The organism is Phenylobacterium sp., from assembly GCF_037189685.1.
Taxonomy (GTDB): domain Bacteria; phylum Pseudomonadota; class Alphaproteobacteria; order Caulobacterales; family Caulobacteraceae; genus Phenylobacterium.
In genome coordinates, this window is the sequence record NZ_JBBCIT010000004.1 from 1 (window position 1) to 55,352 (window position 55,352).

A 55,352-nucleotide genomic window follows, 5' to 3' on the forward strand; every position below is an offset into this window, starting at 1 on the left:
GCCGTCCACGCCGGACACGGGCGGGCTCGCCGCCGCCATCGTGTTCGCCGGAAATGGTTACGCACTGGTCGCGCCGGACTATCCGGGGCTGGGCGTCTCGGAAGGTCGGCATCCCTACTACATCACCGACAGCATCATTCCCTCGATCACGGCGATTATCGATGCGGTGCGCCCCTTTAGCGGCGTAGGCGACGCCCCGGTGTTCCTCACCGGCTTCTCGCAGGGCGGGTGGGCGGCGATGCAGACCCTGCACGCGCTGGAGGCGCGCGGCGACAGGGTTCTGGCGGCGGCGCCGGTCGCAGGGGCGTTCGATCTGCGCAACCTGTCTTTGCCAGTGGCGATGAAGGGCGACGCCGCTTCGCATTCGCTGTATCTGGCGTATGCGGCGTGGGGCCAGTCGGCCTATCTGGGACATGAACTTGAAAGCGTGCTGACGCCGGATATGGCGGACACCGTGGACAGACTGTTTTCGGGCGCATCACCGCAGGAGATTCAGAAAGGCCTTCCAGACAAGCCGCGGGACATGTTCAACGCGCGCTTTCTCGATGCGTTCGATACGGGCGGGACGCACTGGATGCTGGACGCTTTTGCAGAGGCCAGTGTCGCCGATTTCCGGCCGCGTGCGCCCGTGCGGCTCTATTATGGCGCGGAAGACAAGGATGTTTCGCCCGAGGAATCGCGCAGGCTCGCGCAACGCCTGCAGCAGTTGGGCGCGGATGCGGCCGCAATCGATGTGGGGCCGGTCGGCCATGACCCTTCGATGCTGAAAGCTGCGCCGCTGATCCTCGAATGGCTGAAAGAACTGGAAGACGCCGCCTGAGCCGCCGCATCGCACAAACCTGAACCAGTCATGTGTTGGCGGCATGTCGTGATCGCCCGGTGATTGCCCTCGCGTGATTCCTCGGACAGGGTTTGCGGGTGAAGCGCGGCGGGAGGAAATCATGAGAAGCGGCAGTTATGCGGTGAGCGCGATCGTGCTGGCGGCGGCGATGGCGTTTTCGCCTGCAGCCTTGGCTGATCCGGCGGCGATCAACGCGAAATTCAAGACATCCGTGTCGCGCTTCATCGACGGGCGGATCGATGAATGGGTGGAGATCTACAAGGATTTCCACGCCCACCCCGAGCTCGGCATGGAGGAGGTGCGCACGGCGGGCATCCTGGCCAAGCATATGCGCGATCTCGGTTTTGAGGTGACGGAAGGCGTCGGCAATACGGGTGTTGTTGCGATTTACAGGAACGGACCGGGCCCTGTCGTGATGGTGCGCGCCGACATGGATGCGCTGCCGATGGAGGAGAAGACCGGGCTGCCTTACGCCAGCAAGGTCGTGACGGACTGGCGCGGCGCGCCGACGCCCGTGATGCACGCCTGCGGCCACGACATTCACATCACCGCCTGGCTGGGCGCGGCGGAAGCGCTGCTGTCGCTGCGCAACCAGTGGAGCGGCACGCTGATGTTCGTGGCGCAGCCTGCCGAGGAAGGGCTGGGCGGCGCCAAGGCGATGATGGACGACCGTATCTTCGAGCGGTTCGGCTTGCCCACGCACGCCTTCGCGCTGCATGTCGGGCCGGGGCCGTGGGATTCCGTGTCGATGACGAGAGGGACGATGAACTCCTCGTCCGGCGCGTTCGAGATCGCCTTCAACGGCGCAGGCGGGCATGGGTCGCGTCCACACACCACGATAGATCCTGTGATGATGGCCGCGCGGTTCGTCGTCGACGTGCAGGGCGTGATCAGCCGCGAAAAAGACCCGCAGCAGTTCGGCGTCGTCAGCGTCGGCGCAATCCAGAGCGGTTCGGCCGGCAACATCATTCCGGATACCGCGCTCGTTCGCGGAACAATCCGCTGGTACGATGAAAGCGTCGGCGACAGGCTGCTGGCGGGCGTGCAGCGCACCGCCGAAGCGATTGTCGCGATGGCGGCGGCGCCGGCGGCGGACATCAATATCCGGCGCGGATCGAAGGCCGTCGTCAACGATGACAAGCTGATCGAGAGCACCTATGCGGCGATATCGAAGGTGATGCCGGGCAAGGTGACCTATTCGGGTCCGGGGACAGCCAGCGAGGATTATGGCGAGTTCCTGCGCGACTTCAAATCGTCGGTCTATTTCGGCATCGGCGGTTATGATCCGGCGCTGTTCGCGGACGGAAAGGCGATCGACCCATCCACGACGCCGTCGAACCACTCACCTTTCTTTGCGCCGGCGCCCGAACCCACGCTGCGCACGGGCGTGACGGCGATGACGACCGCCGTGGTGAATGTGATGAAGCGGAAATAGCGGCGGCAAAAGTCGGTCTACTTGGCCCAGACCAGGCTTTCTTCCGGAAGGTCGGGCTCGACAGCGCGGGCGATGGCGGCGGCGAGCGTTGTCGGTTTAGCGTGGGCGTGATTGGCAAGGACGATCACGGTGAGGTCGCGGTTCGGATAACGTGCGATGGCGGACGTGAAACCCTGCCAGCTTCCGCTGTGGGACTGGCGCGGCTCTCCGCCCGGAGCGTCGAGGAACCAGCCGAGGCCATAGCCACGTGCGCTTCCGTCCTTGAAGGTGGCCGGCGTGAACATCTCCTGCCAGCTTTCCGGTTTGAGCACCGCGCCCTCGCGGATCGCCGTGTCCCAGGCGACAAGATCGAGCGCGGTGAGATAGAGCGCGCCATCGGCCGTGGAGCTGAAATAGGGTGACACCCAGTCCTGATTCTTCAGAATGCCGTCGACGCTGTGATAGCCGGCTGAACGGTTCAGCACGATGTCGGCTTCGGAAATGCCGCGCGCCGTCGTCATGCCGGTCGGCGTAAACACGCGCTCCTTGAGAACATCGAGATAGTGCTTGCCGGAAACCTTGTGGATCAGCACGCCGAGAAGGGCGTAGGCGGTGTTGGAGTAGCTCCATGCCGTGCCGGGCTCCGATATCAGCGGCATGGCGAAAATGATCTGTGCAAGTTCATCGTCGCTGTAGTCGCGCCGCAGGTCGACCGTGTCCTCGGCGTAGTCCGGAAGGCCTGCGGTGTGAGTCAGCAGGCGGCGGATCGTGATGTCGTTCCATGACGCCGGCGTTTCGGGCATGTAGCTGGACAGGGGCGCATCGAGTTCAAGTTTGCCGTCCTCGACCAGCAGCAGGACGGCTGCGGCTGTGAACTGTTTGCCGATGGAGCCGGACTGGAAGATCGTGTGTTCGGTGGCGGGGACGTTGTGTTCGACATTCGCGAGGCCATAGCCTTGCGCGAACAGCAGCTCGCCATCTTTCACCACGGCGACAGAGATCCCCGGGGCCTGCGCGCGATTACGTTCAGCCTGCACGAGCGCCTCGACGGACTCCGGCGCGGCGCCCATGGCGATGTCGCTGATGGCGGTCGGGCTGCAGGCCGCCAGCGCCAAGGCGCAGGCGGCGAGAAAGGTGAAGCGCATCTGGTTGATCCCCGGCGTGTGCGGCGAGATGAGCACGCCGCGGCCGGGACGCCAAGTAACGTGGAAGCTGAAAACAAAAAGACCCGCCGGTGAGGGCGGGCCTTTCGTTGTCGCTTACAGACCAGCTTACAGCTTTTCCGTCAGCTCCGGGACAATCTTGAAGAGGTCGCCGACGAGCGCGTAATCCGCGATCTGGAAGATCGGGGCTTCCTCGTCCTTGTTGATGGCGACGATGATCTTCGAGTCTTTCATGCCGGCGAGGTGCTGGATCGCGCCTGAAATGCCGATGGCGACGTAAAGCTCCGGCGCGACGACCTTGCCGGTCTGGCCCACCTGGAAGTCGTTCGGAGCGTAACCCGCATCGACCGCAGCGCGCGAGGCGCCGACAGCCGCGCCCAGCTTGTCGGCAAGCGGCAGGATGAACTGGTTGAACTGGTCAGCGGAGGCGAGGGCGCGGCCGCCCGACACGACGCGCTTGGCGGACGCCAGTTCCGGGCGGTCCGATTTCGCGATTTCGGCGCTGACGAAGGCTGACTTGCCGTCGCCGGTGGAGGCCGAGACGGTTTCGACCGCAGCCGAACCGCCATCGCCCGCGGCGGCGAAAGCGGTGCCGCGCACGGTGAGCACTTTCTTCGCGTCCGAGGACTTCACGGTCAGGATGGCGTTGCCGGCGTAGATCGGGCGCTCGAAGGTCGAAGCGTCGATGACGGCGGTGACGTCGGAAAGCTGCATCACGTCCAGCTTGGCGGCCACGCGCGGGGCGATGTTCTTGCCCGATGTCGTCGCAGGCACGACGAAGGCGTCGTAATTCGCCATCAGCGGAACCACCACGGCTTCGACAGCTTCGGCGAGAGCGTTTTCCAGCGCCGGGGCGTCAGCGTGCAGCACTTTGCGGACGCCGGCGATCTTCGCGGCGGCTGCGGCGGCGGCGCCAGCATTGTGACCGGCGACAAGGATGTCGACTTCGCCGCCGAAGGCTTTTGCGGCGGTGACGGCTTTGGCCGTCGCGTCAGTCACGGCGTCGTTCGAGTGTTCGGCAAGGACCAGAGCGGCCATGTCAGATGGCTCCCGCGGATTTGAGCTTGGCGATCAGGGTGTCGACGTCGGCGACTTTCTCGCCGGCTTCGCGTTTCTTCGGCTCGGTGACTTTCACGACCGACAGGCGCGGCGTGACGTCGACGCCGTAATCGGCGGGCGTCTTGGTGTCGATCGGCTTCTTCTTCGCCTTCATGATGTTGGGCAGCGAGGCGAAGCGCGGCTCGTTCAGGCGCAGGTCGGTGGTGACGACGGCCGGAAGCTGCAGCGCGACGGTCTGCAGGCCGCCGTCGACTTCGCGCGTGACGTTGACCTTGTCGCCCTCGAACACCACGGCCGAGGCGAACGTGCCCTGCGGCCAGCCCAGCAGGGCGGCCAGCATCTGGCCGGTCTGGTTGGAATCGTCGTCGATCGCCTGCTTGCCGGCGATGACGAGGCCGGGCTGTTCGGCGTCGACGATGGCTTTCAGGATCTTGGCGACGGCCAGCGGCTCCACCGCTTCATCCGTCTGCACGAGGATGCCGCGATCGCCGCCCATGGCGAGGCCGATACGGATGGTTTCCTGCGCCTGGGCGGGGCCGATCGAGACGATGACGATTTCGGTTTCCTGTCCGGCCTTGGCGCGGGTTTCCTTGATGCGGACCGCTTCCTCGACCGAGATTTCGCAGAACGGGTTCATCGCCATCTTCACGTTGGCGAGGTCCACGCCGGTCTGATCCGCCTTGACGCGGGGCCTGACGTTGAAATCGATCACCCGTTTGACGGGCACCAGCACCTTCATCGGCGTTTCTCCGGACATTTCAGTCTTGAGCGGACAGAATCCGGCCCGGACGCCCCTGATGGTGCGCCTGCGAGCCAGCGGCTCCCTGTTATGCAGCACCCGCGCCCAAATCAAGTTTCCCGGCGCCGGCGGGGGCAAAAAGCGTCGTTTTGGCGCAAACAGGCGGGGCGCCAGGGGAAAGGACATGCGCAAGACCGGTTGCGGGCGGGCATGATCGCGTCCGCAGCGGTCAAAACGGCGCCAGATCGCGCCGTGAACGGGCGTTGCGTGTTCCGATCCGGGGCGCTGCGGGCTATCGGTGGTCGATCACAGCAGACAAAACGGAACGAGATGGATGTCCGATTTCTTCGACGATGCGTTCTACAAGCGAGCGGAAGCGCACATTAACCTCTCCAACGACCAGCTCGATCATGCCCCGCGCGAAGGGGTCTATGCGTCCATGATGTTCTCGACCGCGCGGTTCTGCGCCTGGGCGTCGGCGAGCGGTTTCGTCAGCGGCGAGTCCATGAAGGCGAAGCGGGAAGAAACGGTCGAGTTCTTCATGAATGGCTTTCGTCAGATGCTGGAAGGCAATCTCGACGCCTACATCGCCAATTTCGACGACTATATGAAACGGCGCGAGTAAGCGGAGCGGCGTTGATGCCCGTAGGCTTTCTGAAGAAACTTCTGGCGACGACGTCCACCAGCGAGTTGCAGCCCGAGGATGCGCGGGCGTCCATCGCCGCGCTGCTGGTCATGGCGGCGCGCGCGGACGATCACTACACCCAGCACGAGATCGACGTGATCGAGCACGCCCTGGCTGAGCGGTTCAAGCTGGATCCCGCGGCCGCCGCGCAATTGCGCGAGGAAGGCGAGACGGCGGAAGCGGAGGCGATCGACCTTTATCAGTTCACGCGCGCCATCAAGGTGGCGGTGCCGCTGGAAGATCGCGTGGCGCTGGTCGAGACGCTGTGGCGCGTGATCCTGTCGGACGCCGAGCGCGATCCGCATGAAGAGGCGCTGATGCGCCAGATCGTCGACCGGCTGGGTCTGTCGCCGATGGACTCGGCGCTGGCGCGGCAGCGTGTGGCGGCGCGGGGCTAACAGACCGGACGCTAGTTGGTGGGGCCGGTTCCGGTCAGCTGGTCGCCGATGGTCAGCTGCCGCAGTTCTTCAAGCTGGAACCAGTCCTGACGCGGCAGGCCGAGTTCATGGTCGAGCCAGGCGGGCATGATCTTTCCCGCGCGCGCGCCGCGTGTATTCGACAGGATAACGATGCCGCGCTTGCGGTCGGGCAGGTAGGCGATGTGGGCGAAATAGCCCTCCACGCCGCCGGAATGGTTGACCAGCTTGTGCCCGGCATAATCATAGATGCGCCAGCCGAGGCCGTATTCGGTGCGGGTCACCGGCGTTTGCAGCGCCCCCTGACGACGGCTTTCGGACGGTGTGCGGATGCGCGGGCGCGTGGCTTCGGCCACGATTTCGGGCGGCAGCACGTCCGGGCGCGACCCCATCTGCGCCGACAGCCAGAGAGCGAGGTCGCTGATGCTGGCGTTCATGCCGCCCGCCGCCGGCACCAGATAATAAGGCTGCTTCACCTGCGTCGCCTGCCACACGCCCTGACGGCGCACATGGGGACGCGCCCAGTCGCCGGTCGCGACCAGCCCGTCGAGGCCAAAGGAAGCGGTCTTCATGCCCAGCGGCGTCAGGATGCGGTGGCGCAGCTCCTCGGTGTATTCGACGCCCGTGGCGGTGCGGATCACGTCGGTGATCATGTCGAACGGGGTGTTCTGGTAGGTGAAGCACGCGCCCGGCTGGCAGGTGAGTTTCACGCCGGAATATTTCGACAGGATCGCGCCCGGCTTTTCACCCGCCTCCAGCAGATTGTCATAGGCGAAGGGCGGCAGGCCGGTGCGGTGGCTGAGAATATCCTCCACGGTTACGGCGGATGTCGCGGCCGGCGTGCGCAGGCGGAAGCCCGGCACGACACGCGACACCGGATCGTTCAGCGAGATGCGGCCGGCCTTCGCCTCGATCGCGGCGAGCACGCCTGCGAAGCCTTTCGAGACGGAGGCGAGGCGGAAGACGGTGTCCGGCGTGACGCGGTGTCTCGTGCCGGCTTCGGTGACGCCCTAGGTCTTCAGCAACTGGATCTGGTCGTCCCACACCACCGCCACGGCGAGGCCGACGAAATCGGGCGCCTTGGCGGCTTCATCCAGCAGGGCCTCGAAATCGCGCAGCGCCTGCGCTTCGCGCGTCAGCTGGGCCGACGCCGGGGCGGCCAGCAGCAGCAGCGCCAGCAGGGGCGAGAGAAGGGCGGCGAACAGGTGCTTCAAGGTGCGAGAAACCCCCGAGGTCGCGGACGGCGCAGTCATCCATTCCGCAATACGGTTAAGTCTTTTTTGCGGCGCGACCGCCTTGGGAAACAGGACCGGGAGAAAACAGCACCAGCGAGATCAGGCGGAACGGTTTGCGCCGGGAACCCATTTCACATCGTCCGCGCCATTGGCGTTGGCCCGCCGTCCGGCGACAAACAGGAAATCCGACAGGCGGTTTGCGAAAACCAGCGCGGCGGCGGACACTTTTTCGTCTGGCGTAGCCGCAAGCTGGGCGATCAGCCTTTCCGCGCGGCGGGACACGGTGCGGGCGAGGTGCAGATTGGCGGCGAGGGCGGAACCGCCCGGCAGGATGAAGCTGTCGAGCGGGGGAATGTCGGCGTTCAGCGCATCTATCTCGCGCTCCAGCCTGGTCGCCTGTTCCGGCAGGATGCGCAGCGGCGTCCAGCCCAGCGGTTTGTCGCGTTCGGGCGTGGCGAGGTCGGCGCCAAGGTCGAACAGGTCGTTCTGGATGCGGCCCAGCATGGCGTCGAGTTCAGGGTCGGCCTGCGTGTGCAGACGGGCGAGGCCGATGGCGGCGTTGGTTTCGTCCACGGCGCCATAGGCCTCGACGCGCGGGTCCGACTTGCTGACCGGCTGGCCCGTGGCCAGGCGGGTGGAGCCGGCGTCGCCCGTGCGGGTGTAGATGCGATTGAGGGTGACCATTCGCCGCGATCAGCCGTGCTGGCCGCGCCACCAGACCGCGGCCACCAGGACGGCGACGGCCACGGCCTGGGTCAGCACCCGCAGGCGCATCAGCTTGTTGGACCACGAGCGCCCGAAGTCGCCGCCCCGGAAGAGGGAATAGATGCCCAGCGCGAGCACGAGGCTGACGGCCCCCAGCGCGGCGAAGATGAGATAGTCGAACACGTCCATGATGCGGAACTTAGGCCCGTCGCGCGCTGGTGGAAACACGCTACGCTCCTGTCCAATCAAAACTTGACCCGGCGTGACGTGATCACGTTCATCGAGCGCAGGTCCCGGCCGAACGCCGAGATTTGACGTGACCTCCCGGGCCTTGTGGCATAAGGAGTTCCGTGGCGCCCGAAGCGGCGCGCGGGTCGGTTTTCCGACCCGGATTTCAAAGCTGCAATCAAGTCGAATACCAGGTTAGTTGAACGCGTTCATAGCCGGCGCTAGACCGGCCCTTCCTCCCCCAACCTGTGTCGCGCGCCAGCTCCCCCCGCTGACGGGCGTGCGCCCAGCAAGATCAAGAGTGGCATGAAGCACATCTCCCCCAATCAGGTCGCCGTCGACATCCCGGCGCGCGCCCCCACCCGCCGCGCGCTGGCCAAGCAACAGACGCGCCTCAAGGTCCTGGCCGCCGCCCGCCGCCTGTTCAGCGAACAGGGCTACGAAGGCGCCACCATTCGCGACATCGCCGCCGCGGCCGGCATGTCGACGGGCGCCGTGTTCGCCAACTTCACCGACAAGTCGGACCTTTTCCGCGAGATCATGACCGACGACATGGAGGCGCTTCTGGCCGCCATGCGCGATGCGGCGGCCCGGGGTCGCGGCGTCGAGGACGCCCTGCTCAAGGTCTTCATGGCCGGCTACACCTTCTATAAGAGCCGCCTGCAACTGGCCCGCGCGGCTTTCTCGGTGTCCTGGGATCTTGAAGGCGGCCCGGTGCTGCGCGGCCTGCCGTCCTCCCTCGCGCTCCAGGACGTCTTCGCCGAACTGCTGAACGGCGCGGTGGAACGCGGCGAGCTTTCGCAGGAGGCCGAAGTCAAGCTGCGGGCCCAGATGCTGTTCGACACCTACCTGTCGAACTTCCCTCAGGCGATCTTCGAGGGCTGGAGCCTGGAGGCGCTGCAGACGCGCGCACGGGATCAGATCCGGATCGTGCTGGCCGGCGCCCGTCGGGGCTGAGCCGGACACCGCTGTGGGCGCCGAGGCCGAACACACGCCCGAAGCGGTGGGTCCCCGCCGGACACAGAAGGAAGCGACGCGCGCCCGGGTCCTCGCCGCAGCGCGCGAGCTGTTCGACGCCGAAGGCTACGACGGCGCCACCATCCGTGAGATCGCCCGTCGGGCGGGGGTCGCGGTCGGCAGCGTCTTCACGACCTTCGCGTCGAAGGGCGAAATCCTCTCCGAGGTGATGCAGGCCCGGCTCGATCCGCTCTACGGAGAGATCAACCGTGTCATGCCGCATGTTCGGGGCTCCACCGTTGACCGGCTGCGGACGCTGTTCGCGATCCACTTCGAGTTCGAGAACCGGCACCTGCGGCTGTTCCTGGCCCATATCGCGGCGGCCTACGACTGGACCCTCAGCCCCGCCGCACGGCCCTACGGGCGCAATCCGCGTCTCAAGGCGATCCTGCGGGACACGGTCGAGAAGGGGGTCGCCACCGGCGACGTCCGGCCCGACATCGACCTGGACGAGGTGGTCGGCCTCCTGCTGGCCGCCTATGCCTGGACCTATCAGCTCGCCATCACCCAGGGGGCCGGCGCCGCCGAACTGATCGCCGCGATGGATCGGCAGATCGGCGTCCTGGCCGAGGGCTTCAGCGCCCGGGCCTGACCGCCTGTTCGGACGCGGGCGTGCGGTCGATCCGGGTTCCTCCCACCCGCGGCGCGCCTCGCCTCGCCGGCGCCTTTCGCTTGGCCGGCGCCTCTCGCTTGGCCGGCGAACGGGCGGAAAGCCGCCGCCGGCGGCCCGGCTTTGCAGCGAACGGCGTGATCGGGACGACGAGCGGACTGGCCCCGGCCGGCGTTTGCGACAGAATGGCGGCGGACGGGAGAGCCTTGCGCGTGCGCCGGCCCAGCAAATACCTGATCGCCAACGTCGTCCTGTGGACGCTGACGTTCCTGGTGCTCTCGGCCCAGATGGCGACCGAGCCCATGCCGCACGCGGGCCAGATGGCGCTGCGCCGCGCCGGCATGGCCCTCTTCGGCTTCGTGGCGTGCCTGGGCGTCTCGCAGGTGCTGGCGGCCCTGGCCGACCGGCCGCTCTGGCGCCGGATCGCCGCGGCGGTGGGCCTGTCGATGGTGGGCGGCTTCGCGTACGCGCTGCTCAACTACGCCGCTTTCTACGTGGTCCACCCCCTTTGGGGCGCTCAGCCGTTCCAGATCTGGCGGGTCACCTATATGGCCACGGTCTTCTTCTGGACCTTCCTGGCCTGGTGCGCCCTCTACTTCGCGATCCGCTACGAGGCCGACCTCCGGGACCGCGACCTGCGCCTCGTCCAGGCCCAGGCGCTGGCCATGGACGCGCAGAACCGGATGCTGCGCTACCAGATCAACCCCCACTTCCTGTTCAACACCCTGAACGCCCTGTCGTCGCTGATCCTGGCGCGGGAGAATGAACGCGCCGAGCGGATGGTGCTGTCGCTCTCCAGCTTCCTGCGGCACACCCTGGAGGCGGAACTGCCCGACAAGGCGCCGCTCGCCGACGAGATCCACGCCCAGCGTCAGTACCTCTCGATCGAGCAGGCCCGGTTCGAGGACCGGCTGAACTACGTCGAGGCCATTCCGCCCCACCTGGCGGACGCCCTGGCGCCCAGCCTGATCCTCCAGCCCCTCGTCGAGAACGCCGTGAAGTACGGCGTGGCCTGTTCCAGCGCGCCGGTGACGATCGAGATCCGGGCCGAGGCCGCTGGCGGCCGGCTCCGGCTGACCGTCGCCGACGATGGCGGGGGCGTGGCGGACCCGGCGCCGCCGCGGCTGGGCCTGGGCCTCGAGAACGTGCGGCGACGCCTGGAGCTGATCTACGGGCGCGCCGGCTCCCTCACCTGTGGCCCGCGGCCGTCGGGCGGCTTCCTGGCCGCGGTCGAGATCCCCCTGGAGCGCACATGAGGGCGGCGGGCGGCCTCCCGGACGCCCCGGGACCGACCCGGCCCCTGCGCGTGGCCCTGGTCGACGACGAGCCGCCGGCGCTCCGGCGGCTTCGCCTGGCGGTCGAGACGGTCGGCGGCGCCGTCGTGGTGGGCGAGGCGGCTCACGCCGAGGCGGCCCGGGCCCTGATCGCCCGTGGGGACGTCGACGTGGTGCTGCTCGACATCCGGATGCCGGGGGTCTCGGGGCTGGAACTGGCCCGCGCGGTCGAGTCGCCCCGGGCGCCGGCGTTCATCTTCGTCACCGCCTACAGCCGGTTCGCCGCCGAGGCCTTCGAACTGGCGGCCGTGGACTATCTCCTGAAGCCGGTGGAGTTCCAGCGGCTGGAGGCGGCGCTGGAGCGCGCGCGCCATCGGCTGGGCTCCCGTACGGCGGGCCGCCGCATCGCCGAATTGGAGGCCGCGTTGCGCGCCGCCGAGGCCCGTCCGCCGCCGTCCGCCGCCGCCTCGCCCGTCCGCCCGCCGCGGACGTGGGTGAAGGAGCTGTGGGCGCCCGACCGTGGCGACCGGGTGCGGATTCCGGTCGAGGCGATCGACTGGATCGAGGCCGAGCGGGACTATGTGCGCATCCACACCCGCGGCCGGAGCTTCCTGATCCGCAAGCCCATCCGCACGTTGCAGGGCGAGCTGGACCCGCAGGCCTTCGTGCGCGTCCATCGGGGCGCCCTCGTCCGGCGCGACGGCATCGTCCGCCTGGCCCGCCGGACGGGCGGCCCGACCGCCGTCGTGCTTCGCTCGGGCGCCGAGATTCCCGTGGCCCGGCGTGAGACCGCCCGCGTTCGCCGCCTGATCGGGCTCCGCGACCTGGGTTGAGGCCCGGGTTTCACGCGCCGCATCGGCTTTGACGCTGCGTCACCGTTGCCAGCCGGGCCGCAAAGGATGACCGTTCGCGAAACAACCGCTCGGGAGGACCGCGTGGCGGTGACGGATGCGAGGCCTTCGGCGCCCGTGAAGGTCGTCTACGGACTGGGCGCGCTGGGCGAGGCGGCGTTCACGACCGCCATGGGCTTCGTCTTCTTCTACTACACGGCCGCGCTCGGCTTCTCGGGCAGCATGGTGGGCGCGGCGCTGTTCCTGGGCCTCTGCGCCGACGCGATCGTCGATCCGTTCTTCGGCTCCTGGTCCGACAACATCCGCTCGCGCTTTGGGCGCCGCATCCCGCTGATGCTGGCCGGCGGGCCGCTGCTGGCGCTCTCGGTCGGCATGCTGTTCGCGCCGCCCCAGGGTCTGGCGGAGCCGGTGATGTTCGTCTGGCTGGCCTTCTGGGCGGTGGCCGTGCGGACCTTCTTCTCGATGTTCCACGTGCCCTATGTCGCCCTGGGCGCCGAGATGTCGGGCGACTACCACGAGCGCAACAGCATCGTGGCCTGGCGGACGCTGTTCCTGATCCTGGCCGGCTTCCTGGTGAACGGCCTGGCCTATTCCGTCTTCTTCGCGGGCGAGGGTGGGTTGCAGCAGGCGGGACGCTACCCCGCCTTCGGCTGGGCGGTGGCCGCGCTGGTGCTGTTCGGCGCCGGCCTCTGCGCGGCGGGCAGCGCGCCCTACGCCGCCCGCCTGCCCGGCGTGCCGCCCGTGGACGAGCATCTCCTGCGCCGCCTGCCGTCCGAGATCGTGGAGATCTTCCGCAACCGGTCGTTCCGCGTGCTCTTCGCTTCGGCGGTGCTGTCCTACGTGGGCGTGGGGGTGAACGCCTCGTTCAACAGCCACGCCTATGTCTTCGTCTGGCAGCTCCGGCCCGAACTGATCCAGGTCGTCGTCTTCGCGTTCCTGGGCGGCCTGCTCGCGGGCGTGCCGCTGACGCCCCTGGTCTCGCGCGTGGTCGAGAAGCGGACGACCGTCCTCATCGGCATGGGGCTGGTGGTCATGGCCTGGATGACCATCGCGTTCTCCCGCCTGGCCGGCGCCTTCACGGCGACCGGCTCCGACGCGGTCCTGCCGCTGGCGGTGCTGATCGGCGTGGCCGGGGTGGGCGCGGGCTTCTGCGCCATCGCCTATCCCTCGATGATGGCGGACGCCGCCGACGAGCACGAGCACCTCTTCGGCCGGCGGCGGGAGGGTCTCTATTTCGCGGGCCTGGGCTTCGCCTTCAAGGCGGGGCAGGGCGCCGGCATGCTGGTCTCGGGCATGGCGCTGGACCTCATCGGCTTCCCCAAGGACGTGGGCCGGCAGGTGGGCGTGGTCCTGCCCGAACCGCTTCTGGACAGGATCGTCCTCGCCTGGGGGCCGGGCGCGGCGATCTTCACCCTCGGTTCCATGGTCGCGCTGGCGGCCTACGGCATCACCCGGCGTCGCCACGCCGAGGTGGCGGCGGCGCTCAGGGCCCGGCGCGAGGCCGCCCCCGCGGAATGACGTGGCGTCAGAGTTGCCACCGCCGATCAGCGGCGTAGCGTCCCCGCCAAACGAGAACCGCGCGGGAGGAACCAGGTGGCGGTCGCAGAAGGTTTCAGCGGCGCCGGCGCGCCGCCCGTGCAACCTGCCGAGGGGGAGCTGAAACCCCCTGTGTCGGTGAAGTTCTTCTACTGTTTCGGTCAGGTGGTGGAGTCGAGCTACCTCGCGGTCAACACCTTCGTCTTCTTCTACTACACCGCGGTGCTGGGCCTGTCGGGCAGCCTCGTGGGCGCCGCCGTGGCGATCAGCATGTGCCTCGACGCCGCGCTGGACCCGCTGATCGGCTCATGGTCGGACGGGATGCGTTCGCGGCTGGGCCGGCGTCTGCCTGTCATGCTGGTCGGCGGCCCGCTGACCATGGTGACGATGGGCCTGCTGTTCGCGCCCCCGGCCGGCATGTCGGTGGTGCTGCTGTTCGTGTGGCTGACCCTGACGAAGATGGCCGTGCGGGCCTTCGCCTCGATGTACAACATCCCCTACTTCGCCCTGGGCGGCGAGATGGCGGACGGCTACCTGGAGCGGTCCCGAATCGTCTCGTACCGCTTGCTGGCGGGGATCCTGGCCAGCGTGACGGTCACCGCCCTGGCCTATTCGGTCTTCTTCGCCGGCGAGGGCGGCCTCCAGCGCCCCGACCGCTATCCGGCCTTCGGCTGGACCATCGGCGCGGTCGTCCTGGCGGGGTCGCTGATCTGCTGCGCGGGCGTCTGGCGCTATGCCGCGACGTTGCCCCAGCCCACGGGCCGGCCGTCGTCCATGTTCCGCCGGTTGCCGGGCGAGATCGCCGAGATCTTCCGCAACCGCTCGTTCCTGATCCTGTTCGGCTCGATGCTGGTCTTCGCCAGCGCCGCCGGAATCCACGCGGCGTTGCAGAACCACACCTATGTCTTCGTCTGGAAGCTGCGCCCCGAGGTCATGCAGATCCTCAGCTACACCTACCTGTTCGGCATCCTGCTGGGCGTGCCGCTGACGCCGTTCCTGCTGCGGTTCATCGAGAAGAAGGCGGCGGTGCTGGTGGGGTTCGCCCTGGTGATCTGCGCCTTCATCCTGCTGCCCGGCGCGCGCGCGGCCGGCCTGTTCACGCCGACGGGACAGGAGGCGCTGGCCTGGCTGACGCCCACCAACCTCGTGGTGGGGCTGGGTTCGGGGATCATCTTCATCGCCTTCCCCGCGATGATGGCCGACGCCGCCGAGGAGCACGAGTTCCTGTTCGGGGCGCGGCGCGAGGGCCTGTTCTTCTCGGGGCTGGGATTCGCCGGCAAGGCGGCGGCCGGCGTCGGCGCCCTGCTGGGCGGCCTGGCCCTGGACCTGCTGCGATTCCCGAAGGAGATGGGGCGCGAGGTCCATGCCGCGATCCCCGAGGACGTCCTGGCCGGGCTGGTCTTCGGCTGGGGGCCGCTGCCGGCCCTGCTCAGCCTGGCGGGCGCCTTCATCTTCCTGCCCTACGCCATCGACCGGGCGCGGCAGCAAGAGGTCACCGCCGCGCTCCGGGCCCGGCGGGCGCGGGCTGCGGGCCGCGAGGCCGGGTCCTGACCGGCCGCCGGAGGGGCGGTCTTCAGCGCGCGCGCCGGGACAGGGTCACCGATCGGGAATGACCGGCCTCGGTGAGGCGGCCTGTCCAATGGCCGCCGGACGGATGCAGCACGGCGACCGCGTTCTCGGTGAAGCGCAGCGTGAGCTCCGCGCCGCGCGGCACGTCGGCGATGAACCCCGAGGCGTCCGGCGCGCCCGGCCGACGCGGATCGCGCCAGGCCCCGTCGATCCAGCCGTCGCGATCCACGAGCTGCAGCAGGTAAAGCTCGTGTCCGCCGGCCGACAGCGCCCAGGCGCCCTCCATAGGCCCCTGGAAGGCGCGGATCGCCTCGGCCGACGACTTCAGGCGGGCGTCGTAGGCGGCTTCCTCCGCCGTGGGCGGCCCGCCGGGCGATCTCCCGGTCTCGTGAACGAACACGGGGCCGACATCCGGCGGGCGGGGCGGCGGGGAGCGCTCAGCCTCGGCCGGCGTCCGCGGCGCGAGGAGCGCGTCGATGATCCCGGCGGGCTGAGCGTGGGCCGGAGAGGAGACGAGCGCCAGCGCCAGCGGCACGGCTCGGCCGATCATCCATGCGCCCGGCACGCAGCTCCCGTGCGCGGAGCGAGCCTCTCGCACAGGGAGACCGGGGGCGGACGCGGGCGAATTCATCGAGGCCTGGGCTCCGTCGCGCATTGGCGGCGACCGAGTCTTAGCGTTTAGGATGGGCGCATGGCCACACGCCCGATCCGCTACGACGCCGGAGCCCGGAATGTCCTGGGCCGGGAACTCGTCCCCTGTTCGCTCGACCCGGTGACGGGCTTCTTCCGCAACGGCTGCTGCGAGACCGGCCCGCATGACGTGGGCATGCATACGGTCTGCGCCGTGATGACCGCCGAGTTCCTGGCCTATTCGAAGGCGGTGGGCAACGACCTGTCGACGCCCAGGCCGGACCTGGGCTTCCCCGGCCTGAAACCCGGCGACCGCTGGTGCCTGTGCGCGCCGCGCTGGAAGGAGGCGCTGGACGCCGGGGCCGCGCCGCAGGTGGTGCTGGAGAGCACCCACGAGGAGACCCTGGCCATCGTGCCCCTGGGCGTCCTCAAGGACCATGCGGTCCGGGCCTGAGGTCGATCCTCAGGCCGCGGCTTCGACAGTCTCGGCGGTGTCGATCTGCAGGACGGCGTTCATGGCGGCCAGCAGGCGTTCGGGCTTGATGGGCTTCTCGACCACCCCGTTCATGCCGCAGAGGCGATAGAACGCCGCGTCGGCCGGATCGGCGTTCGCGGTGAGCGCCAGGATCGGCGTCTGGGACAGCGGCCCGCCGCCCGAGCGGATGCGCCGCGTGGCCTCCACCCCGTCGATGCCGGGCATCTTGATGTCCATGAGAACCAGGTCGAAGCGACCCTCGGTCACGGCCCGGACCGCGTCCTCGCCGTTGTCGACGGCCTCGCCCGAGCAGCCGAACATCTCGACCAGGGTCCGGGCGACCATGCGGTTCGTGGGATTGTCGTCGACGATGAGGACGTGGACGCCGCCGCCGGCCTCCATCGTGGCCGGCGTCTCGATCGCCGCCGCCGGCGGCGGCAGGCGGCGAAGCCGCGTCTCAAAGCACAGCTCCGCGCCACCCCCCGGACGGTTTCGGGCGGAGATCGACCCGTTCATCCGCGCCACGATCTGCCGGCACACGGCCAGGCCCAGGCCCGCGCCGCCGAGGCGCAATCCGGTCTCGGTCTGCAGGAACGGCGCGAAGACCGCCTCCAGGCGGTCCTCGGGAATGCCCGGCCCCGAATCGGTCACCGCGCCGAGGAGGCGGACATGATCGCCCTCGGACTCGGCGCGCAGCGACACGGCGACGCCGCCGGCCCCGGTGAACTTCAGGGCGTTGCCCACGAGGTTGTCCAGCACCTGGCGCAGGCGAACGGCGTCGGCCAGCACCCACAGGTCGGGCGGGCCCTCGTAGCGGGCGGACAGCTCCAGGCCCTTGAGTTCGGCCTGGGCCGCCCAGAGGCTGGCGGCCTCGTCGAGCATGTGGGCGGCCGCCAGCGGCGCCTCGTCCAGCTCCAGGCCCGACGCCTCGGCGCGCGACAGGTCGAGGGCGTCGTTCAGCAGGCGCAGCAGCGTGCCCCCGGATTCCAGGATGGCGTCGATGAAGGGGGCGAGGTCGGCCTGGCGCGACTTGCGGCGCAGGATCTCGGCCACGGCCAGCACCCCGTTCAGCGGCGTGCGGATCTCGTGGCTCATCACCGCCAGGAAGCGGCCCTTGGTGGCCAGCGCCTCGTTCGCCTCGTCCGCCAGGCGGCTCATGGCCTCGGCATGGCTGGCCGCCGCGGCCGCCGACGCCTGGAGCAGCGCCAGCGTCGTCCCCACGCCGGCGTAGCGCCCGGCGCGGGTCACGATGAAGCCGTGCAGCAGCTCGGACGGCCGCTCGGCCAGCACGCTGCCGCAGAACGCCGCCACGGTGACGTCGCCGTCGGCGATGACGGCGTCGGGCTTCATGAAGTGGCTGACCGGACGCCGGGACCACAGCGCGTACCCGTGCTGGGCGGCCATCTTCACCAGGAAGGCGTTGCGTTCCACCAGGCCCACGGGACGGCCGTCCGCCTCGACCACCGCGACGGCCAGGGTGTCGGGCTCGGTCTGGAAGCGGTCGAACAGCTCCGCCCCCGTCGCATCGGGCGGCGCCGGCGGAATGTAGGGCGCGATGTCGAACAGCAGCGTCATGCCTTCCCCCGGCCGGGCCTGTCGGCCCCTGGCGCGCCATGGATGGCCGACGGGTCCCTAACGGCGGCTTGGCCGGGGATGAACCTTTCGCGACATGTTCGTGACTCCGCCGCGGCCGCTTCCCGCGTCCGGCTTCCGTATTGACCGCGCGCGCTTTCACGTAATATCAAAAGATACATGAGAATGGACAGCCGCCTCTCAGGCGTCCTGCACGTGCTGCTGCATATGGCCGAGCAGGAGGGACCCGTCACATCCGAGACTCTGGCCGTCGCCATGGGGACCAATCCGGCGGTCGTGCGCCGCACGATGGCGGGCCTCCGCGAGCAGGGGTTCGTATCCTCGGCCAAGGGGCATGGCGGAGGCTGGGTGCTCGCGCGCGATCTCGCATCCGTCACGTTGCGCGACATCTACCGCGCCCTGGGCTCGCCGCGGTTGCTGGCCCTGGGTCACCGGAGCGATGCGCCCGACTGCCTGGTGGAACAGGCGGTCAATGCGGCCCTGGACACGGCCTTCCGCGAGGCCGAGGCGGTGCTGCTGGCGCGCCTGGGCGAGGTGTCCCTGGCCGTGCTCAGCGCCGATTTCCACGTCCGCTACGCCGCCCGGCCCAGGGCCCAGGTGAGCCATGACCGCTGACCCCCGCGCCAAACCCTTCCTGGCCAATTTCGAAGACCCCGAGGCGGTCGCCGCCTATGCCGACGGGCCCCGCCGGTTCGTGCCCGGGCTGGACGCGCTGCACCGCATGACGGGCGTGCTGCTGGCCGAACGCGCGCCGGACGACGCCAGGGTGCTGGTCCTGGGCGCCGGGGGCGGCCTGGAGTTGAAGGCGCTGGCCGAGACCCACCCAGGCTGGACCTTCACCGGCGTTGACCCGGCCGAGCCGATGCTGCGGCTGGCCGGGCGCACGCTGGGGCCGCTGAGCGGCCGGGTCGAGCTGGTGAAGGGCTACGTCGAAGATGCGCCCGAGGGGCCCTATGACGCCGCTGTCTGCCTGCTGACGCTGCACTTCCTTGACGCGGACGATCGGCGGCGGACGGCGGGCGAGATCCGCCGCCGGTTGCGGCCGGGGGCGCCCTTCGTCGCCGCGCACAGCAGCTTCCCGCAGGAACCGGCCGCCCGGGAGGCCTGGCTCGGGCGCTACGCGGCCTACGCCGTCGCCTCGGGCGTCGAGCCCGACAAGGCGTATGGCGCCCGCGACGCCGTGCGCGCCACCCTGGATCTTCTCGATCCAGAGGCGGACGAGGCCGTCCTGAGGGCGGCCGGCTTCCGGGACGTGGCGATGTTCTACGCCGCCTTCACCTGGCGGGGCTGGGTCGGCTACGCCTGAGGGGCGGCCAGGCGAGGCTCAACGCCCGGCCCGGCGCCGGCCGTCAGTCAGTGCTGGCTCTCGGGCATGGTGACGCGCAGCCCGTCGAGGTCGTCGGTGACCTTGATCTGGCAGGAGAGGCGGCTGTTCTCTTCGACGCCCTCGGCGAAGTCGAGCATCGATTCCTCCATCGCCGACTTGGTTCCGGTCTTCGCGAGCCACGCGTCGTCCACATAGACGTGGCAGGTGGCGCAGGCGCAGGCGCCGCCGCAGTCGGCGTCGATACCGGGAATATTGTTCTTCACCGCGCCTTCCATCACCGACAGGCCCGACTTCACGTCGATGGTGTGCTCGGTGCCGTCGTGCTCGACGTAAGTGATCTTCGCCAATGGAGCCCCCTAATGAGCCGCGGTCTGCGCGGCGACCTCTTTCATGGAAACGGACGGATCGGCAAGCCTGGCCTTGTCGATGGGCTTGCGGTTGAGAATGAGCTGCTTGCCCATCATGAACTCGGGCGGGGCGTTGATGGCCTCGACCGACTGGAGCTGGTCGCCCTTCAGGTGGAAGACGGCGAACTTGCCGCTGGCCGGATCGCCGCGGATCACGATCTCGTCCACGTCGAACGCGTAGCCGGCGATCTGGAGCTTCAGGTCGTACTGGTCGCTCCACTGCCACGGGCATTCCCCCGACGGGCGCGGGCGGCCCATGATGGCGCTGGCGGCCTGCTTGGCCTGTTCCAGGGCGTTGGGCACGCTCTCCATGCGGAACATGCGATCGTAGATGGGCATGGGCCTGTGGGCGACGTCGCCGATGGCGAAGACGTTGGGGTCCGAGACGCTGCGGGCGTCCAGGTCCACCACCACCCCGCGGGCGCAGTCCAGGCCGGCGTCGCGGGCCAGTTCGTCGTTGGGGGTCGCGCCCACGCCCACGACCACGGCGTCGCAGTCCAGGATCCGGCCGTCCTCCAGCTTCACGCCGGTGACCCGGCCGTCGCGTCCTTCGAAGCCCACGACGCTGCAACCCAGCTCGAACCTGACGCCGTGCGTCTCGTGATAGCCCTGGAAGAAGTCGGAGAGCGCCTGGCAGGCCACGCGGGCCAGGATGCGGCTCTCGCGCTCCAGCACCACCACCTCCGCGCCCAGGGCGCGGCCTGACGCGGCGACCTCCAGGCCGATGTAGCCGCCGCCCACCACGGCCAGCCTCTTGCCAGGCCCCACCGCGGCCTTCAGCGCCTCGGCGTCGGCGGCCGTGCGCAGGAAGAGGATGCCCGACAGGTCGGCGCCGGCGATCGGCAGCGCGATGGCCCGCGCGCCGGTGGCCAGGACCAGCGCGTCGTACGAAACGCTCGAACCGTCCGACAGCGCGACGGTCTTCTCGCCCCGGTTCAGGGCGGTCGCGGTCACCCCCGGGCGGAAGTCGATGCTCGCCTCGGCGTAGAATTCGGCCGGCTTGAGCGCCAGCGAATCGGCGTCGGCCTCGCCCTTCAGCCAGGCCTTGCTGAGCGGCGGGCGCTGATAGGGCGGGATGGGCTCGTCGCCCACCATCGTGATCGGCCCGTCATGGCCGTACTGGCGCAGGAGCGCCGCCACCGTCCCACCGGCGTGGCCCGCCCCGACGATCACCACATGTGCGTTCGCGCCGCTCATATCTCTCCGATGCCCAAAAGTGACACTGGCGTCAACTTCCCTCGCGCGGGCTCTCCGCGCCGTTTCCGACGTTTCCCCCTCTTTGCAGGCTGACCTCGCGGAGGGCAAATGTTCCTGGTTTTGTACGAATGGCGCGCCAGACCCGGCAAGGAGGCGCAGTTCGAAGACGCGTGGCGCCGCGGCACCCTGGCCATCACGCGCAAGTACGGCAGCTATGGTTCGCGCCTCGGCCGCACCGCCGACGGCCGCTACGTCGGCGCCGCCGAATGGCCGGACGAGGCCACCTGGCAGGCGGCGATGGACGACGGCATGGCCTATGACGACCCCGAGGCCCGGGCCGAGTTCGAGGACGCCACGCTCGACGGCGGCGCGCCGGTCCTCAGCATGACGATCGTCAGCGACCAGATCGTGCGATAGCGGGCCAGACTTCGGCTTCGTCCGACGCCGGGGCCAGCTTAACCACGGCGCGCCTTCAGGCTACCGTTTCGGCGATGAAGCTGAAGAACCAACGCTACAGCGCGCTCTGGAAGGGCTTGGCGGTCGCGTTCGTCCTCACACTCTTCCTGTTGAATCCCCTTGCGCTGATGACCATCAACTTGGTGGTAGTCGCGACTGCGCGCTACACGATCCCGGCGTGCCGGGAACGCACTTTTCAAGCTGGAGATCATGCTGGCTTCCAGATTGGTATGACGCTGATCGATGCGAGCAGCAGGCTGAACTGGAATCGCCCTGAACAATCTTTGCTCATCGTTGGACTTCCTCGACTTCAGAGGTTGGCGCGGCAAAGGCCGGGGTACGCCGAGATGCGGAACGGCCGCCAAGTCTGGCCCCCCGTTTCCGAAGTCTATCCCCGTTCGGCGGCGGAACTCCTGGCGATCTCCGAAGACGAGCAGTCGTGGACTCTCAATCGGGGAAAGGCCTGCCTGGTGATGTCCCGGTTTGTGCAGTTGAGTTTCGTGGACGGACGCCTGGTGAAGATCGTCGATAGTCCTCACACGCCCATGCCTTGACGGGAAGGCCCCGCCCTTCGCGCGGGTTCCGCCTAAGGCCTTGCCGAACAGCGTTTGGATCGGCCCCATGCTCCCAAAGGGCCGTCAGCGCCCGGGAGGAAAAGCCATGGACGACGGTTCCATCGACCTGAAGCAGGCTGCGGCGGCCGAGGCCTGGAGCGTGCCGATCGAGGCGCTCAACCCCGCCCAGCCGGACCTGTTCGCCGCCGACGCCATGTGGCCGGTCTTCGAGCGGCTGCGGAAGGAGGCCCCCGTCCACTGGGCGGCGCCGAACGGCGAGTACGACGGCTTCTGGTCGATCAGCCGCTACGCCGACATCATGACGGTGGACACCAACCACCAGGTGTTTTCCTCGGCGGACAACATCGTCCTGCAGACGATCGAGTCCAAGATCGAGGGCGACAAGCGGCCCCGCGGCTCCAGCTTCATCGCCATGGACCCGCCGGGCCACGACGTGCAGCGCAAGGCGGTCAGCCCGGCCGTGGCGCCCGCCAATCTGGCGGCGATGGCGCCCCTGATCCGCGAGCGTGCGGGCGCCATCCTGGACGGCCTTCCCATCGGCCGGGAGTTCGACTGGGTCGACCTGGTCTCGAAGGAGCTGACGGCCATGACCCTGGCCACGCTCTTCGACTATCCGCAGGAACGCCGTCGCGATCTGACCTTCTGGTCCGACATGTTCACCAACGCCCCCGGCCACGGTCCGGCGAAGAGCTGGGAGCACAAGCGCGAGCAGGCCGACGCCTGCTTCGCCGCCTTCGACGCGCTGTGGGCCGAACGGGTGAACGCCGAGCCCCGGTTCGATCTGGTCTCGATGATGGCCCATGCCGAGGCCACCCGGAATCTGGGCCCTCACGACTACCACTCGAACGTCGTGCTGCTGATCATCGGCGGCAACGACACCACGCGGAACACCATCTCGGGCTCGGTCTACGCGCTGAACAAGCACCCGGACCAGTGCGACAAGCTGCGGGCCAACCCGTCGCTGGTCACCTCGATGGTGTCCGAGACCATCCGCTGGCAGACCCCGCTGGCCCACATGGCCCGCACCGCGACCAGCGACTTCGAGCTGGGCGGCCAGACCATCCGGGCCGGCGACCGGGTGGTCATGTGGTACGTCTCGGGCAACCGCGACGACGCCCAGATCGAGAACCCGAACGCCTACATCATCGACCGCGAGCGGCCGCGGAACCACCTGTCGTTCGGCTTCGGCATCCACCGCTGCGTCGGTAACCGGCTGGCGGAACTCCAGCTCACCATCATCTGGGAAGAGATCCTGAAGCGCTTCCCCGAGGTGCGCCTGGTCCGCGAGCCCGAGCGCACGCATTCGGTCTTCGTGAAGGGCTATGAGACCCTGCCGGTGATCATCCCGACGCGGAACTGACGGTCGCGCCCCGACTCCCTGGAGGCTGTCAGGGCCTGCGCTGTCGGGAGTGGGGGTTTGCCCCTCTCTTCCAGGTCGTCATCCCCGGGCTTGTCCCGGGGACCCAGGGTTCCGCTGCCATAGCCTTCTGCGGCGGGCCGCGCGACGCGGTCCGCCCCCACGGCATTGCGGCCGAGGGATGGGTCGCCGGGACAAGCCCGGCGATGACGATCTCAGGTGGTTCAACGCTGCATCGGGACACCGGTCCCTAACAGCCTCTAGGGGCCATCCACCTCAGGCGCCATCCGACTGGGGCGCGCCCGGACGGCTTCGTGTCCGGGCGTGGCTCGGAGTCCGCGGTCTTCCCGCCCAGAGGTTTGCGCCGTGGCCGAAATGCCGATCGAGAGGCAGACCGGCTGTAGGACAGGTTGCCTGCGCGGCGGGGCTTGATCCCGCGCGCCGCAACGGCGACCAGGGACCGGCGTCCGCAAGGGAAGGTCCCCGAATGCCCGAAGCGCCCGGAATGCCTGAAGCGTTCAGCCTGCTGGGCATACTGCTGTCCCTCGCGCTCCTGATGTGGCTGGCCTTCCGCGGCTGGAGCGTCCTCCTCCTGGCGCCGATGGCGGCGGGCCTGGCCGCGACCCTGTCGGGCTTTCCCCTGCTGGCGAGCTGGACCCAGGTCTTCATGCCCAGCGCCGCCACCTTCCTCGCCCAGTTCTTCCCGCTGTTCGTCCTGGGCGCCCTGTTCGGCAAGCTGATGAACGACAGCGGATCGGTGGAGGCGATCGCCGACCTCGTGACCCGGCGGCTGGGCGCGCGGCGGAGCCTGCTGGCGGTGGTCCTCGCCGGCGCGCTCATGACCTATGGCGGCGTCAGCCTGTTCGTCGCCTTCTTCGTCCTCGCCCCGATGGCGCTGGCCCTGTTCCGCAGCGCCGGGATACCCCGGCGCCTGGCGCCCGCGGCGATCATGCTGGGAACCTCCACCTTCACCATGACCGCGCTGCCGGGGACGCCGGCCATCCAGAACGTGATCCCCATGCCGTTCTTCGACACCACGATCTATGCGGCGCCCGGCCTGGGGATCATGGCGGCCGTGATCATGCTCGGGCTGGGGATGGGGTGGCTGACACTGGCCGAGCGCCGCGCCCGCCTGCGCGGCGAGACGTTCGAGGCCGCCGCCCGGGGGCCGGGCGCCTCCGCCGTGCGCGAGCATGCCATCAGCGGCGCCGACTTCGACCCGGCGGAGGTGGCCACCGGCGCCGCCGACGCGGATCGTCCCCCGGCCTGGATCGCGCTCGCGCCGTTCGCGGTGATGATCTCGGCGAACCTCGTCCTCTCGCTCCTGGTCCTGCCCCGGATCGAGATGCCGCTGCTGGCGCGGCCCGAGTGGGGCGCCACCACGATCGCACGCGTGGCGGGCGTCTGGTCGGTCGCGGCGGCGCTGATGCTGGCGATCGTGTCGGTCGTGGCCCTCAACCGCCGGCGTCTCAAGAGCCTTCGCGACAGCATGGGCGCGGGCGCCAACGCGGCGGCCTTACCGGCGCTCAGCGTGGCGAGCCTCGTGGGCTTCGGCGGCGTGGTCGCCGCCCTGCCGGCCTTCCACGCCATCCGCGACTGGGTGCTGGGGTTCGACGGCGGCCCGGTGGTCTCGCTGGCCGTCGCGACGAATCTGCTGGCGGCCATGACCGGCTCGGCGTCGGGCGGGCTGTCCATCGCGCTGGAGGCGCTGGGCGCCACCTATCGCGAGATCGCCGAGGCCCGGGGGATCGATCCCGCGCTGATGCACCGGGTGGCCGCCATCGGCGCCGGGACGCTCGACATCCTGCCGCACAACGGCGCCGTGGTGACGCTGCTGTCCCTCTGCGGAGCCACCCACCGCGAGAGCTACGTCGACATCGCGATCTCGGGCATCCTCCCGGCGCTCGCGGCCCTTGCGGCGGTGGTCGCCCTCGGCTCCATGCTGGGCGCGTTCTGACGGGCCTGCGCTCTAGGCGCCGCCGCCCTGCGGCGTACACTGTCCCCCATGTCCGTCGGACGCCGCTATCACGTGGGCGACCTGCCCGGCCGCCTGATCCGCGAGGCGCGGGCGATGCTGGAGGAGGGCGACCTCAAGCAGTTCAACCTGCGCGCCCTGGCGTCACGGGCCGGGATCACCACCGGCTCGATGTATCATCACTACGAGAGCAAGGCGGCGCTGCTCGGCGAGCTGGCCGCCATCGGCTTCGGCGAACTGCGCCGGTCGCTGGACCAGGGCGACCAGGCGGCGGCGGAGGGCGTGCGCCTGCGCGCCTGGGCCACCGGCTACTTCGCCTTCGCCGGCCGCGAGCCGGCCATGTTCGCCCTGATGTTCGACCCCGAGGTCGCCGACCTGCCCCGGGTGGCCGGCGCGCGGGGCGAGGTGCTGTCGGTGCTGCGCCGCACCGTGGTCGAAGTGGCCGAGGTGCTGGGCCGCGAGAACCCGCCGGTCGACAAGATCACCCTGGCCGTCTGGGCCGCGGCCCACGGCGCCGCCTCCCTCGCCGGGCCGGCGGGCGATCCCGAACTGATCGAAGACGTCATCGCCGGCCTGGAAGCCCTGTTCCGGCCGCAGGCAGCCTGAGGGCTCTGCTTGCGGCGAGGCGGTAGGGTGATTAACATTCAATCGAACTGATTGTAGAGGATTGGCGTGGCCGCGGAAACGAGGGTTCTGACAGCACACGTGCCGGCGGGCCTTGCAGAGAAGGTGGACGCCATGGCGGCGCGTCTCGAGCGCTCGCGCGGATGGGTGATGAAGCAGGCGCTGGCCGCCTGGGTCGATCAGGAGGAAGAGCGTCACCGGATGACGCTCGAGGCCCTGGCCGACGTGGATGCCGGGCGATTGATCGAACATCAAGCGATCCTGGCCTGGGCCGACAGTCTCGCAACCGAAGATCCGCTACCTCCGCCCACGGCATGAATGTCCGGTGGACCGGCAAGGCCTCGTCCGACCTCGCCCGCCTCCATGAGCATCTCCGCCCCGTCGCCCCGCAGGCGGCGACGCGCGTCGTTCGTCAGCTCGCGCAGGCGCCGGGCCGGCTGATCGATCATCCCCGCATCGGCGAGAAGCTGGACGCCTATGCGCCGCGGGAGGTCCGGCGGATCGTCGTCGGCGACTACGAGTTGCGATACGAGATCGCGGCCGGAACCATCATGGTCCTGCGTCTGTGGCATTGCCGGGAGAGCCGCGGCTTCGGCCCGGGCGAATAGCCCGCCCTCACCTTCGGCCTGGAAGCCCTGTTCCGGCCGGGCACCCCGGGCCCGCCGCCTGCGTGAGTTCGGCCGGCCAGCTCAGTTCGTAGACGACGCGCAGCGCGTCGTGGTCCGAGAGGGCCGGGCTGTCGGGCCGGCCGTCGAACATCGTCTCCACCCGCACCGGCCGGATCGCCATTCGCCGGCCGTCCTCGAAGAGCTGGAGGTCCTGAGTGTCCATCCAGGGCTCGTCGCCGTCCCATGACGCCTTCACCGTGCAGAGTTCCGGCTCGTCGACGCAGTAGCGGTGCACCAGGGTGAGGGGCAGCAGGAAGTCGAAGATCTCGAAGCGCGCCTCCGAGCCGCGCATGTTGAAGTCGCCGCCCAGGATCGCCGCATGGTCCGGATTGCGCCGCACGGCCATGAAGGCCGACAGCTCCACCGCCTGGATCGCGTGCGCCGCCGCCGTGCGGCCCCGCGGCGCCCGCGAGGCCTTGCGCGAGTTCATGTGGGTGTTGAACACGTCCACCGGCGCCGGCGCGCCGGGCACCGCGATGCGGGCGAAGAGCGCGCCCTTGTTGCTGAGGCAGTCCAGCCCCGCGCAGCCGCGCCGGCTGAACGGCTCGCCCTCGGCCTCCAGGATGGGATAGCGGCTGGAGACCGCCAGGCCGCCGGTCGTGAACCTGAGGCCCAGTTCCCCCCGCATCCAGTTCCGCCGCCCTGTGGAGCCGGCGGCCGGCAGGTCGCGCCGCGAGCGCCGCCCCGGCCCCGCCGCCTGGGCCGGATAGCCGGCGGTGTCCACGGCGCCCACGGCCGCCTTCGAGAACACCTCCTGGAACAGCACCACGTCGGGGCCCTCGCCCGCCGCGCGCAGCGCCGAGAGCCGAGCCCCGATCTCGCCTAGCTCCGAGGCCCGCCCCCGCCGCGCCGGCCAGCCCAGGCCCTCGACGTTGTAGGTCAGTACGTCCAGCGTCGTGCTCGCCGTCCGCCCGTCGGCCGAGAGCGCGATGTCCGGCGCCGCGACGCCCCCGCAATCCACCGCCCGCGCCTCAGGCAGGGTGGCGCACCCGGCCAGCAGGAGGCCGGCGGCGATCCAGGCCGCCAGTCTGACAGGTGCGGCCGGCCGCTTCGGAATCACACCACCCGGTCGACCAGCTTCTTCTTGATCTCGGCGATGGCCTTGGCCGGGTTCAGGCCCTTGGGGCAGACCTGGGCGCAGTTCATGATGGTGTGGCAGCGGTAGAGCTTGAAGGGGTCTTCCAGGTCGTCCAGCCGCTCGCCCGTGGCCTCGTCGCGGGAATCGATGATCCAGCGGTAGGCGTGCAGCAGCGCCGCCGGGCCCAGGTACTTCTCCTGGTTCCACCAGTAGCTGGGGCACGAGGTCGAGCAGCAGGCGCACAGGATGCACTCATAGAGGCCGTCCAGCTTCTCGCGGTCCTCCGGCGACTGGCGCCATTCCTTCTGCGGCTCGGGCGTCTCGGTGTGCAGCCAGGGCTCGACCGAGGCGTACTGGGCGTAGAACAGGGTCAGGTCCGGCACCAGGTCCTTGACCACCGGCATGTGCGGCAGGGGGCTGATCGCCACCGTGCCCGACGGGCAGTCCTCGTGGCCGTGGATGCAGGCCAGCGTGTTGCGCCCGGCGATGTTCATGGCGCACGACCCGCAGATCCCCTCGCGGCACGAACGCCGGAAGGTGAGGGTGGGGTCCATGGTGTTCTTGATGTGGATCAGAACGTCCAGGACCATCGGCCCGCAGTGGCTGATGTCCACGTCATACGTGTCCCAGCGCGGGTTCTGGCCGTTGTCGGGGTCGTAGCGATAGACCTTGAAGGTCTTCACCTGCCCCGCGCCGGCCGGCGCGGGGTGGTGCTTGCCGCCCGTGACTTTCGAGTTCTTGGGAAGGGTGAGCTGGACCATCTGCGTTGCTGTCCTTCCGGCCTAGTAGACCCGCGCCTTGGGCGGGAACGGGGCGATCTCGTTGGTCATGGTGTAGTCGTGCACCGGGCGGAAATCGATCTTCACCTTGCCCGAGGCGTCGTCGAGCCAGGCGAGCGTGTGCTTCATCCAGTTGGCGTCGTCGCGCTCGGGGAAGTCCTCGTGCGCGTGGGCGCCGCGGCTCTCGGTGCGGTTCTCGGCCCCCGTCACCGTGACCAGCGCCTGGCCGATCAGGTTGTCGAGCTCCAGGGTCTCCATGAGGTCGGAATTCCAGATCATGGAACGGTCCGAGACCTTGAGGTCCGGGCGCTTGGCGTTCACCGCCTTCATCCGCTCGACCCCCGACTTCAGGGCGTCGGAGGTGCGGTAGACGGCGGCGTCCTCCTGCATCGCCATCTGCATCTCCAGGCGGAGCGCGGCGGTCGAGGTGCCGCCGTCGGCGTTGCGGAAGCGGTCCAGGCGGGCCAGGTGGCCGTCGGTCATGGCGGGCTTCAGCTCGGGCTGGGTGGCCCCGGCCTTGACCGTGTCGGCCGCGCGCAGGGCCGCCGAGCGGCCGAACACCACCAGGTCGATCAGCGAGTTCGAGCCCAGGCGGTTGGCGCCGTGCACGCTCACGCAGGCCGCCTCGCCCACGGCCATCAGGCCGGGAACCACCTTGTCGGGGTCCTTGCCGGCCTTGGTCACGACCTCGGAGTAGAAGTTCGTGGGGATGCCGCCCATGTTGTAGTGCACCGTCGGCAGGACCGGGATCGGCTCCTTGGTCACGTCGACGCCGGCGAAGATCTTGGCGCTCTCCGAGATGCCCGGCAGGCGCTCGGCCAGGATCTTCGGGTCCAGGTGGTCGAGGTGCAGGAAGATGTGGTCCTTCTTCGGACCCACCCCGCGGCCCTCGCGGATCTCCATGGTCATGGCCCGGCTCACCATGTCGCGCGGCGCCAGGTCCTTCACGGTGGGCGCATAGCGCTCCATGAAGCGCTCGCCCTCGGAGTTGGTGAGATAGCCGCCCTCGCCGCGGGCGCCCTCGGTGATCAGGCAGCCCGATCCGTAGATGCCGGTCGGGTGGAACTGCACGAACTCCATGTCCTGCAGCGGCAGGTCCGCCCGCAGGATCATGCCGCCGCCGTCGCCGGTGCAGGTGTGGGCCGAGGTGGCCGAGAAGTAGGCGCGGCCATAGCCGCCGGTGGCCAGGATCACGAGCTGGGCCTGGAAGCGGTGCAGGGTGCCGTCGTCCAGCTTCCAGGCGGTCACGCCCCGGCACGTCCCCTCGTCCATGATCAGGTCGAGGGCGAAGTATTCGATGAAGAACTCGGTGTCGTGCGCTAGGCTCTGGCCATACATGGTGTGCAGCATGGCGTGGCCGGTGCGGTCGGCCGCCGCGCAGGTGCGCTGGATCGGGGCCTCGCCGTAGTTCTTGGTCATGCCGCCGAAGGCGCGCTGGTAGATCTTGCCGTCGGGCGTCCGGCTGAACGGCACGCCCCAGTGCTCCAGCTCGTAGACGGCGGCCGGCGCGTTGCGGCACAGGTATTCGATGGCGTCCTGGTCGCCCAGCCAGTCCGACCCCTTGACGGTGTCGTACATGTGCCAGCGCCAGTCGTCCTCGCCCATGTTGCCCAGGGATGCGGAGATCCCGCCTTGCGCGGCGACCGTGTGCGAGCGGGTGGGGAAGACCTTGGTGATGCAGGCCGTCTTGAGCCCCGCCTGGGCGCAGCCCAGCGCCGCGCGCAGGCCCGAACCGCCGGCGCCGACGACGACGACGTCGAACTTGTGATCGATGAACTGGTAGGTCGACATCAGAAGCCTCCGGTCAAGGCGGCCTTGAGGATCGCGAAGACGCCGAGGGCGCCCGCGAGAATGCAGACCGTGAGATTGAGCAACAGCAGGGCCGCCTTGGTGACGAAGCGGTGGATGTAGTCCTCGATGACCACCTGCATGGCGTTCTTGACGTGGATCAGGCCGCAGATCAGCAGCGCGCCCAGCAGGACGCTGTTGACCGGGTGCGCGATCCACTCGAGGGCCGCGGCATGTCCGGCGCCCACCAGGCCCGCGGCGGCGAAGCCGCCCCAGATCACCAGGGGAACCAGCGCCAGGGCCGAGACGCGCTCGACCAGGAAGTGATGGACGCCGTGGTGGGCCGAGCCCAGGCCGGCGGCGACGGAGCGCGGCGTGCGGAAGCGTTGATCGGCCATCACAGGGCCCCCAGCATCGCGAGGCCGGCCCAGAACGCGACCGCGGCGGCGATCCCGAAGGCGATGGTGGCCCAGGCGGTGGCCTCGGCGGTCTTGATCTGGAAGCCGTGGCCAAGGTCCCAGAAGGCCTGGCGGACGTTGTAGGCCAGGTTGAAGAACACCATGACCGTGATGCCGAAGAGCACCAGCAGGCCCAGGGGCGATCCGACCACGCCTTCGTAGGCCGCCGAGGCGTCGGGCCCGGCCGCCAGCGCCACCAGCCAGCCGGCGAGCAGGAGGAGGCCCAGGTAGAGGGCGAAGATGCTGGCCCGATGCAGGATCGAGGTGGCCATGGTGATGTGCCATCGCCAGATCTGCAGGTGCGGCGACATCGGACGGTCGGCGGGACCGCGTGGAACGGTGGACATGGCTAGAGCCGGCCTCCCCAAAAGCCTTCGGCCCCGCGGGTTTTAGGCGCCGGGCGAACGGTGTCAACGAACGGCCCGGGCGTTCCGCCTTCGCCGTGCCTTGTGATGGAACGTGAGGCGCCTCCAGTTGCGAATGCTTCGCAATATCCGAAGTCTGGGCGGCGGCCTTTACGTTCGCGTCGCCCGAAGTCTCCCTCGCGTCCCGCTTGGAGGCAATGCGCGATCACGGTAGGTTTCCTTCGCGAAAGGCGAAGGATGCGCTTCGATCTCACCGACCTCCGGCTGTTCTCCGACGTGGCCGACGCCGGCTCGATCACCGCGGGCGCCGAGAAGAGCGCCCTGGCGCTCGCCGCGGCCTCCACCCGCATCCGCAACATGGAGGCCGCGCTGGGAGCGTCGCTGCTCACCCGGTCCCGGCAGGGCGTGACGCTGACGCCCGCCGGCCGCACCCTCCTGATGCACGCCCGAACGATCCTGGGCCAGGCGGCGCGGATGCGCGAGGACCTGTCGGCCTTCGCCGGCGGCCTCTCGGGCGAGGTGCGGCTGCTGGCCAACACCAACGCCCTGACCGAATTCCTGCCCGAGGCGCTGTCGTCGTTCCTGGCCGCCCACCCCCACGTCAGCGTCGACCTGGAGGAACGGCTCTCGGACGAGATCGTGGGGCTGATCGCCGAGGGCGTCGGCGACATCGGCATCGTGGCCGGCACGGTCGAGGTGGGCGCGCTCGAGACCTTCCCCTTCCGCTCGGACCGCTTCGTGGTGGTGGCCGGGCGCGGCCATCCGCTGGCGGGCCGTACGCGGGTGAGCTTCGCCGAGGTGCTGGCCTACGACCTCGTGGGGCTGGAGCGGTCCAGCTCGCTCCAGCGGTTCCTGGTGGCCAAGGCGGCGCGCGCGGGCGTTCCCTTCCGCGCGCGCGTCCAGCTCCGCAGCTTCGACGCGGTCTGCCGCCTCGTCGAGGCCGGCGTCGGCGTCGGCGTGGCCCCGGCCACCACCGCCTACCGCGCCGCCCGCACCATGGCCCTGGACGTCATCGAGCTGGCTGACGACTGGGCGCGCCGCGATCTCAACATCGTGGTCCGCTCCCTGGACGGCCTGCGCCCCTACGCCCGCGCCCTGGCCGACGCGCTGCGGGGGTGACCTGACGCGCCGGCGGGCGAACGGGGTAGATAGCCTCGTCATGGAGCCCGGGGATGTCCGCGAGGCTTTTAAGACTCGCTCGGGCCGTCTGCTTGGCCGCCCGCCCGGCCACCGGTGAAACGGCGCTCTCACTCCCGCCAATAGTCATGTCGGTTCGCGCCGTCATGGCGGCGGGACGTCAGGCAGCAGCGCTTGAAACAACCTCCCGGAGCGGCAGGGACAGGGATCGTTACGGCCCAGCTTCTCGACGAGCTGGACGTCCCCGTGCACGAACCGCACGCCACGCTTGACGTGGGTCTCGGAGGGGAAAGGACCTCCGGCGCTTAGAGGTGACCTCGAAAGCAGGCGAGGTCGGAGATGTTGCGGGGCTTGCGCATGGCTGCCTCCTGTCCGTGGCGGAGCGCCGCCTTTAGCGTAGCTGGGCCTTCACAGCTACCGGTCTTCCAGCCAGTCGGCCGAGCGCATCTCCTGCAGGCGCGAGGCGGTGCGCTCGAACTCGAACGCGCCGTCGCCCTCGGGATACAGCTTCACCGGCTCGGCCTCGGCCAGGACGATGAGGCGCGTCTTCGCCTCGTAGAGCGCGTCGACGAGGATCACGAGGCGGCGCGCCTCCTCCCGTCGGTTGGCGGTGAGCTTGGGCAGGCCCTCCAGGAACACCGTATGGAACCGCTGGGCCACGGCGATGTAGTCGTTCGGCCCAAGGGCCACCGAGCACAGGCTGGCGAAGCTCGCCCGAAGGAGCCCTCCCGCCGCGTGCGGGAAGTGCACCTTGCGGCCCAGGACCTCGACCGTCTCGCCGGTCTCCTCCTCGGGGCCCAGCATCTCGCGCCACAGGCTGTCGAAGGACCGCTGGTTGTCGGGATCGAGGGGCGAAAACCACGTGCCGACCGCGCGAAGGCGATCCAGGCGATAGTCGTGCGGCCCGGCGATGGTCACCACCTCCACCCGGCGCTTCAGGAGGTCGATGAACGGCAGGAAGAGCTGGCGGTTGATCCCGTTGCGATAGAGCTCGTCCGGCAACCGGTTCGACGTGGTCACCAGGGTCACGCCCCGCGCGAACAGCGCCTCGAACAGCCGCCCCAGGATCATGGCGTCGGCGATGTCGGTGACCTGGAACTCGTCGAAACAGAGAAGGTGGGCTTCCCCGGCCACCACGTCGGCCACGGGCGCGATGGGATCGTCCCCCTTGTGCTGGCCGAAGCGGGCCTTGCGGGCCGCCGCGTCGCCCTTGCGCCAGGCGTCGATCAGGCGGTGGACCTCGCCCATGAAGACGTGGAAGTGGGTGCGCCGCTTGGCCGCCACCGGGACCGTCTCGAAGAACAGGTCCATCAGCATGGTCTTGCCGCGGCCCACCGGCCCGATGAGGTAGACGCCCCGCTGGCTCTCGGGCTTGTGGAACAGCTTCCTGAGGCCGCCGCCCGGCCGCGCCGCCGCGAGGTCGGCCTCCAGGCGGATCAGGGGGGTCAAGGCGGCCGCCTGGGCGGGGTCGGGCCGGATCTCGCCCGAGCGGACCCGGTCGTCATAGGCGGCTTGCAGGCCGGATTTCGGGGAGGAGGCCATGCGCGTCGCCTATCCGCGCCGGCGCGCCGGCGCAAGGCGGCGCTGCATGGTCAAGCTTCACCTTAAGAGGGAAACCTTTGTCTGGCGCCCGCTATTCGGGTGTAATGCCCGACGCCGCCCGGCGCGACGGAGGAGGACGCCATGCAGATCGTCGACCACAGGTTGAAGCCGGGCTGGTACAAACCGTCCCCCAACGTCGGCGGCGCGTTGAACAGGCCGACCCTGCTGGTCATGCACTTCACGGCCGGCGGCGGATCGGGGCCCAAGGGGGTCGCCGACTACTTCCTGCGCCCCGAGGCCAAGGCGTCGGCGCATGTGGTCGTCGGCCGCGATGGCGGGGTCCTCCAGGTCGTGCCGTTCAACGTGAAGGCCTGGCACGCTGGCCGTTCAGTCTGGCGCGGCCAGTCCAACTGCAACGACTTCTCCATCGGCATCGAGATCGACAACTGGGGCCGCCTCACGCGCACCGCCGACGGGCTGGTGCGGAGCTGGACGAACGCGGTGGTGGATCCCGGAAAAGCCGCCGAGCTGACGCACAAGAACGAGACGTCGCGCTCGCTCTGGGAGACCTACAACGAGACCCAGCTCCAGGCGGTGGTGCAGGTGACCCGGGCGATCCTGGCGGCCTATCCGTCGATCACCGAGATCGTCGGTCACGACGACATCGCCCCCGGCCGCAAGACCGATCCCGGCCCCGCCTTCCCGATGGGCCGCTTCGTCGCCCTGGTCGAGGGGCGCGGCGATCGCGCGCCGATCACCCGTCGCGTGACCGCCAGCCGGCTCAACGCCCGCGGCGGCGCCGGGCTCGACTTCGAGGTGCTGGGCGTCTTCACCCAGGGGACGCAGGTCGAGGTGATCTACGATTCCCCCGGCCCCTGGGCGCAGGTGAAGGGCCGGCTGTCCGACGGCGCCGAGGTCACCGCCTGGGTCGCCGACCAGTACCTCGCCTGAGGCTACCTCGCCTGAGGCCAGGATCGCCCCACGTCTCCCGCCGGGCGCGGTTTGATCTCGCGCAAGGCGCGTCGCCCGCTCTGCGGCGACCGTAGCCGCGACGCGGCCTCCGTGCATTGCCCGGGCATGGCCGGCGCCGCGTTCAGGGCGGGCAGGCGCGCGCAGACGCGCCCGATGGCGGGAGGGGTTGCGATGAGCACGCCGTGGCGGCTTCCCGACGTGGCGGACGTCGGCTTCGACGCGCCCTTCCGCTGGCTCGCGGGCGGCTGGGCCGATCTGTGGCGGACGCCCGGCCCGTGCCTCGCCTATGGCTTCGGGGTCTCGGCCCTGCTGGCTGCGGCGGCCTGGGGCCTCTACGCCTCCAGCCTCGCGTTCTGGGCCGTGATCGCGGCGCTGGGCCTGGTCCTCGTCGCGCCGATCCTGGCGATGGGACCGTACGAGGCCGGCCGGCGGATCGAGGCCGGCGAGCCGGTGCGACTGGGCCGGATCGTGCTGGTGCGCACCGCTCTGCGGCCCGACGTCTTCCTTTTGGGCGTGGCGCTGTTCCTGATCTTCTCGATCTGGCTGCAGGCGGCCCAGATCGTCTACGGCCTGTCCACCTACCAGTTGCACGACACCCTTCCGGAGTTCCTCGCCTTCGCGCTCGGGACCGGGGAGGGCCGGCGCATGCTGGTGGCTGGCGGCCTCGCGGGCGGCGTGATCGCGTTCGCGGCCTATACGCTGGTCGTGGTCTCCGCGCCCATGCTCCTCGATCCGCGGTACGACGTCTTCATGGCCTCGGTGACCAGCGTGCGCACCGTGCTGCGCAACCCGGGGCCGATGATGCTGTGGGCGTTCGTGGTGGCGGCCCTGGTGCTGGGCTCGGTCGCCACCGGGTTCGTCGCCATGATCGTCGTCCTGCCGTGGCTGGGCCTGGCGAGCCGGCGGGCCTTCCGCGCCCTGGTCGTCCCGCACGAGGCGGCCGCCGCGACCGGCCCCGCAGGCGAAGGGGCGGAAGTTCGGCCGTGACTCCGGCGCGTCACGGTTCTATAGCGCCGCCGTCATGACGCGGATCGCGCACCCTCACGGCCACCACCACCATCCGACCCTGGCGGGTCCGGATCGGGTGCGCGCGGCCTGACGCGACCCGTTCCGAAGCCCCGCCGAAGCGGACGGGGCTTTGACTTTCGAGCTTCGTCCGTCGCCCTCCTTCCCTGAGAGACGACCGATGAAAGACACCCCTGCCGCGATCCCCGGCTTGAGCGGCGCCCCGCCAGCCGATAAGCGCGCCCCCATGAGCGAACAGAACCGCCCCGAAGCCCGCGCGCCGCGGGGCTTCGTCGATCGTCGTGGCCGCGACGTGGCCGCCGAGCGCGCCATCCTGTCGGCCGTCTCGAAGGTCTACGAGAGCTGGGGCTTCGAGCCGCTGGAGACCGGGGCGTTCGAATACGCCGACGCCCTGGGCAAGTTCCTGCCCGACGCCGACCGGCCGAACGCGGGCGTCTTCGCGCTCCAGGACGACGACGACCAGTGGATGGCGCTCCGCTACGACCTCACCGCGCCCCTGGCCCGGTTCGCGGCCCAGACCTGGGAGACCCTGCCCAAGCCGTTCCGCCGCTACGCTTACGGCCCGGTCTGGCGCAACGAGAAGCCCGGCCCCGGCCGCTTCCGCGAGTTCGTCCAGTGCGACGCCGACACGGTGGGCTCGGCCCGCCCCGAGGCCGACGCCGAGATCGTCGCGATGGCGGTGGAAGCGCTGGAGGCCGCCGGCCTGCCCGCCGGCTCGGCGGTGATCCGGATCAACAACCGCAAGCTCCTGAACGGCCTGATGAGCGCCATCGGCGTCGACAGCGACGCCCAGAAGCTCGCCGTCCTGCGGGCCGTCGACAAGCTGGATCGCCTGGGTCCCGACGGCGTGCGCCTGCTGCTGGGCGAGGGGCGCAAGGACGAGTCCGGCGACTTCACCAGGGGCGCGGGCCTCGACGCCTCGGGCGCCGAGCGCGTGCTGGCCTTCACCGCGGCGGGCGCAGGCGGGCGCGGCGACACGCTGGCGAAGCTGGCCGAGGTGATCGGCGGGTCCGCCGAGGGCGACGAGGGCCTGGCCGAACTCGCGGCCATCGACGCGGCCCTCTCCGGCCTGGGCGTCGGCCCCGACCGGGCGGCTTTCGATCCCTCGGTGGTGCGCGGCCTGGAATACTACACCGGCGCGGTCTTCGAGGCCGAGCTGCTGCTCTCCACCACCGACGAGAAGGGCCAGCCGATGCGCTTCGGCTCCATCGGCGGCGGCGGGCGCTACGACGACCTCGTGGCCCGCTTCACGGGCGAGCGCACGCCGGCCACCGGCTTCTCGTTCGGCGTCTCGCGCCTGGCCGCGGCGCTGCGGGCCGCCGGGCGGGAGCTGGGCGCCGCCACGCGCGGCCCCGTGGTGGTGATCGCGTTCTCGCAGGAGCGCATGGCCGACTATTTCGCCCTGGCCAGGGAGATCCGCGCCGCCGGCGTCCCGGCCGAGGTGTACCTGGGCGGCTCGGGCATGAAGGCCCAGATGAAGTACGCCGACCGCCGCCTCTCGCCCGCCGCCATCATCGTCGGCGACGACGAGCTGGCCGCCGGCACGGTGACGGTGAAGGACCTCGACCTCGGTCGCGCGCTGGCCTCGAAGGTGGCCGACAACGCCGCCTGGCGCACCGAGCGTCCCGGCCAGCAGACGATCCCGCGCGCCGAGCTGATCCCGGCGCTGCGCCGCATCCTGGACGCCGGCTGATGCGCCTCGAACCCCCCGTGCCCGCCGAGGTGCTGGCCGCCATCCGCGCGCCGCTGGAAAGCTCGGGCGCCGCCCGCGCCGACGCGCCGCTGCTGCAACCGCTGAACCTTCTGCTCGACCTGGCCGGCGAGGCCATGCGCGCCCGCCTGTTCGTGGTCCAGGCCGAGGGCGGCGCCGAGAGCTGCCTGCGCCCCGACTTCACCGTGGCCATCGCCCGCCGGCACATCGAGGGCGGCCGCGCGGCGGGCGCCTACTGGTACGAGGGCGCGGCCTTCCGCGCCGCGTCCGGGGACGACCGGCCCGAGGAGTTCGTCCAGGTCGGGCTTGAGATGTTCTCGCCCGGCGGCGGAGCGGTCGAGGCGGCTGACGCCGAGATCGCCGGCCTGGCCTGGCAGGCGGCGTCCGCGGGCGGCCGGGACGACCTCTCGCTCTGGCTGGGCGACGTGGCCCTCTTCGGCGCCTTCGTCGACAGCCTGGACCTGCCCGCCGCCCTGGCCGCCCGGCTCAAGCGGGTGGCGGGCCGGCCGCGCCTGCTGTGGTCCGAGCTGTCCCGCACCACCGGACGGCCGCCCGAGGGCGGCGCGCTTGCAGGGCTGCTGGCAGGTCTCTCCGAGGCGCAGGCCGGCGCCCTGCTGGAGGAGGTGTGGAGCCTCGCCGGCGTCGAGCCGGTCGGCGGCCGCGGCCCGGCCGAGATCGCCGCCCGCCTGGTCCGCAAGGCCGAGGCCGCCCAGGCGCCCGCGCTGTCCGACGCCCAGGCCGAAGCCGTGCGCGCCTTCATGGCCATCGACGATTCCCCGGCCTACGCCTTCGCCCGGATGCGAGCGCTGGCCGGGCCCAGGGACGCGGCGCTGAAGGCCGCTCTGGCCGGGTGGGAACAGCGGCTGGGCGACCTGGCCCGCGCCGCGCCCGCCGACCGCATCCGCTTCACCCCGGCCCTGGGCCACGCCTTCGAGTACTACGACGGCCTGACCTTCGAGGTGCGCAGCGACGCGGTGGGCCCGGAGCGGCCCGTGGCCGTCGGCGGCCGTTACGACGGCCTGCTGGCGCGCCTGGGCGGCCAGCACGGCGTTGGCCGGGCGGTAGGCTGCATGGTGCGCCCGTGGCGCGCCTGGATAGGCGGTGAAGACGGCGCGGGCGGGGCGGCCGGCAGCGGAGGCGTCCAATGAGCGGGCTGGTCATCGCGGTCCCCTCGAAGGGCCGCCTCAAGGAGCAGGTCGAGGGCTGGTTGGCCGACGGCGGCCTGAAGCTGGAGGTCACCGGCGGCGCGCGCGGCTATCTGGCGGCCCTGCGCGGCCTGCCCGGCGCCCAGGTGCGCCTCTTGTCCGCCGCCGACATCGCCGACGCCCTGGACGCCGGCGAGGTCCACCTGGGCGTCACCGGCGAGGATCTGCTGCGCGAGCGGGGCGAGGACCTGGACGCCCGCGTCCTGCTGCTGCGCGCCCTGGGCTTCGGCCGCGCCGACCTGGTCGCCGCCGTGCCCAAGAGCTGGCTCGACGTCGACACCATGTCCGACCTGGAGGAGGTGGCCCACGACATCCTGGCCCGCACCGGCCGGCGGATGCGGGTGGCGACCAAGTACCTCGTCCAGACCCGTGGCTTCTTCGCCCGTCACGGCGTGGCCGACTATCGGATCGTGGAGTCCGGAGGCGCCACCGAGGGCGCGCCCGCCGCCGGTTCGGCCGAGATCGTGGTCGACATCACCACCACCGGCGCGACCCTCCAGGCCAACGGGCTGAAGGTGCTGTCCGACGGCGTGATGCTGAAGAGCCAGGCCCAGCTCGCCGCCTCGCTCCGGGCCGACTGGAGCGCTGGGGCGCTGGCGTCGGCCGAGCGGCTGCTTCGGATCGTGGAGGCCCGCGCCGCGGCCCTGCGCAGCGCCACGCTGTCGTGGCCGGGGCGCGGGGATGCGGCGGAAGCGGCGGCGATCGAGGCTCTGGTGGCGGCCGGCGCCTCGCGCCGCCCGAACGGCCTGCTGGTGGATTCGACTCAGGTGTCGGATGCGGGAATCACCTTGGCCGGGGCGGGGCTCGGCCCCGTGACGGTATCCCGCCCGGAATTCGTCTTTGACGTGAGTTGCCCGGCGTTCGACACGCTGAGCGCGAGAATAAATTGACGTAACAGATAAAAAACGGCGTAAAATTTCCACCGGATCGCGAATTTCTGCTCCTGACGTGCCTTTGGCGGGGGTTTGGCCCGTTGACTCGGGCAGAAAATTGCCGTTCTGTCATGTGGCGAGAGACATGAAGGCGCCTAGTCCTGAAGTCTCCGGCGTTTCGGGGAGGAAACGCCCGCTCATTCAGAGCGACTGCTCAAGGCGGCCCGCAGCGATTATCCCCCGCTGCGGGCCGTTTCTTTTTCCGGCGCGCCAATCTCTTTTCCGGTGCGCCCGTCCGTCGACACTTTTCGACGTTTTCGTCAAAAATCTTCCTTCGTCAAAATCCCCGGCTGATCTCGGGGGGAGGCGGGCGGCGGCTGCGCCGCCCATCACGCCATAGGCGATCGTCCTGCCCCGGGGCGGGGAGGCTCCGGTGCGCGCCGGCCTCAGTGGGTGTGGTGGTCGTGGCCGCCGGCGGCGGGTGGCGCGACGGCCACCACGAAGTCCGCCTTCACCCGCGCGCCGCTCGAGAACACCAGGGTCACCGGAAACCGCTCCCCGGCCTTCAGTGGCCGCTTGAGGCCCATGAACATCAGGTGGTAGCCGCCCGGCGCGAACACGAGCTGGCCGCCCCCGGGCACGGTGGCCGCGGCCTGGCGCTGCATGGAGGCCACGCCGTCGGTGACGGTCGTGCGGTGGATCTGGGTCTCGCGCGCGATCCCCGTCTCGGCGCCGACCAGGGCGTCGGGCCGGGCGCCGGGATTGACCAGCCGCATGAAGCCGGCCCCGGCGCCGCCCTGGGCGGCCGGACGGCTCCAGGCCTGCTCCACCCGTGGCGCCCCCCGGGTCTCGGCCGGGTGCGCGGCCTGGGGCGCGGCCAGGGCCTGGAGCGGCGCCGCGGTGAGCGAGAGGCCGACGACCAGGGGGGCGATCGAGGAGCGGAGGTGTCGCATCATGGAGTCCAATGTCGGTGTTCGCCGGCCGCCTGTGAAGGCGTCGCCGGCCGGGGCGGGTGAGGGGGGTGTTTCAGAATGTCCACGTCAGGCCTCCGAAGATCGCGCGGCCGTCGCCGGGCCAGTAGGCCGCGCTGGCGGCGGTGGCCGCGATCTGCGCCTGGACGTTCGAGATGTAGGCCTTGTCGGCCAGGTTGCGCGCGTCGAGGAACAGGCTGACGCGGTCGTTCACGGCGTAGCCGGCCGACAGGTTCCACACGGCGTAGGACGGCGCCTTGGCGGTGTTCCGGTAGTCGACCCAGATGTCCGACGCCGACCATTCCAGCGACGGGGCCACGAACCAGCCCGCGGGATGCCGGTAGCGCAGCTCCGCGCGGTAGAGATGCTGCGGCACGATCGGCAGGCGGTTGTCGCCGTACTGGGCGTCGTTCCGGAACCGGAAGTCCGACCAGGTCCACGTCTGGCGCAGCCGCAGGCCGCGGCGGATCTCCCAGTCCAGCGCCGCCTCCACGCCCTGGTGGATCGTGTCGCCGGCGTTGAAGGTCGAGGCCGGGATGTTGGGCCCCACCGTGAACTGGAGCAGCTCGCGCTCCAGCCACGCCCGATAGAGCGTCACGTCCCAGGTCAACGGCCCGCGGCGGCCCCGCGTCCCGATCTCGGCCGTCCAGGCCGACTGCGCCCGAACCGGGGCGAATCCGGCGCCCGTGGGCGACAGCGACCCGTGGTTCGGCGGCTCGACCGACCGGGTCAGGTTGGCGAACGCCTGCACGCCGTCCGCCTCTTCCCAGAGCACGCCGATCCGGGGCGCGATCCAGTCGTAGGTCTTCGACGCGGTCAGGTCGAACGTCGTCCCGACGCCGGGCAGGGCGGACTGCTGGTAGTCCCGCTTCGCGGTTCCCAACGTTCCCCCCGCGACCAGCGCCAGCCGGTCGGTGACGAACAGCCGGCCTTCGGCGAACAGGTCGACGGCCTGGGCGTTCTGCCGGGTCTTCGAGGTCTGCGCGCCCCGCGCGCCGCGGAGGTTGACGTAGAAGTTGGAGTCCAGGTCGCCCCGGCGCAGCCAGGCCCCCAGGTAGGCGTCGGCCCGCCGCCCACCCAGGTCGCCGTCCCAGTCCAGTCGCCCGAAGGCGCCGAAGTTGCGGCTCTCCTGGTCGAGCACCTGGAAGATCGGATGGTCCAGGTCCTTCCATACGCCGTAGACGGCGCCCTCGAACACGGCCTGGTCGTTCAGCCGCCAGGTCGTCCGCAGCGAGGTGCGAACCCCGCGCGAGTTGCGGCCCTGGTCGTTGGCGTAGGCGCCGACGGCGGCCTGCCGGGGATCGGCGTCGAACTGCGCCCGGGTCAGGGCTCCGGGAATCTCCTGGTCGATGTTCGAGCCGTTGACGATGAGCCGCACCTCGCGGTCCTCGCCGAAGCTGCGCCCGACGTTCAGCGAGCCGAACTGGATGTTCTGCTGGCTCTGCGGCCGCCAGCCCTGGCCCCGCTGGTTGGTGGCCGCGACGAACAGGTCCCAGTCGCCGAAGGCGCGGGCCGCGGCGACGTGTTCGCGGTGCATCCCGAAACTTCCCCCGTCGATGCGCAGGCGATTGTCGAAGCCGGCGTTGCGGCCGGTCGGCGTCGCCATGTTGACCGCTCCGCCCAGCAGGGCGCCGCCGAAGCGCAGGGCGTTGCCGCCGCGATAGACCTCGGTGAAGCGGGTGATGAGGGGATCAGCGATCTGGCTGTCGCCGTACCCGTCGGCCTCGTTCAGGGGCACGCCGTCCTGGGCGATGAGCAGGCCGCGGTTGTGGTTGGCGTTGCCGATGCCCGACCCGCGGATCGAGATGCGGATATCGCCGCCCCATTTCTTCTGCGCATAGACGCCGGGCGCGTCGCGCAACACGTCGTCCAGCGCCAGGGCGAAGCGGTCGGCGTACGATTCCTGCGAGATGACCGAGACGCCGCCGGGCGTCTCCGACAGCCGCTTCCGGGCGTCCCGGACCACGGGCGGGTCCTCGGGGTTGCGGGCGCCCGTGACGATGACGCTGTCGACGGTGGTGGAAGGCGGAGGGGGTGGGGCTTCGGCCAGGGCGAGAGCCGGCCAGGCGCAGGCGCCCAGCAGCAGCGCGCAGCCGGGCGCGCGGGTGATGAAAGGCATTTTCCGGGATTCCGAACGTGATGAAACGGACGCGCGAAGGCTCGCGCGCCGGCGGATCGATCAGGCGTTCGGAGCTGGAGGTCCCTGGCCGGGCGGGCGCGGCGGGGCGCGGGCCTGGGGCCGCAGCCCGCGCGGCGTGTCCGCCACCGGGGCGACGCCGGTCGCATAGACCACGCGGGTCGCGGCCGTCAGCGGGTCGGCGGGCGCGGTCGGCGCCGGGCAGACGCAGTGCTGGCAATGGTGCGGACGCTCCGGCGTGTCGCCGGAATCCGCGTCCGCCCCCAGCGTCTGGAGGCCCATGGTGGTGCAGATCGTGGCGCCGCCGTCGGGCGTCGGGGCGGCCGTGGCCAGCGCCGGCGCCAGCATCTGCACGACGAACGCGAAGGCCAGCACCAGGGCGAGCATCGCCCGGCGTTCGGCGTGTGCGGTCATCGCGACGGGTGTCGGCAGCTTCACGATGGGCGCCGTCTTACCCCGATCGCGGGATTCCGCAACGTCCGCGGGTGGGTCATAGTGGTCGTCGCCATATCCCCGGAGACCTGATGGAAGGCCACGTCCAGCCTGGCGACTACAAGGACGTGGTGCTGTTCCTTGCGACCGCGGGGGTCGTGGTGCCGCTCTTCCGGCGATGGCGGGTGAGCCCCATCCTGGGCTTCCTGGGCGCCGGCGTCCTGCTGGGTCCGTACGGCCTGGGCAGCCTCTCCCGCGAGGTGGAGTGGTTGTCGGCCCTCACCATCGACAACCCGGCCCAGCTCGACCAGTTCGCCCAGCTCGGCGTCGTCTTCCTGCTGTTCATGATCGGGCTGGAGCTGTCGTGGGAGCGGCTGCGCGCCATGCGGCGCTATGTGTTCGGCCTGGGCGCGCTCCAGGTGGGGGTCTGCCTGAGCGTGACGGCGGGGGCGGCCCTGCTGGCCGGTCTCCCGGCGGCGGCGGCCATCGCGATCGGGGCGGCGCTCGCGCTTTCTTCGACCGCCATCGTCATGCCGATCCTCGCCGAGCAGAAGCGCCAGCACACCCTGGCTGGCCGCGCGACCTTCTCGGTCCTGTTGTTCCAGGACCTCGCCGTCGCGCCCATCCTGATCACGCTGACACTGATGAGCCGCCGTTCGGCCGACGCCTTCTCGCCCACCGCGCTCCTCGCCCTGCTGCCCGCGGTGGCCGGGCTGGCGGCGCTGTTCGTCCTGGGCCGCCTCTTTCTCCGCCCCATGCTGCGGTCGGTGGCGCGGGCCCGGAGCGAGGAGCTGTTCGTCGCCGCCTGTCTGCTGGTGGTGGTGGGGTCGGGCCTCGTCAGCGCGCTCGCGGGCCTCTCGATGGCCATCGGCGCCTTCGTGGCCGGCCTGCTGCTGGCCGAGACCGAGTTCCGGCACGAGGTCGAGAGCCGGGTCGAGCCGTTCAAGGGCCTGCTGCTGGGGCTGTTCTTCATTTCGGTCGGCATCGGGCTCAACGTGCCCCTGCTGCTCGACCGGCCGCTCACCATCCTGGGTGCGGCCGCGGGGCTGATGGCGCTCAACACCGCCGTGGTCTTCGCCCTGGCGCGGGTCTTCGGGCTCAAGGCGCGCAGCGCCGTCGAGGCGGCGCTGCTGCTCGCCGGCGCCGGCGAGTTCGCCTTCGTGATCCTGGGCCAGGCCATGACCCAGGGGCTCGTGCCGCCCCTTGTGGGGCAGACGGTGCTGGTCGCGGCCACGCTGTCGATGTTCTGCATCCCGCTCCTGGCCCAGTTCGGCCTCCGGCTGAGCGGACGGGCCGTGAAGCCGGCCGAGCCGCCGCCCGAGGCCGCGGATCGTTCCGACGAGCCCGGCGGCAGGGGCGCCGATGGCCGGGCGTCGGACGCCGCCGGCGCGGTGCTGGTGGTCGGCCACGGCCGGGTCGGTCGGCTGGTGGGCGACATGCTGCGGCGTCACGGGATCGCCTGGGTCGGCGCCGATCACGACGCGCGCATCGTCGAGCAGGGGCGGCGGGCGGGCGAACGCATCTACTTCGGCGATGCGGCGCGGCCCGACTTCCTGATGCGCTGCGGCCTTGCGGAGGCGCCGGCCCTGGTGGTGACGATGGACGACCCCGAGGCCGCCGAGGGCGTGGTGGCGGTCGCCCGGAGCCTGCGCCCCGACCTCACCATCGTGGCGCGCGCCCGCGACGCGCGACACGCCCAGCGGCTGTACGACCTGGGCGCCACCGACGCCGTGCCCGAGACCGTCGAGGCCAGTCTCCAGCTCTCCGAGGCAGTGCTGGTCGAGATCGGGGTGCCGATGGGCCTGGTGATCGCCTCGATCCACGAGCGGCGGGACGAGTTCCGCAGGGCCCTCAACCGCCCCGAATCCCTGGGCGGTCGCGTGCGCCGGTTCCAGCGCGAGCGGGGCGGATAGGGCGCCCGCCGAAATATTTCCCGCCTCGCGCGAGCGTTCGCGGAACCAAGCGTCGCCTTGATCCGTTGTCGCGCAGAAGCGCCGGGTTGGGCGTATCCGGGGAGCCTTTCATTCGGGGAGCGTTCATGGGCGTGGAGCCTCGCAAGGCGGACCTTGGGAGCCGGAAGCGGTCGTCCCGGCCCGGCCTCTGCGTCCGCGCCGCGCCTTTACAAACAATATTCAGGTTTTGCGTCAGAACTGGACGTCCGGCCCCGGGATGGGCTTGCAGAAATGCGGAGGTTGTGACGATGGGGTCATGGGCGGCTTGGCGTGAGTCGGCGGCCCGATGACGGGACGATGTGGTCCGGCGACCTTTCCATGCCCTGGATTCGGGCTGGCGGCCGGCATGTCTTCCTGGCGAAGCTTGGGCTTGGCGGTGGAAAATGGCGCAGGGGTGTGTCCCTGGCGACACTTTCTCAACCGTCGGTCCCTGTTATAACCGCGGCTGGGTCAAACGGCCGCACCACCTGAGGGCAACGAGAGGGCTCGAGATATGAAGTTGAAATTGCTGGCTGGGGCCGCGATGGCCGCGGCGTTCGCCGCGAGCGCCGCCTCCGCCCAGACGGGCTGGTACGGCGCCGTCGACCTTGGCTACCACTGGCCGGAATCCCTGGAAGCGACGTCGTCGAACAACGCCGCGAACGGCTCCCCCTACGAGTGGGACTTCAACCAGGAGAAGGACTGGGCCGGCTTCGCCCGCGTCGGCTACCAGCTGACCGACAACTGGCGCGTCGAACTCGAAGTCGGCTACCGCGGTGGTGACTTCGACTCGGTCAACGGCGTCAACCAGGCCGTGATCGGCCTCTGCACGCCCGGCGTTGTCCGCACGGCGGCGGCGCCCGGCTGCGGCGCGCCCGACGGCGACATCTCGTCGTGGACGTTCATGGGCAACATCATCTACGACTTCCTGCCCGGCTCCACGATCAGCCCCTTCCTCGGCGCCGGCATCGGCGCCAACCACGTCAGCGTGGACGTGGTCGGCCAGTTCTCGAACGTGACGGGCGCCATCACGGCGGCCAACCCGGCGATCCAGAACCTGACGATCGACGACTCGGACACGGCCTTCGCCTACCAGGGCATCGCCGGCCTCGCCTGGCGGGTGACCGACAAGCTCCGCGTCGACCTGACCTACCGCTACCTGAGCGGCGGCGACATCGACTTCGTCTCGACCGGCTCGGGCGCGCTGCAACCGGGCGTCTTCAGCGGCAAGTACAAGGACCAGTCGGTGACGCTGGGCCTGCGCTACATCTTCGCCGCGGACGCGCCTCCGCCGCCGCCTCCGCCGCCGGCCTACGAGGCGCGTCAGTTCATCGTCTACTTCCCGTTCGATCAGTACGTGATCACGCCGGAAGCCCAGGCGGTGATCAACGACGCGGCGAACTACGCCAGCGCGGGCAACGCGACCCGCGTGGTCGTGGTGGGCCACACCGACACCTCCGGTTCGCCGGCCTACAACGTCCGCCTGTCGGAACGTCGGGCCAAGGCCGTGGCTGACGCCCTCGTCGGCGCCGGCGTGAACCAGACGGCCCTGTCGGTCGACTGGAAGGGCGAGACCATGCCCGCGGTCGCCACCGGCGACGGCGTGAAGGAACCGCTGAACCGCCGTTCGACGATCGACATCAACTTCTAAGTCGATCGCTGACGGTGACTGAGATCGGGGCCCGGCGGCGACGCCGGGCCCTTTTCTTGTCCGCCGGATGGGGCAGAGTCGGGGGTGGGGCCCCGTGGAGCGTCCGATGGCCTTCGATCACCTCGACGACGGCAAGTTCGCCGATGAACGTGCGGCCCTGGCCGCCCTCCTGTCGCCGCCGCCGCTGGGCCGCCACGATCGCGACGCCGTCCAGGGCGAGGCCCAGGCCCTGGTCCGGGCCGCCCGCAAGGCCGCCAGCCGCCAGGGCGTGGTCGAGAGCTTCCTCCAGGAATTCAGCCTCTCCACCCGCGAGGGCCTGGCGCTCATGTGCCTGGCCGAGGCCCTGCTGCGCACGCCCGACGAGGAGACCCGCGACCGCCTGATCGCCGAGAAGATCGCCTCGGCCGACTGGGCCAGCCATGCCGGCCGCTCGGACTCGGTGCTGGTCAACGCCTCCACCTGGAGCCTGATGCTCACCGGCCGGCTGATCGACCCCGACGAGGATGCGCGCCGCGACCTGCCGGGCTTCATCCGCCGCCTGGCGGGCCGCCTGGGCGAGCCCGTCATCCGCCGCGCCGTGGGCGCCGCCGTGCGCATCATGGGCGAGCAGTTCGTCCTGGGCGCCACCATCGACAGGGCCCTGCGCCGGGCGGCGTCCGAGGATTTCGTCTGTTCGTTCGACATGCTGGGCGAAGGCGCCCGCACCGACGCCGACGCCGACCGCTACGAAGCCGCCTACGCCCAGGCCATCCGCGCCGTCGGCCGCCACGCCGGCGGAGAAGGTCCCGAGCGCGGCCACGGCGTCTCGGTCAAGCTCTCGGCGCTATCGCCCCGCTACGAGGCGCGCCAGGCCGGCCGCGTCTTCGCCGACCTCTATCCCCGCATCGCCCGCCTGGCCGCCTTGGCCGCCCAGGCCGACATCAACCTGACCCTCGACGCCGAGGAGGCCGATCGCCTGGCGATCTCGCTGGAGATCCTGGACCGCCTGGCCCGCGAGCCGTCTCTCGGCGCCTGGCGTGGCCTGGGCCTGGCCGTCCAGGCCTACCAGAAGCGCGGGATCCAGGCAGTCGAGGCCGTGGCGGGCATCGCCCGCGCGTCCGGCCGCCGCTTGATGGTGCGGCTGGTCAAGGGCGCCTATTGGGATTCCGAGATCAAGCGCGCCCAGGTGGCCGGCCTACCCGGCTATCCCGTCTTCACTACCAAGGCCGCCACCGACGTGAGCTACCTGGCCTGCGCCCGCGCCCTGCTGGCGGCTGCGCCGCACCTCTACGGCCAGTTCGCCACCCACAACGCCCACACGCTGGCCGCCGTGCGCCTGATGGCCGGCCAGATGGGCCTCGCGCCTGAGTTCCAGCGCCTGCACGGCATGGGCGAGGCGCTCTACGCCGCCGCCCACGACCGCTATGGCCCCTTCCCCTTGCGCGTCTACGCCCCCGTGGGCAGCCACGAGGACCTCCTGCCCTACCTGGTCCGCCGCCTGCTGGAGAACGGCGCCAACACCTCCTTCGTCCACGCCCTGCTGGACGAGAAGACGCCGGTGGACCGCGTCGTCATGGACCCCATCGCCGCGGTGGAGGCCGCCGGCGCCGGGCCGCACCCGCGCATCCCCCTGCCGCGCGACCTCTACGGCCCCGCCCGCCGCAACTCCGAGGGCCTGGACCTCTCCGTCGCCGCCGTCCGCCAGGGCCTGGCGGCGGCCGTCGCCCAGCTCGGCCCCCTGGAAGGCGCGCCCATCGTCTCCGGCCGGCCCATGACCGACGGCGCGGGTCAGGACGCCGTCGCCCCCGCGGACACGCGCCGCGTCATCGGCCGCGCCTGGCCCGCCACACCCGCCCACATCGACGCCGCCTTCGCCGCCGCCCGCAAGGCCCAGCCGGCCTGGGACGCCCGAGGCGGCGAGGGCCGCGCCCGCACCCTGCGCGCCATGGCCGACGCCCTGGAGGCCGCGCGCGAGCGCCTGATCGCCATCTGCGTGCTGGAGGCCGGCAAGACCCTGGCCGACGCCGTCGCCGAGGTGCGCGAGGCCGTCGACTTCTGCCGCTACTACGCGCTCCTGGCCGAGCGGCAGTTCGCCAGCCCGGAGACCCTGCGCGGCCCGGTGGGCGAGACCAACCGGCTCGAGCTGCGCGGCCGCGGCGTCTTCGTCTGCATCAGCCCCTGGAACTTCCCGCTCGCCATCTTCACCGGCCAGGTCGCCGCCGCGCTCGCCGCCGGCAACGCTGTGCTGGCCAAGCCCGCCGAACAGACGCCCCTCATCGCCACCGAGGCGGTGAAGCTGTTCCACGCCGCGGGCGTCCCGGCCGACCTCCTGCATCTCCTGCCCGGCGACGGCGCCACGGTGGGCGCGGCGCTGACGGCCCATCCCGGCTGCGACGGCGTGGCCTTCACCGGCGGGACCGACACCGCCTGGGCCATCAACCGCGCCCGGGCCGGGCGCGACGGCCCCATCGTCCCCTTCATCGCCGAGACGGGCGGCCTCAACGCCATGTTCGTCGACACCACGGCGCTGCGGGAGCAGGTGATCGACGACGTGCTCGCCTCGGCCTTCGGCTCGGCGGGCCAGCGCTGCTCGGCGCTGCGCATGCTGTTCCTGCCCCACGAGACCGCCGACGCCCTCATCGACGGCCTGAAGGGCGCCATGCAGGCCCTGGTCGTGGGCGACCCCGCCGACCCGCGCACCGACATCGGCCCGGTCATCGACGCCGAGGCCAAGGCCGCGCTCGACGCCCACCTCGACCGCCTGGAGGCCGAAGCCAGGATCCTGGCGCGGCTCGACGTCCCCGAGGGCGGGCATTTCTTCCCGCCCGTCCTGGCCGAGATCCCCGACGCGGCCTTCCTCCAGAAGGAGGTGTTCGGCCCCATCCTCCACGTCGTCCGCTACGACCCGGCCCGGCTGGCCGAAGCCGCCGCGCCCCTGGTCGCCGCCCGCTACGGCCTCACCCTCGGCGTCCACTCCCGCATCGAGGCCTTCGCCGAGGCGGTCCGCCGCACGGTCCCGGCCGGCAACGCCTATGTGAACCGCTCGATGATCGGCGCCGTGGTCGGCGTCCAGCCCTTCGGCGGCGAAGGCCTCTCCGGCACTGGCCCCAAGGCCGGCGGCCCCCACGCCCTCCTCCGCTACGCCGTCGAGCGCGCCCTGAGCGTCAACATCGCCGCCCAGGGCGGCGACCCGGCCCTGCTGAACCTGGAGGGGTAAGGACTCAGGACGTCCAGGTCCGCACCGTCCCGTCCGTGTCCACCGGCGCGCCAGCCTTGCCGCATCCGCGCGCCCGACGCCAAGGCCGGCATTGGCTGTCGTTGGAACGGGGCGGCTCAAACCGCCCACCCCAGCGCCGCCGCCACCTCGGGCAGCAGGTCGGCGCGCAGGAACCGGTGGGTGACCATCAGCCGGGGCGTGTCCGATGCGTTCGGCGCCGCGGCGTGCAGAAGGCGCAGGTCGATGATCCAGGCGTCGCCCGGCCTACCCGTCAGCTCCACCACCTTCAGCGGGACGCCTTCGGTCTCGCCGGCGGGCAGGGCGTCACCGTAAGGACGGCCCGCGTACAGGTCGCGGAAGAACGGCGCCGCCCGCAAGCGCCGCGCTACGTCCCGGGGCCGCAGGGCTTCGCCGGATAGCACGCGGTGCGAGCCGGCCACGACCAGGGTTCCGCCGCCCCGGGGCGCCACGGGCTCGAGGAAGGTGAAGATCTGCACGCCCGGCCGTATGCCGCCGGTCAGCCGAGGGAGGTCGGTGTGCCAGCCCTGCGGCGGCGACCAGGTGTCGCCATTCGGCAGTGACGCCAGGATCTGCGGTCGGCGGTAGACAGTGCGGTCATGGCCGCGTCCCTCCAGCAGGGCGTCGGTCCAGGCGGCCACGCCGGGCTCATCGAGCAACGCCTCGACCTCGGGGTGGCGATGGCCGATGTCGCGCGCCGGCTTCAGGCCCGTGGCTGGCCAGACGGGGCGGGGGCGGCCCTCCAGCCGCCAGGCGCCGTCCACCCGGAGGCCCAGGGCCGACAGGGGGCGAAGCACCGCCTCGCGCGCCCGCCGCGCCCAGTCCTCGGATATGAGTCCGTCGAGGCGCAGGACACCGTCGCGTTCGAACTGCGCGATCCTCTCCGGGGTGATGCCGAACGCTGGACGGGCGTTAAGAGGCCGGGACATGGCCGTCTCCTCTGACGGCGCCCCGCGGCGGACCCCGACACCCTCGGGCGCCGGGGTTTCCCGACGCAAGGCGTCCAGTCCACCGCGGTACTGATTTCCCGCGGCTCACCGCAAGGCGCGGTGAACGATGCCGGGGAGGGTGGCGGCCGCCGGCGTTCCGGTCAAGGTGCGCGACGCTGTGGTCTGTCTTGCCGCGTCGGCCGGACAAGCGGAAATCGCACTCGACCCCCAAACCTACGTTCGATTCTGAGGTAGCGGGGTGATGGGATGTCCCTCATGCCCGAGGGACCCGACGTCGTGGCGCTGGCCACGCTGGACCGGTCGGCCGCGCTGGACCTCTCCGCCGCGGAGAAGGCCCACGGCGCGCTCATGGCCGCCGAGCCCAAGGACATTCCCTAGCTCTCCAGGGCCTACCGCGGCCTCGCCCGCTCCTTCATGGACCTCGAAGACGAGGACCCCGAGGACGGCCCCGAAGGCGACGGCGACCTCATCGAAGGCGAAGCCCGCGAGGTCTTCCGCCCCGAACCCCAGCCGCCGCAGGCGCCCGAGCATCGCCCTCAGTCGGTCCACGGATGCACACCGATCCACACGGATGACGCCGACGCCCCTATCCGTGTGTCTCCGTGTGCATCCGTGGACCGCGCGAAGCACGAGCCGGCCTCACCCCCCGACCCCTTCGCCCACTGGCCCAGGCGCATCGCCCCGGACCACCCCTTCAACTCAAGCTCAAGCTCCACGCCGCCTCACACAGACCGCCGCGGCTTTCCTCCCCTACCGGGGAAGGGGGTTGAAGCGCATCGGCGCAAGGTCGCCTTTCTGGCCTGCGCCGGTCTCTGGCCCTGCCGCCGTTCACACTCTCGTGAGTCCGGCGCCGATGCTTTGGGCGCCCCCGAGGGGCGGCGGCGGCGCGTTAATCCCTCGTTAGCGAAAAAGTTTGGGGACGCCGGGCTCGCCTCATTGACGAGTCCGGGGGGCTCATGTGTCCATATGTGGGCTGGTTCGGGGGGCAGAACCACAACATGTAGGGCTGACACGGCAAGGGGCCGGGTCATGGGGCAAAGGCAGGGACATGAGTGAAGCGGCGAAAGTTGGGATTGCCGAGAGTTCTGAACGGGTTGCGCCCGAGAAGGCGCGCCCGCAGCTCCAGCTCGTCCGCAAGGTCGAGGTCGACCGGTCGCGCGACGCGCTGCTGACCGATTTCGGCAAGACGACTCTCGAAGACCGCTACCTCCTGCCGGGCGAGAGCTATCAGGACATGTTCGCGCGCGTCGCGACGGCCTACGCCGACGACGCCGACCACGCCCAGCGCATCTACGATTACATCTCGAACCTGTGGTTCATGCCGGCGACGCCGGTCCTGTCGAACGGCGGCGCCGACCGCGGCCTGCCGATCTCGTGCTTCCTGAACGCGGTGCCCGACAATCTCCAGGGCATCCAGGGCGTCTGGAACGAGAACGTCGCCCTCGCCTCGAACGGCGGCGGCATCGGCACCTACTGGGGCGGCGTCCGCTCGATCGGCGAGAAGGTGAAGGGCGCCGGCCAGACCAGCGGCATCATCCCCTTCATCCGCGTGATGGATTCGCTGACCCTGGCGATCAGCCAGGGCTCGCTGCGCCGCGGCTCGGCCGCCGTCTACCTCGACATCCACCATCCCGAGATCGAGGAATTCCTCGAGATCCGCAAACCCTCGGGCGACTTCAACCGCAAGAGCCTGAACCTCCACCACGGGATCAACATCACCGACGCCTTCATGGAGGCCGTCCGCGACGGCGCCATGTTCGGCCTGCGCTCGCCCAAGACGGACGAGGTGATCCGCGAGGTCGACGCCCGTTCGCTGTGGCAGAAGATCCTGGAGATCCGGCTCCAGACCGGCGAGCCCTACCTGATCTTCTCCGACACGGTGAACCGCGCCATGCCGCAGCACCAGCGCGAGCTGGGCCTGTCGGTGCGGCAGTCGAACCTGTGCTCCGAGATCATGCTGCACACCGGCAAGGACCATCAGGGGCTGGAGCGCACCGCCGTCTGCTGCCTCAGCTCGGTCAACGCCGAGACCTTCCTGGAATGGCGCGACCATCCGACGTTCATCGAGGACGTCATGCGCTTCCTCGACAACGTGCTGGAGGACTTCATCGGCCGGGCGCCGCCCGAGATGAAGAACGCCGTCTACGCCGCGCGGCGCGAGCGCAGCGTGGGCCTGGGCCTGATGGGCTTCCACTCGTTCCTCCAGGCGCAGAACGTGCCGTTCGAGAGCGCCATGGCCAAGAGCTGGAACATGCGGCTCTTCAAGACCCTGCGCCGCCAGTGCGACGCCGCCTCGCGCAAGCTGGCGGCCGAGCGTGGACCTTGCCCCGACGCGGCCGAGCGCGGCGTGATGGAGCGCTTCTCCCACAAGCTGGCCATCGCGCCCACGGCCTCGATCTCGATCATCTGCGGCGGCGCCTCGGCGGGCATCGAGCCCATCCCGGCCAACATCTACACCCACAAGACCCTGTCGGGGACCTTCGCGGTGAAGAACCCCTACCTGGAGCGCCTGCTGGACGAGAAGGGCCAGAACACCTCGGCCGTCTGGGACCAGATCCTGGCCAACGAGGGCTCGGTCCAGCACCTGGACTTCCTGAGCCAGGACGAGAAGGACGTCTACAAGACCGCCTTCGAGATCGACCAGCGCTGGGTGGTGGAACTCGCCGCCGACCGCACGCCCGACATCTGCCAGTCGCAGTCGGTGAACCTGTTCCTGCCCGGCGACGTGGAGAAGTGGGACCTGCACATGCTGCACTGGCAGGCCTGGGAGCGTGGCTGCAAGTCGCTTTACTACCTGCGCTCGAAGTCGGTGCAGCGCGCCGCCCACGCCGGCGGCGAGGCCGTGGCGGTCGGAGAGCTCAGGATCGAAGGCAAGACCGACTACGAGGAATGCCTGGCCTGCCAGTAGGTCAAAGGCGGTCCCAGCCCGGCTCGAACGGGTAGCGCTCGGCCCACAGGGCGGAAAGGCGGGGGTCGGCGTCCACGCGGCGCGCCACCTCGCCCAGGCGGGGCGCCGCGGCGTAGAAGCGCTGGCGGCGCGGGCGGAAGCGGCTGACCACGGCGACGTAGAGGTCCAGCACGCTCAGCGTGTCGCCCAGGATGAAGCGGCCGGGCGCCGTCGCAGTCTCCATGATCGCCCAGCATTCGGAGATGCGGTCCTGGATGCGGCGGTCCACTTCGGCGTGCAGGGCGGCGTCGGGCACGAGGCGGAACGGATCGTCCTTCAGCCAATAGTGGGAATAGATCGCCGCCGAGACGAAGCTCATCCAGCGCAGGAAGGCGCCGCGCGCCAGGTCGTCCGGTCCCGGCGACAGCCGCGCCTCGGGGTGCAGTTCCGCAAGCCGGATCAGGATGGCCGCGCTTTCGGTCATCGTCTCGCCGGAGGGCAGGACCAGCGCCGGGACCTGCCGCATCGGGTTGGCCGCCAGCACCCGGTCGCCGCTCTCGACGTCGCCGGGATCGAAGGTCGAGGCCTCGACCACCTCGAAGGGCGCGCCGATCAGCGCCAGCGCCGCCTCGGCGGCCACCCCGCCCGAGCCCCGGGCGGAGTAGAGGAGATATCCACCGTCCATCCGACTTCCTCTGGAAAACCGCTAAATGCCGTGGTCATGGCGCTTGCCGACCACAAGATGTTGATCCACTCTTAACCCCAACTCCAGACGTGGCAGGCGACTCGATGACCGTGAAGTCCGATCCCAACATCCGCCAGCTTCCCGGCCTGCTGACCCCGTCCTACGCCTACAAGCCGTTCCGGTATCCCTGGGCCTACGACTTCTGGAAGAAGCAGCAGCAGGTCCACTGGATGCCCGAGGAGATCCCGCTGGGCGAGGACCTGAAGGACTGGGCCTCCAAGCTCAACGACCGCGAGCGCAATCTGCTCACCCAGATCTTCCGCTTCTTCACCCAGTCGGACGTCGAGGTGAACGACAACTACATGGAGCGGTACGGGCGCGTCTTCAAACCCACCGAGGTGAAGATGATGCTGGCGGCGTTCTCCAACATGGAGACGATCCACATCGCCGCCTACGCCCTGCTGCTCGAGACGATCGGCATGCCCGATTCCGAGTTCACGGCCTTCCTCGACTACCAGGCCATGCGCGACAAGCACGACTACATGCAGCAGTTCGGCGTGGACTCGGACGCCGACATCTGCCGCACCCTGGCGATGTTCGGCGGCTTCACCGAGGGGCTGCAGCTCTTCGCGTCGTTCGCGATGCTGATGAACTTCCCGCGCCACAACAAGATGAAGGGCATGGGCCAGATCGTCTCCTGGTCGGTGCGGGACGAGAGCCTGCACTGCGAGGGGATCATCAAGCTGTACCACGCCTTCAACAAGGAGACGGGCGCGGTCACCAAGGCCGTCGCGGACGACATCGTCGATTGTTGCCGGACGGTCGTCGGCCTGGAGGACAAGTTCATCGACCTCGCGTTCGAGGCCGGCGAGGTCCAGGGCATGACGCCTGAAGACATCAAGCAGTACATCCGCTTCATCGCCGACTGGCGGCTG

General features: G+C 70.3%; 53 protein-coding genes and 1 pseudogene (1 of these 54 running past the window's edge). 32 read left to right on the forward strand and 22 right to left on the reverse strand.

Annotated elements, in window-relative coordinates:
• Positions 1 to 820, forward strand: an 820-nt coding sequence (locus tag WG212_RS02205; protein WP_337185430.1) for an alpha/beta fold hydrolase, incomplete at its 5' end; no start/stop codon positions are given.
• A 121-nt stretch (positions 821 to 941) separates the two neighbouring features.
• Positions 942 to 2,276: an amidohydrolase gene (locus WG212_RS02210; RefSeq protein WP_337185431.1), complete on the forward strand. Its 1,335-nt coding sequence runs from the start codon at positions 942 to 944 to the stop codon at positions 2,274 to 2,276.
• A gap of 17 nt (positions 2,277 to 2,293) precedes the next feature.
• Here WG212_RS02210 and WG212_RS02215 read toward each other — a convergent pair whose 3' ends face one another.
• The 3 genes from WG212_RS02215 to WG212_RS02225 all read right to left on the reverse strand — a co-directional run bounded on the left by WG212_RS02215 (position 2,294) and on the right by WG212_RS02225 (position 5,216).
• Positions 2,294 to 3,400, reverse strand: coding sequence for a serine hydrolase domain-containing protein (locus tag WG212_RS02215; RefSeq protein ID WP_337185432.1), 1,107 nt, complete (start codon positions 3,398 to 3,400; stop codon positions 2,294 to 2,296).
• 126 nt (positions 3,401 to 3,526) lie between these two features.
• Positions 3,527 to 4,456: an electron transfer flavoprotein subunit alpha/FixB family protein gene (locus WG212_RS02220; RefSeq protein WP_337185433.1), complete on the reverse strand. Its 930-nt coding sequence runs from the start codon at positions 4,454 to 4,456 to the stop codon at positions 3,527 to 3,529.
• A gap of 1 nt (position 4,457) precedes the next feature.
• Positions 4,458 to 5,216 carry an electron transfer flavoprotein subunit beta/FixA family protein gene (locus WG212_RS02225; protein ID WP_337185517.1) on the reverse strand — a complete coding sequence of 253 codons (759 nt, stop codon included), beginning with the start codon at positions 5,214 to 5,216 and terminating at the stop codon, positions 4,458 to 4,460.
• Between the two features lie 334 nt (positions 5,217 to 5,550).
• Between WG212_RS02225 and WG212_RS02230 the strand changes: the two genes are divergently transcribed.
• Positions 5,551 to 5,841, forward strand: coding sequence for a DUF3144 domain-containing protein (locus tag WG212_RS02230; protein ID WP_337185434.1), 291 nt, complete (start codon positions 5,551 to 5,553; stop codon positions 5,839 to 5,841).
• A 14-nt stretch (positions 5,842 to 5,855) separates the two neighbouring features.
• On the forward strand, positions 5,856 to 6,299 hold the full coding sequence (locus WG212_RS02235) for a TerB family tellurite resistance protein (protein WP_337185435.1): 444 nt from the start codon (positions 5,856 to 5,858) through the stop codon (positions 6,297 to 6,299).
• An 11-nt stretch (positions 6,300 to 6,310) separates the two neighbouring features.
• Here the strand turns inward: WG212_RS02235 and WG212_RS02240 are convergent.
• The 4 genes and pseudogenes from WG212_RS02240 to WG212_RS02255 all read right to left on the reverse strand — a co-directional run.
• Positions 6,311 to 7,315 (reverse strand): annotated as a pseudogene (locus WG212_RS02240) (serine hydrolase domain-containing protein); the annotation flags it as partial.
• Positions 7,316 to 7,327: 12 nt separating this feature from the next.
• Positions 7,328 to 7,570, reverse strand: a complete 243-nt coding sequence (locus tag WG212_RS02245) for a hypothetical protein (protein ID WP_337185436.1) — start codon at positions 7,568 to 7,570, stop codon at positions 7,328 to 7,330.
• A gap of 81 nt (positions 7,571 to 7,651) precedes the next feature.
• Positions 7,652 to 8,236 (reverse strand): cob(I)yrinic acid a,c-diamide adenosyltransferase, encoded by a 585-nt coding sequence (locus WG212_RS02250; protein ID WP_337185437.1) that lies wholly within the window; start codon positions 8,234 to 8,236, stop codon positions 7,652 to 7,654.
• Between the two features lie 9 nt (positions 8,237 to 8,245).
• Positions 8,246 to 8,449: a twin transmembrane helix small protein gene (locus tag WG212_RS02255; RefSeq protein ID WP_293379739.1), complete on the reverse strand. Its 204-nt coding sequence runs from the start codon at positions 8,447 to 8,449 to the stop codon at positions 8,246 to 8,248.
• Positions 8,450 to 8,791: 342 nt separating this feature from the next.
• On the opposite strand from WG212_RS02255, the gene WG212_RS02260 reads away from it, so the two are divergent.
• From WG212_RS02260 to WG212_RS02285, 6 genes are all read left to right on the forward strand, one after another.
• Positions 8,792 to 9,442: a helix-turn-helix domain-containing protein gene (locus tag WG212_RS02260; RefSeq protein ID WP_337185438.1), complete on the forward strand. Its 651-nt coding sequence runs from the start codon at positions 8,792 to 8,794 to the stop codon at positions 9,440 to 9,442.
• A 46-nt stretch (positions 9,443 to 9,488) separates the two neighbouring features.
• Entirely contained in the window at positions 9,489 to 10,094 is a 606-nt protein-coding gene (locus WG212_RS02265) for a TetR/AcrR family transcriptional regulator (protein WP_337185518.1), read from the forward strand.
• A gap of 230 nt (positions 10,095 to 10,324) precedes the next feature.
• Positions 10,325 to 11,368, forward strand: a complete 1,044-nt coding sequence (locus WG212_RS02270; protein WP_337185439.1) for a histidine kinase — start codon at positions 10,325 to 10,327, stop codon at positions 11,366 to 11,368.
• Positions 11,365 to 12,219 carry a LytTR family DNA-binding domain-containing protein gene (locus tag WG212_RS02275; RefSeq protein ID WP_337185440.1) on the forward strand — a complete coding sequence of 285 codons (855 nt, stop codon included), beginning with the start codon at positions 11,365 to 11,367 and terminating at the stop codon, positions 12,217 to 12,219. The genes WG212_RS02270 and WG212_RS02275 overlap by 4 nt, the downstream gene beginning before the upstream one ends.
• A gap of 102 nt (positions 12,220 to 12,321) precedes the next feature.
• Positions 12,322 to 13,755 carry an MFS transporter gene (locus WG212_RS02280; protein WP_337185441.1) on the forward strand — a complete coding sequence of 478 codons (1,434 nt, stop codon included), beginning with the start codon at positions 12,322 to 12,324 and terminating at the stop codon, positions 13,753 to 13,755.
• A 75-nt stretch (positions 13,756 to 13,830) separates the two neighbouring features.
• Positions 13,831 to 15,324 carry an MFS transporter gene (locus WG212_RS02285; protein WP_337185442.1) on the forward strand — a complete coding sequence of 498 codons (1,494 nt, stop codon included), beginning with the start codon at positions 13,831 to 13,833 and terminating at the stop codon, positions 15,322 to 15,324.
• Between the two features lie 22 nt (positions 15,325 to 15,346).
• Here the strand turns inward: WG212_RS02285 and WG212_RS02290 are convergent, their stop codons facing one another.
• Positions 15,347 to 15,892, reverse strand: a complete 546-nt coding sequence (locus WG212_RS02290) for a hypothetical protein (protein ID WP_337185443.1) — start codon at positions 15,890 to 15,892, stop codon at positions 15,347 to 15,349.
• A gap of 141 nt (positions 15,893 to 16,033) precedes the next feature.
• On the opposite strand from WG212_RS02290, the gene WG212_RS02295 reads away from it, so the two are divergent.
• Entirely contained in the window at positions 16,034 to 16,426 is a 393-nt protein-coding gene (locus WG212_RS02295; protein WP_337185444.1) for a DUF2237 domain-containing protein, read from the forward strand.
• A gap of 9 nt (positions 16,427 to 16,435) precedes the next feature.
• On the opposite strand, the gene WG212_RS02300 is transcribed toward WG212_RS02295, so the two are convergent.
• Complete coding sequence (locus WG212_RS02300; RefSeq protein ID WP_337185445.1) at positions 16,436 to 18,022, reverse strand: response regulator; 1,587 nt, start codon at positions 18,020 to 18,022, stop codon at positions 16,436 to 16,438.
• Between the two features lie 183 nt (positions 18,023 to 18,205).
• Between WG212_RS02300 and WG212_RS02305 the strand changes: the two genes are divergently transcribed.
• Positions 18,206 to 18,655, forward strand: a complete 450-nt coding sequence (locus tag WG212_RS02305; RefSeq protein ID WP_337185446.1) for an Rrf2 family transcriptional regulator — start codon at positions 18,206 to 18,208, stop codon at positions 18,653 to 18,655.
• Positions 18,645 to 19,346 (forward strand): methyltransferase, encoded by a 702-nt coding sequence (locus WG212_RS02310; protein WP_337185447.1) that lies wholly within the window; start codon positions 18,645 to 18,647, stop codon positions 19,344 to 19,346. The genes WG212_RS02305 and WG212_RS02310 overlap by 11 nt, the downstream gene beginning before the upstream one ends.
• A gap of 47 nt (positions 19,347 to 19,393) precedes the next feature.
• Here the strand turns inward: WG212_RS02310 and WG212_RS02315 are convergent, their stop codons facing one another.
• Both WG212_RS02315 and WG212_RS02320 read right to left on the reverse strand, forming a co-directional pair.
• Positions 19,394 to 19,714 (reverse strand): 2Fe-2S iron-sulfur cluster-binding protein, encoded by a 321-nt coding sequence (locus tag WG212_RS02315; RefSeq protein WP_337185448.1) that lies wholly within the window; start codon positions 19,712 to 19,714, stop codon positions 19,394 to 19,396.
• A 9-nt stretch (positions 19,715 to 19,723) separates the two neighbouring features.
• Entirely contained in the window at positions 19,724 to 20,971 is a 1,248-nt protein-coding gene (locus WG212_RS02320) for an FAD-dependent oxidoreductase (protein WP_337185449.1), read from the reverse strand.
• 108 nt (positions 20,972 to 21,079) lie between these two features.
• Here WG212_RS02320 and WG212_RS02325 point away from each other — a divergent pair, with 108 nt between their 5' ends.
• From WG212_RS02325 to WG212_RS02355, 7 genes are all read left to right on the forward strand, one after another.
• Entirely contained in the window at positions 21,080 to 21,388 is a 309-nt protein-coding gene (locus tag WG212_RS02325; RefSeq protein WP_337185450.1) for an antibiotic biosynthesis monooxygenase, read from the forward strand.
• A gap of 74 nt (positions 21,389 to 21,462) precedes the next feature.
• Positions 21,463 to 21,981 (forward strand): hypothetical protein, encoded by a 519-nt coding sequence (locus WG212_RS02330; protein ID WP_337185451.1) that lies wholly within the window; start codon positions 21,463 to 21,465, stop codon positions 21,979 to 21,981.
• Positions 21,982 to 22,087: 106 nt separating this feature from the next.
• Positions 22,088 to 23,362 (forward strand): cytochrome P450, encoded by a 1,275-nt coding sequence (locus WG212_RS02335; protein ID WP_337185452.1) that lies wholly within the window; start codon positions 22,088 to 22,090, stop codon positions 23,360 to 23,362.
• A 502-nt stretch (positions 23,363 to 23,864) separates the two neighbouring features.
• Positions 23,865 to 25,316: a GntP family permease gene (locus WG212_RS02340; protein WP_337185453.1), complete on the forward strand. Its 1,452-nt coding sequence runs from the start codon at positions 23,865 to 23,867 to the stop codon at positions 25,314 to 25,316.
• A 48-nt stretch (positions 25,317 to 25,364) separates the two neighbouring features.
• Positions 25,365 to 25,940: a helix-turn-helix domain-containing protein gene (locus WG212_RS02345; protein ID WP_337185454.1), complete on the forward strand. Its 576-nt coding sequence runs from the start codon at positions 25,365 to 25,367 to the stop codon at positions 25,938 to 25,940.
• 66 nt (positions 25,941 to 26,006) lie between these two features.
• On the forward strand, positions 26,007 to 26,276 hold the full coding sequence (locus WG212_RS02350) for a ribbon-helix-helix domain-containing protein (protein WP_337185455.1): 270 nt from the start codon (positions 26,007 to 26,009) through the stop codon (positions 26,274 to 26,276).
• Positions 26,273 to 26,566 (forward strand): type II toxin-antitoxin system RelE/ParE family toxin, encoded by a 294-nt coding sequence (locus WG212_RS02355; RefSeq protein ID WP_337185456.1) that lies wholly within the window; start codon positions 26,273 to 26,275, stop codon positions 26,564 to 26,566. Before WG212_RS02350 ends, WG212_RS02355 begins: the two co-directional genes overlap by 4 nt.
• 7 nt (positions 26,567 to 26,573) lie before the next feature.
• On the opposite strand, the gene WG212_RS02360 is transcribed toward WG212_RS02355, so the two are convergent.
• Genes WG212_RS02360 through sdhC form a run of 5 tightly spaced genes read right to left on the reverse strand, consistent with a single transcriptional unit; the run spans position 26,574 to position 31,076 of the window.
• Positions 26,574 to 27,686 carry an endonuclease/exonuclease/phosphatase family protein gene (locus WG212_RS02360; RefSeq protein ID WP_337185457.1) on the reverse strand — a complete coding sequence of 371 codons (1,113 nt, stop codon included), beginning with the start codon at positions 27,684 to 27,686 and terminating at the stop codon, positions 26,574 to 26,576.
• The gene (locus WG212_RS02365) at positions 27,683 to 28,465 is read right to left on the reverse strand and encodes a succinate dehydrogenase iron-sulfur subunit (RefSeq protein WP_337185458.1); all 783 of its coding nucleotides are present in this window, start codon (positions 28,463 to 28,465) and stop codon (positions 27,683 to 27,685) included. The genes WG212_RS02360 and WG212_RS02365 overlap by 4 nt, the downstream gene beginning before the upstream one ends.
• Positions 28,466 to 28,486: 21 nt before the next feature.
• Positions 28,487 to 30,274, reverse strand: a complete 1,788-nt coding sequence (sdhA, locus tag WG212_RS02370; protein WP_337185459.1) for a succinate dehydrogenase flavoprotein subunit — start codon at positions 30,272 to 30,274, stop codon at positions 28,487 to 28,489.
• Positions 30,274 to 30,669, reverse strand: coding sequence for a succinate dehydrogenase, hydrophobic membrane anchor protein (gene sdhD / locus WG212_RS02375; RefSeq protein WP_337185460.1), 396 nt, complete (start codon positions 30,667 to 30,669; stop codon positions 30,274 to 30,276). The genes sdhA and sdhD overlap by 1 nt, the downstream gene beginning before the upstream one ends.
• A complete protein-coding gene (gene sdhC / locus WG212_RS02380; RefSeq protein WP_337185461.1) occupies positions 30,669 to 31,076 on the reverse strand; it encodes a succinate dehydrogenase, cytochrome b556 subunit in 408 nt (135 codons plus the stop codon). Before sdhC ends, sdhD begins: the two co-directional genes overlap by 1 nt.
• 255 nt (positions 31,077 to 31,331) lie before the next feature.
• Here sdhC and WG212_RS02385 point away from each other — a divergent pair, with 255 nt between their 5' ends.
• Entirely contained in the window at positions 31,332 to 32,213 is an 882-nt protein-coding gene (locus WG212_RS02385) for a LysR substrate-binding domain-containing protein (protein ID WP_337185462.1), read from the forward strand.
• Between the two features lie 432 nt (positions 32,214 to 32,645).
• Here the strand turns inward: WG212_RS02385 and zapE are convergent, their stop codons facing one another.
• The gene (gene zapE / locus WG212_RS02390; RefSeq protein ID WP_337185463.1) at positions 32,646 to 33,773 is read right to left on the reverse strand and encodes a cell division protein ZapE; all 1,128 of its coding nucleotides are present in this window, start codon (positions 33,771 to 33,773) and stop codon (positions 32,646 to 32,648) included.
• 141 nt (positions 33,774 to 33,914) lie between these two features.
• Here zapE and WG212_RS02395 point away from each other — a divergent pair, with 141 nt between their 5' ends.
• The 5 genes from WG212_RS02395 (at position 33,915) to hisG (ending at position 39,577) form a co-directional block, all read left to right on the forward strand.
• Positions 33,915 to 34,724 carry an N-acetylmuramoyl-L-alanine amidase gene (locus WG212_RS02395; protein WP_337185464.1) on the forward strand — a complete coding sequence of 270 codons (810 nt, stop codon included), beginning with the start codon at positions 33,915 to 33,917 and terminating at the stop codon, positions 34,722 to 34,724.
• Positions 34,725 to 34,916: 192 nt separating this feature from the next.
• Positions 34,917 to 35,732: a DUF2189 domain-containing protein gene (locus tag WG212_RS02400; RefSeq protein WP_337185465.1), complete on the forward strand. Its 816-nt coding sequence runs from the start codon at positions 34,917 to 34,919 to the stop codon at positions 35,730 to 35,732.
• Between the two features lie 265 nt (positions 35,733 to 35,997).
• Entirely contained in the window at positions 35,998 to 37,464 is a 1,467-nt protein-coding gene (gene hisS, locus WG212_RS02405) for a histidine--tRNA ligase (RefSeq protein ID WP_337185466.1), read from the forward strand.
• Positions 37,464 to 38,630: an ATP phosphoribosyltransferase regulatory subunit gene (locus WG212_RS02410; RefSeq protein ID WP_337185467.1), complete on the forward strand. Its 1,167-nt coding sequence runs from the start codon at positions 37,464 to 37,466 to the stop codon at positions 38,628 to 38,630. Before hisS ends, WG212_RS02410 begins: the two co-directional genes overlap by 1 nt.
• Positions 38,627 to 39,577 (forward strand): ATP phosphoribosyltransferase, encoded by a 951-nt coding sequence (hisG, locus tag WG212_RS02415; RefSeq protein WP_337185468.1) that lies wholly within the window; start codon positions 38,627 to 38,629, stop codon positions 39,575 to 39,577. Before WG212_RS02410 ends, hisG begins: the two co-directional genes overlap by 4 nt.
• A 428-nt stretch (positions 39,578 to 40,005) precedes the next feature.
• Here the strand turns inward: hisG and WG212_RS02420 are convergent, their stop codons facing one another.
• The 3 genes from WG212_RS02420 to WG212_RS02430 form a co-directional block, all read right to left on the reverse strand.
• Positions 40,006 to 40,515: a copper chaperone PCu(A)C gene (locus WG212_RS02420; protein ID WP_337185469.1), complete on the reverse strand. Its 510-nt coding sequence runs from the start codon at positions 40,513 to 40,515 to the stop codon at positions 40,006 to 40,008.
• Between the two features lie 70 nt (positions 40,516 to 40,585).
• Positions 40,586 to 42,649, reverse strand: a complete 2,064-nt coding sequence (locus tag WG212_RS02425) for a TonB-dependent receptor (protein ID WP_337185470.1) — start codon at positions 42,647 to 42,649, stop codon at positions 40,586 to 40,588.
• A 60-nt stretch (positions 42,650 to 42,709) separates the two neighbouring features.
• Positions 42,710 to 43,105, reverse strand: coding sequence for a DUF2946 family protein (locus WG212_RS02430; RefSeq protein WP_337185471.1), 396 nt, complete (start codon positions 43,103 to 43,105; stop codon positions 42,710 to 42,712).
• An 86-nt stretch (positions 43,106 to 43,191) separates the two neighbouring features.
• Here WG212_RS02430 and WG212_RS02435 point away from each other — a divergent pair, with 86 nt between their 5' ends.
• The 3 genes from WG212_RS02435 to putA all read left to right on the forward strand — a co-directional run bounded on the left by WG212_RS02435 (position 43,192) and on the right by putA (position 49,877).
• Positions 43,192 to 45,012 (forward strand): cation:proton antiporter, encoded by a 1,821-nt coding sequence (locus WG212_RS02435; RefSeq protein ID WP_337185472.1) that lies wholly within the window; start codon positions 43,192 to 43,194, stop codon positions 45,010 to 45,012.
• Between the two features lie 532 nt (positions 45,013 to 45,544).
• Positions 45,545 to 46,681 carry an outer membrane beta-barrel protein gene (locus WG212_RS02440; RefSeq protein ID WP_337185473.1) on the forward strand — a complete coding sequence of 379 codons (1,137 nt, stop codon included), beginning with the start codon at positions 45,545 to 45,547 and terminating at the stop codon, positions 46,679 to 46,681.
• A gap of 106 nt (positions 46,682 to 46,787) precedes the next feature.
• On the forward strand, positions 46,788 to 49,877 hold the full coding sequence (gene putA / locus WG212_RS02445) for a bifunctional proline dehydrogenase/L-glutamate gamma-semialdehyde dehydrogenase PutA (RefSeq protein WP_337185474.1): 3,090 nt from the start codon (positions 46,788 to 46,790) through the stop codon (positions 49,875 to 49,877).
• Positions 49,878 to 49,993: 116 nt separating this feature from the next.
• Here putA and WG212_RS02450 read toward each other — a convergent pair whose 3' ends face one another.
• Positions 49,994 to 50,824, reverse strand: a complete 831-nt coding sequence (locus tag WG212_RS02450) for a phytanoyl-CoA dioxygenase family protein (RefSeq protein ID WP_337185475.1) — start codon at positions 50,822 to 50,824, stop codon at positions 49,994 to 49,996.
• Between the two features lie 276 nt (positions 50,825 to 51,100).
• On the opposite strand from WG212_RS02450, the gene WG212_RS02455 reads away from it, so the two are divergent.
• Both WG212_RS02455 and WG212_RS02460 read left to right on the forward strand, forming a co-directional pair.
• The gene (locus tag WG212_RS02455) at positions 51,101 to 51,223 is read left to right on the forward strand and encodes a hypothetical protein (RefSeq protein WP_337185476.1); all 123 of its coding nucleotides are present in this window, start codon (positions 51,101 to 51,103) and stop codon (positions 51,221 to 51,223) included.
• 670 nt (positions 51,224 to 51,893) lie between these two features.
• The gene (locus WG212_RS02460; protein WP_337185477.1) at positions 51,894 to 53,753 is read left to right on the forward strand and encodes a ribonucleoside-diphosphate reductase subunit alpha; all 1,860 of its coding nucleotides are present in this window, start codon (positions 51,894 to 51,896) and stop codon (positions 53,751 to 53,753) included.
• Between the two features lies 1 nt (position 53,754).
• Here the strand turns inward: WG212_RS02460 and WG212_RS02465 are convergent, their stop codons facing one another.
• Entirely contained in the window at positions 53,755 to 54,417 is a 663-nt protein-coding gene (locus tag WG212_RS02465; RefSeq protein ID WP_337185478.1) for a glutathione S-transferase family protein, read from the reverse strand.
• 104 nt (positions 54,418 to 54,521) lie between these two features.
• Between WG212_RS02465 and WG212_RS02470 the strand changes: the two genes are divergently transcribed.
• Positions 54,522 to 55,352, forward strand: partial view of a ribonucleotide-diphosphate reductase subunit beta gene (locus WG212_RS02470; RefSeq protein WP_337185479.1) — the 5' portion only. Its footprint extends 222 nt past the window's final position; only the first 831 of its 1,053 coding nucleotides appear in the window; the start codon lies at positions 54,522 to 54,524; its stop codon lies beyond the right edge, outside the window.

Bases quoted from the DNA above. Each gene is read 5' to 3' on its own strand.
- WG212_RS02210 (WP_337185431.1), top strand. From the start codon at position 942: ATGAGAAGCGGCAGTTATGCGGTGAGCGCGATCGTGCTGGCGGCGGCG.
- WG212_RS02465 (WP_337185478.1), bottom strand. From the start codon at position 54,417: ATGGACGGTGGATATCTCCTCTACTCCGCCCGGGGCTCGGGCGGGGTG.
- WG212_RS02225 (WP_337185517.1), bottom strand. From the start codon at position 5,216: ATGAAGGTGCTGGTGCCCGTCAAACGGGTGATCGATTTCAACGTCAGG.
- WG212_RS02295 (WP_337185444.1), top strand. From the start codon at position 16,034: ATGGCCACACGCCCGATCCGCTACGACGCCGGAGCCCGGAATGTCCTG.
- WG212_RS02400 (WP_337185465.1), top strand. From the start codon at position 34,917: ATGAGCACGCCGTGGCGGCTTCCCGACGTGGCGGACGTCGGCTTCGAC.
- WG212_RS02435 (WP_337185472.1), top strand. From the start codon at position 43,192: ATGGAAGGCCACGTCCAGCCTGGCGACTACAAGGACGTGGTGCTGTTC.
- hisG (WP_337185468.1), top strand. From the start codon at position 38,627: ATGAGCGGGCTGGTCATCGCGGTCCCCTCGAAGGGCCGCCTCAAGGAG.
- WG212_RS02260 (WP_337185438.1), top strand. From the start codon at position 8,792: ATGAAGCACATCTCCCCCAATCAGGTCGCCGTCGACATCCCGGCGCGC.
- WG212_RS02325 (WP_337185450.1), top strand. From the start codon at position 21,080: ATGTTCCTGGTTTTGTACGAATGGCGCGCCAGACCCGGCAAGGAGGCG.
- putA (WP_337185474.1), top strand. From the start codon at position 46,788: ATGGCCTTCGATCACCTCGACGACGGCAAGTTCGCCGATGAACGTGCG.
- WG212_RS02220 (WP_337185433.1), bottom strand. From the start codon at position 4,456: ATGGCCGCTCTGGTCCTTGCCGAACACTCGAACGACGCCGTGACTGAC.
- WG212_RS02340 (WP_337185453.1), top strand. From the start codon at position 23,865: ATGCCTGAAGCGTTCAGCCTGCTGGGCATACTGCTGTCCCTCGCGCTC.
- sdhA (WP_337185459.1), bottom strand. From the start codon at position 30,274: ATGTCGACCTACCAGTTCATCGATCACAAGTTCGACGTCGTCGTCGTC.
- WG212_RS02440 (WP_337185473.1), top strand. From the start codon at position 45,545: ATGAAGTTGAAATTGCTGGCTGGGGCCGCGATGGCCGCGGCGTTCGCC.
- WG212_RS02450 (WP_337185475.1), bottom strand. From the start codon at position 50,824: ATGTCCCGGCCTCTTAACGCCCGTCCAGCGTTCGGCATCACCCCGGAG.
- WG212_RS02300 (WP_337185445.1), bottom strand. From the start codon at position 18,022: ATGACGCTGCTGTTCGACATCGCGCCCTACATTCCGCCGGCGCCGCCC.
- sdhD (WP_337185460.1), bottom strand. From the start codon at position 30,669: ATGGCCGATCAACGCTTCCGCACGCCGCGCTCCGTCGCCGCCGGCCTG.
- WG212_RS02345 (WP_337185454.1), top strand. From the start codon at position 25,365: ATGTCCGTCGGACGCCGCTATCACGTGGGCGACCTGCCCGGCCGCCTG.
- WG212_RS02425 (WP_337185470.1), bottom strand. From the start codon at position 42,649: ATGCCTTTCATCACCCGCGCGCCCGGCTGCGCGCTGCTGCTGGGCGCC.
- WG212_RS02365 (WP_337185458.1), bottom strand. From the start codon at position 28,465: ATGGTCCAGCTCACCCTTCCCAAGAACTCGAAAGTCACGGGCGGCAAG.
- WG212_RS02420 (WP_337185469.1), bottom strand. From the start codon at position 40,515: ATGATGCGACACCTCCGCTCCTCGATCGCCCCCCTGGTCGTCGGCCTC.
- WG212_RS02330 (WP_337185451.1), top strand. From the start codon at position 21,463: ATGAAGCTGAAGAACCAACGCTACAGCGCGCTCTGGAAGGGCTTGGCG.
- WG212_RS02275 (WP_337185440.1), top strand. From the start codon at position 11,365: ATGAGGGCGGCGGGCGGCCTCCCGGACGCCCCGGGACCGACCCGGCCC.
- WG212_RS02410 (WP_337185467.1), top strand. From the start codon at position 37,464: ATGCGCCTCGAACCCCCCGTGCCCGCCGAGGTGCTGGCCGCCATCCGC.
- WG212_RS02385 (WP_337185462.1), top strand. From the start codon at position 31,332: ATGCGCTTCGATCTCACCGACCTCCGGCTGTTCTCCGACGTGGCCGAC.
- WG212_RS02250 (WP_337185437.1), bottom strand. From the start codon at position 8,236: ATGGTCACCCTCAATCGCATCTACACCCGCACGGGCGACGCCGGCTCC.
- sdhC (WP_337185461.1), bottom strand. From the start codon at position 31,076: ATGTCCACCGTTCCACGCGGTCCCGCCGACCGTCCGATGTCGCCGCAC.
- WG212_RS02335 (WP_337185452.1), top strand. From the start codon at position 22,088: ATGGACGACGGTTCCATCGACCTGAAGCAGGCTGCGGCGGCCGAGGCC.
- WG212_RS02320 (WP_337185449.1), bottom strand. From the start codon at position 20,971: ATGAGCGGCGCGAACGCACATGTGGTGATCGTCGGGGCGGGCCACGCC.
- WG212_RS02245 (WP_337185436.1), bottom strand. From the start codon at position 7,570: ATGACTGCGCCGTCCGCGACCTCGGGGGTTTCTCGCACCTTGAAGCAC.
- WG212_RS02235 (WP_337185435.1), top strand. From the start codon at position 5,856: ATGCCCGTAGGCTTTCTGAAGAAACTTCTGGCGACGACGTCCACCAGC.
- hisS (WP_337185466.1), top strand. From the start codon at position 35,998: ATGAGCGAACAGAACCGCCCCGAAGCCCGCGCGCCGCGGGGCTTCGTC.
- WG212_RS02460 (WP_337185477.1), top strand. From the start codon at position 51,894: ATGAGTGAAGCGGCGAAAGTTGGGATTGCCGAGAGTTCTGAACGGGTT.
- WG212_RS02395 (WP_337185464.1), top strand. From the start codon at position 33,915: ATGCAGATCGTCGACCACAGGTTGAAGCCGGGCTGGTACAAACCGTCC.
- WG212_RS02355 (WP_337185456.1), top strand. From the start codon at position 26,273: ATGAATGTCCGGTGGACCGGCAAGGCCTCGTCCGACCTCGCCCGCCTC.
- zapE (WP_337185463.1), bottom strand. From the start codon at position 33,773: ATGGCCTCCTCCCCGAAATCCGGCCTGCAAGCCGCCTATGACGACCGG.
- WG212_RS02455 (WP_337185476.1), top strand. From the start codon at position 51,101: ATGCCCGAGGGACCCGACGTCGTGGCGCTGGCCACGCTGGACCGGTCG.
- WG212_RS02230 (WP_337185434.1), top strand. From the start codon at position 5,551: ATGTCCGATTTCTTCGACGATGCGTTCTACAAGCGAGCGGAAGCGCAC.
- WG212_RS02290 (WP_337185443.1), bottom strand. From the start codon at position 15,892: ATGATCGGCCGAGCCGTGCCGCTGGCGCTGGCGCTCGTCTCCTCTCCG.
- WG212_RS02215 (WP_337185432.1), bottom strand. From the start codon at position 3,400: ATGCGCTTCACCTTTCTCGCCGCCTGCGCCTTGGCGCTGGCGGCCTGC.
- WG212_RS02305 (WP_337185446.1), top strand. From the start codon at position 18,206: ATGGACAGCCGCCTCTCAGGCGTCCTGCACGTGCTGCTGCATATGGCC.
- WG212_RS02310 (WP_337185447.1), top strand. From the start codon at position 18,645: ATGACCGCTGACCCCCGCGCCAAACCCTTCCTGGCCAATTTCGAAGAC.